General features: G+C 73.4%; 54 protein-coding genes (1 of these 54 only partly in view). 15 read left to right on the plus strand and 39 right to left on the minus strand.

The window, feature by feature from the left end; all coding sequences use genetic code 11:
• A partial coding sequence (locus tag BM076_RS34035; RefSeq protein ID WP_456151213.1) for a DNA polymerase Y subunit UmuC family protein occupies positions 1-352 on the minus strand: 352 nt, incomplete at its 3' end.
• Positions 353-358: 6 nt separating this feature from the next.
• Positions 359-970, minus strand: coding sequence for a hypothetical protein (locus BM076_RS34040; RefSeq protein WP_143120718.1), 612 nt, complete (start codon positions 968-970; stop codon positions 359-361).
• A gap of 279 nt (positions 971-1,249) precedes the next feature.
• Between BM076_RS34040 and BM076_RS34045 the strand changes: the two genes are divergently transcribed.
• Together BM076_RS34045 and BM076_RS34050 are read left to right on the plus strand one after the other, a co-directional pair.
• Entirely contained in the window at positions 1,250-1,744 is a 495-nt protein-coding gene (locus BM076_RS34045) for a 2'-5' RNA ligase family protein (RefSeq protein WP_245796645.1), read from the plus strand.
• Between the two features lie 128 nt (positions 1,745-1,872).
• Positions 1,873-2,337: a PPOX class F420-dependent oxidoreductase gene (locus tag BM076_RS34050; RefSeq protein WP_093717650.1), complete on the plus strand. Its 465-nt coding sequence runs from the start codon at positions 1,873-1,875 to the stop codon at positions 2,335-2,337.
• 49 nt (positions 2,338-2,386) lie between these two features.
• On the opposite strand, the gene BM076_RS36940 is transcribed toward BM076_RS34050, so the two are convergent.
• The 5 genes from BM076_RS36940 to BM076_RS34080 form a co-directional block, all read right to left on the minus strand.
• Complete coding sequence (locus tag BM076_RS36940; protein WP_177246751.1) at positions 2,387-3,367, minus strand: helix-turn-helix transcriptional regulator; 981 nt, start codon at positions 3,365-3,367, stop codon at positions 2,387-2,389.
• A gap of 118 nt (positions 3,368-3,485) precedes the next feature.
• Positions 3,486-4,517 (minus strand): S1 family peptidase, encoded by a 1,032-nt coding sequence (locus tag BM076_RS34065; protein ID WP_407640751.1) that lies wholly within the window; start codon positions 4,515-4,517, stop codon positions 3,486-3,488.
• 352 nt (positions 4,518-4,869) lie between these two features.
• Positions 4,870-5,646: a DUF1684 domain-containing protein gene (locus BM076_RS34070; protein WP_093717652.1), complete on the minus strand. Its 777-nt coding sequence runs from the start codon at positions 5,644-5,646 to the stop codon at positions 4,870-4,872.
• A gap of 178 nt (positions 5,647-5,824) precedes the next feature.
• The gene (locus BM076_RS34075) at positions 5,825-6,910 is read right to left on the minus strand and encodes an LLM class oxidoreductase (RefSeq protein ID WP_093717653.1); all 1,086 of its coding nucleotides are present in this window, start codon (positions 6,908-6,910) and stop codon (positions 5,825-5,827) included.
• A gap of 423 nt (positions 6,911-7,333) precedes the next feature.
• Positions 7,334-8,593: a DUF5685 family protein gene (locus BM076_RS34080; RefSeq protein ID WP_093717654.1), complete on the minus strand. Its 1,260-nt coding sequence runs from the start codon at positions 8,591-8,593 to the stop codon at positions 7,334-7,336.
• A 367-nt stretch (positions 8,594-8,960) separates the two neighbouring features.
• Here BM076_RS34080 and BM076_RS34085 point away from each other — a divergent pair, with 367 nt between their 5' ends.
• Positions 8,961-9,404: a cell division protein SepF gene (locus BM076_RS34085; RefSeq protein ID WP_093717655.1), complete on the plus strand. Its 444-nt coding sequence runs from the start codon at positions 8,961-8,963 to the stop codon at positions 9,402-9,404.
• A 30-nt stretch (positions 9,405-9,434) separates the two neighbouring features.
• Here the strand turns inward: BM076_RS34085 and BM076_RS34090 are convergent, their stop codons facing one another.
• Together BM076_RS34090 and BM076_RS34095 are read right to left on the minus strand one after the other, a co-directional pair.
• Positions 9,435-10,634 carry an acyl-CoA dehydrogenase family protein gene (locus BM076_RS34090; RefSeq protein ID WP_093717656.1) on the minus strand — a complete coding sequence of 400 codons (1,200 nt, stop codon included), beginning with the start codon at positions 10,632-10,634 and terminating at the stop codon, positions 9,435-9,437.
• 95 nt (positions 10,635-10,729) lie between these two features.
• The gene (locus BM076_RS34095) at positions 10,730-12,316 is read right to left on the minus strand and encodes an MFS transporter (protein ID WP_093717657.1); all 1,587 of its coding nucleotides are present in this window, start codon (positions 12,314-12,316) and stop codon (positions 10,730-10,732) included.
• 379 nt (positions 12,317-12,695) lie between these two features.
• On the opposite strand from BM076_RS34095, the gene BM076_RS34100 reads away from it, so the two are divergent.
• On the plus strand, positions 12,696-13,814 hold the full coding sequence (locus BM076_RS34100; protein ID WP_245796647.1) for a phosphatase PAP2 family protein: 1,119 nt from the start codon (positions 12,696-12,698) through the stop codon (positions 13,812-13,814).
• 39 nt (positions 13,815-13,853) lie between these two features.
• Here BM076_RS34100 and BM076_RS34105 read toward each other — a convergent pair whose 3' ends face one another.
• From BM076_RS34105 to BM076_RS37850, 4 genes are all read right to left on the minus strand, one after another.
• Positions 13,854-14,078, minus strand: a complete 225-nt coding sequence (locus tag BM076_RS34105) for an I78 family peptidase inhibitor (protein ID WP_093717658.1) — start codon at positions 14,076-14,078, stop codon at positions 13,854-13,856.
• Positions 14,079-14,289: 211 nt separating this feature from the next.
• Entirely contained in the window at positions 14,290-15,564 is a 1,275-nt protein-coding gene (locus BM076_RS34110; protein ID WP_093717659.1) for a glycosyltransferase, read from the minus strand.
• Between the two features lie 167 nt (positions 15,565-15,731).
• Positions 15,732-16,520 (minus strand): LysM peptidoglycan-binding domain-containing protein, encoded by a 789-nt coding sequence (locus BM076_RS38250; protein WP_093717660.1) that lies wholly within the window; start codon positions 16,518-16,520, stop codon positions 15,732-15,734.
• A 170-nt stretch (positions 16,521-16,690) separates the two neighbouring features.
• A complete protein-coding gene (locus tag BM076_RS37850; RefSeq protein WP_245796655.1) occupies positions 16,691-17,371 on the minus strand; it encodes a transglycosylase family protein in 681 nt (226 codons plus the stop codon).
• A gap of 486 nt (positions 17,372-17,857) precedes the next feature.
• On the opposite strand from BM076_RS37850, the gene BM076_RS34125 reads away from it, so the two are divergent.
• Both BM076_RS34125 and BM076_RS34130 read left to right on the plus strand, forming a co-directional pair.
• Positions 17,858-18,667 carry a hypothetical protein gene (locus BM076_RS34125; RefSeq protein ID WP_093717661.1) on the plus strand — a complete coding sequence of 270 codons (810 nt, stop codon included), beginning with the start codon at positions 17,858-17,860 and terminating at the stop codon, positions 18,665-18,667.
• 250 nt (positions 18,668-18,917) lie between these two features.
• The gene (locus BM076_RS34130; RefSeq protein ID WP_093717662.1) at positions 18,918-19,175 is read left to right on the plus strand and encodes a hypothetical protein; all 258 of its coding nucleotides are present in this window, start codon (positions 18,918-18,920) and stop codon (positions 19,173-19,175) included.
• Positions 19,176-19,199: 24 nt separating this feature from the next.
• Here the strand turns inward: BM076_RS34130 and der are convergent, their stop codons facing one another.
• From der to BM076_RS34150, 4 genes are all read right to left on the minus strand, one after another.
• Positions 19,200-20,666, minus strand: coding sequence for a ribosome biogenesis GTPase Der (der, locus tag BM076_RS34135; protein WP_093717663.1), 1,467 nt, complete (start codon positions 20,664-20,666; stop codon positions 19,200-19,202).
• A gap of 163 nt (positions 20,667-20,829) precedes the next feature.
• The gene (locus BM076_RS34140) at positions 20,830-21,525 is read right to left on the minus strand and encodes a lysophospholipid acyltransferase family protein (RefSeq protein WP_245796648.1); all 696 of its coding nucleotides are present in this window, start codon (positions 21,523-21,525) and stop codon (positions 20,830-20,832) included.
• Positions 21,483-22,226: a (d)CMP kinase gene (gene cmk / locus BM076_RS34145; RefSeq protein ID WP_093717664.1), complete on the minus strand. Its 744-nt coding sequence runs from the start codon at positions 22,224-22,226 to the stop codon at positions 21,483-21,485. The genes BM076_RS34140 and cmk overlap by 43 nt, the downstream gene beginning before the upstream one ends.
• A 101-nt stretch (positions 22,227-22,327) precedes the next feature.
• Positions 22,328-23,413, minus strand: a complete 1,086-nt coding sequence (locus BM076_RS34150; protein ID WP_093717665.1) for a prephenate dehydrogenase — start codon at positions 23,411-23,413, stop codon at positions 22,328-22,330.
• Positions 23,414-23,631: 218 nt separating this feature from the next.
• Here BM076_RS34150 and BM076_RS34155 point away from each other — a divergent pair, with 218 nt between their 5' ends.
• Both BM076_RS34155 and BM076_RS34160 read left to right on the plus strand, forming a co-directional pair.
• Complete coding sequence (locus tag BM076_RS34155) at positions 23,632-23,994, plus strand: DUF952 domain-containing protein (protein ID WP_093717666.1); 363 nt, start codon at positions 23,632-23,634, stop codon at positions 23,992-23,994.
• A 135-nt stretch (positions 23,995-24,129) separates the two neighbouring features.
• Positions 24,130-24,861, plus strand: coding sequence for a nucleotidyltransferase domain-containing protein (locus BM076_RS34160; RefSeq protein WP_093717693.1), 732 nt, complete (start codon positions 24,130-24,132; stop codon positions 24,859-24,861).
• On the opposite strand, the gene BM076_RS34165 is transcribed toward BM076_RS34160, so the two are convergent.
• From BM076_RS34165 to BM076_RS34215, 11 genes are all read right to left on the minus strand, one after another.
• Entirely contained in the window at positions 24,808-25,860 is a 1,053-nt protein-coding gene (locus tag BM076_RS34165) for an ADP-ribosylglycohydrolase family protein (RefSeq protein WP_093717667.1), read from the minus strand. The genes BM076_RS34160 and BM076_RS34165 overlap by 54 nt on opposite strands.
• Positions 25,857-26,645: a nucleotidyltransferase domain-containing protein gene (locus BM076_RS34170; protein ID WP_093717668.1), complete on the minus strand. Its 789-nt coding sequence runs from the start codon at positions 26,643-26,645 to the stop codon at positions 25,857-25,859. The genes BM076_RS34165 and BM076_RS34170 overlap by 4 nt, the downstream gene beginning before the upstream one ends.
• An 88-nt stretch (positions 26,646-26,733) precedes the next feature.
• Positions 26,734-27,912 (minus strand): pseudouridine synthase, encoded by a 1,179-nt coding sequence (locus BM076_RS34175; RefSeq protein ID WP_093717669.1) that lies wholly within the window; start codon positions 27,910-27,912, stop codon positions 26,734-26,736.
• Positions 27,912-28,604 (minus strand): SMC-Scp complex subunit ScpB, encoded by a 693-nt coding sequence (gene scpB / locus BM076_RS34180; protein WP_245796650.1) that lies wholly within the window; start codon positions 28,602-28,604, stop codon positions 27,912-27,914. Before scpB ends, BM076_RS34175 begins: the two co-directional genes overlap by 1 nt.
• The gene (locus BM076_RS34185; protein ID WP_093717670.1) at positions 28,601-29,626 is read right to left on the minus strand and encodes a segregation and condensation protein A; all 1,026 of its coding nucleotides are present in this window, start codon (positions 29,624-29,626) and stop codon (positions 28,601-28,603) included. The genes scpB and BM076_RS34185 overlap by 4 nt, the downstream gene beginning before the upstream one ends.
• A 90-nt stretch (positions 29,627-29,716) precedes the next feature.
• Positions 29,717-30,493 (minus strand): hypothetical protein, encoded by a 777-nt coding sequence (locus BM076_RS34190; RefSeq protein ID WP_407640749.1) that lies wholly within the window; start codon positions 30,491-30,493, stop codon positions 29,717-29,719.
• Complete coding sequence (locus tag BM076_RS34195; protein WP_093717672.1) at positions 30,478-31,521, minus strand: ParA family protein; 1,044 nt, start codon at positions 31,519-31,521, stop codon at positions 30,478-30,480. Before BM076_RS34195 ends, BM076_RS34190 begins: the two co-directional genes overlap by 16 nt.
• A 296-nt stretch (positions 31,522-31,817) precedes the next feature.
• Positions 31,818-32,933, minus strand: a complete 1,116-nt coding sequence (ald, locus tag BM076_RS34200; protein ID WP_093717695.1) for an alanine dehydrogenase — start codon at positions 32,931-32,933, stop codon at positions 31,818-31,820.
• Between the two features lie 151 nt (positions 32,934-33,084).
• The gene (locus BM076_RS34205) at positions 33,085-35,037 is read right to left on the minus strand and encodes a tetratricopeptide repeat protein (protein ID WP_407640750.1); all 1,953 of its coding nucleotides are present in this window, start codon (positions 35,035-35,037) and stop codon (positions 33,085-33,087) included.
• A gap of 738 nt (positions 35,038-35,775) precedes the next feature.
• Positions 35,776-36,402, minus strand: coding sequence for an NUDIX domain-containing protein (locus BM076_RS34210; protein ID WP_093717673.1), 627 nt, complete (start codon positions 36,400-36,402; stop codon positions 35,776-35,778).
• 49 nt (positions 36,403-36,451) lie between these two features.
• A complete protein-coding gene (locus tag BM076_RS34215) occupies positions 36,452-38,107 on the minus strand; it encodes a CTP synthase (protein ID WP_093717674.1) in 1,656 nt (551 codons plus the stop codon).
• A 546-nt stretch (positions 38,108-38,653) separates the two neighbouring features.
• Here BM076_RS34215 and BM076_RS34220 point away from each other — a divergent pair.
• Entirely contained in the window at positions 38,654-40,465 is a 1,812-nt protein-coding gene (locus tag BM076_RS34220; protein WP_093717675.1) for a glycoside hydrolase family 15 protein, read from the plus strand.
• A gap of 22 nt (positions 40,466-40,487) precedes the next feature.
• On the opposite strand, the gene BM076_RS34225 is transcribed toward BM076_RS34220, so the two are convergent.
• The 7 genes from BM076_RS34225 to BM076_RS34255 form a co-directional block, all read right to left on the minus strand.
• Positions 40,488-41,618, minus strand: a complete 1,131-nt coding sequence (locus BM076_RS34225) for a glycosyltransferase family 4 protein (RefSeq protein ID WP_093717676.1) — start codon at positions 41,616-41,618, stop codon at positions 40,488-40,490.
• A 132-nt stretch (positions 41,619-41,750) separates the two neighbouring features.
• Positions 41,751-42,596 carry a hypothetical protein gene (locus BM076_RS34230; RefSeq protein ID WP_093717677.1) on the minus strand — a complete coding sequence of 282 codons (846 nt, stop codon included), beginning with the start codon at positions 42,594-42,596 and terminating at the stop codon, positions 41,751-41,753.
• Between the two features lie 371 nt (positions 42,597-42,967).
• Complete coding sequence (gene recN / locus BM076_RS34235) at positions 42,968-44,719, minus strand: DNA repair protein RecN (protein WP_093717678.1); 1,752 nt, start codon at positions 44,717-44,719, stop codon at positions 42,968-42,970.
• Positions 44,720-44,782: 63 nt separating this feature from the next.
• Complete coding sequence (locus tag BM076_RS34240; RefSeq protein ID WP_245796651.1) at positions 44,783-45,712, minus strand: NAD kinase; 930 nt, start codon at positions 45,710-45,712, stop codon at positions 44,783-44,785.
• Positions 45,713-45,717: 5 nt separating this feature from the next.
• On the minus strand, positions 45,718-46,524 hold the full coding sequence (locus BM076_RS34245) for a TlyA family RNA methyltransferase (protein ID WP_245796652.1): 807 nt from the start codon (positions 46,522-46,524) through the stop codon (positions 45,718-45,720).
• 7 nt (positions 46,525-46,531) lie between these two features.
• A complete protein-coding gene (locus tag BM076_RS34250; protein ID WP_177246755.1) occupies positions 46,532-46,819 on the minus strand; it encodes a hypothetical protein in 288 nt (95 codons plus the stop codon).
• Between the two features lie 37 nt (positions 46,820-46,856).
• Entirely contained in the window at positions 46,857-47,894 is a 1,038-nt protein-coding gene (locus BM076_RS34255; RefSeq protein WP_093717680.1) for a hypothetical protein, read from the minus strand.
• 175 nt (positions 47,895-48,069) lie between these two features.
• Here BM076_RS34255 and BM076_RS34260 point away from each other — a divergent pair, with 175 nt between their 5' ends.
• Entirely contained in the window at positions 48,070-48,417 is a 348-nt protein-coding gene (locus BM076_RS34260) for a sterol-binding protein (protein WP_093717681.1), read from the plus strand.
• Here the strand turns inward: BM076_RS34260 and BM076_RS34265 are convergent.
• The 3 genes from BM076_RS34265 to BM076_RS34275 form a co-directional block, all read right to left on the minus strand.
• Positions 48,365-49,306, minus strand: a complete 942-nt coding sequence (locus BM076_RS34265) for an ABC transporter ATP-binding protein (RefSeq protein WP_093717682.1) — start codon at positions 49,304-49,306, stop codon at positions 48,365-48,367. The two genes, BM076_RS34260 and BM076_RS34265, sit on opposite strands and share 53 nt — an antisense overlap.
• Positions 49,307-49,488: 182 nt before the next feature.
• Positions 49,489-50,562 (minus strand): FecCD family ABC transporter permease, encoded by a 1,074-nt coding sequence (locus BM076_RS34270; RefSeq protein WP_093717683.1) that lies wholly within the window; start codon positions 50,560-50,562, stop codon positions 49,489-49,491.
• A complete protein-coding gene (locus BM076_RS34275) occupies positions 50,559-51,524 on the minus strand; it encodes a FecCD family ABC transporter permease (protein ID WP_245796658.1) in 966 nt (321 codons plus the stop codon). Before BM076_RS34275 ends, BM076_RS34270 begins: the two co-directional genes overlap by 4 nt.
• 218 nt (positions 51,525-51,742) lie before the next feature.
• On the opposite strand from BM076_RS34275, the gene BM076_RS34280 reads away from it, so the two are divergent.
• From BM076_RS34280 to BM076_RS34295, 4 genes are all read left to right on the plus strand, one after another.
• Entirely contained in the window at positions 51,743-52,795 is a 1,053-nt protein-coding gene (locus BM076_RS34280) for an ABC transporter substrate-binding protein (protein ID WP_245796653.1), read from the plus strand.
• A 4-nt stretch (positions 52,796-52,799) separates the two neighbouring features.
• Entirely contained in the window at positions 52,800-53,693 is an 894-nt protein-coding gene (locus BM076_RS34285) for a siderophore-interacting protein (RefSeq protein WP_093717686.1), read from the plus strand.
• 163 nt (positions 53,694-53,856) lie between these two features.
• Positions 53,857-54,045: a hypothetical protein gene (locus BM076_RS34290; RefSeq protein WP_143120720.1), complete on the plus strand. Its 189-nt coding sequence runs from the start codon at positions 53,857-53,859 to the stop codon at positions 54,043-54,045.
• Complete coding sequence (locus tag BM076_RS34295; RefSeq protein ID WP_143120721.1) at positions 54,042-54,803, plus strand: peptidoglycan-binding domain-containing protein; 762 nt, start codon at positions 54,042-54,044, stop codon at positions 54,801-54,803. Before BM076_RS34290 ends, BM076_RS34295 begins: the two co-directional genes overlap by 4 nt.
• Positions 54,804-54,841: 38 nt before the next feature.
• Here BM076_RS34295 and BM076_RS34300 read toward each other — a convergent pair whose 3' ends face one another.
• Positions 54,842-55,861, minus strand: coding sequence for an HAD-IIA family hydrolase (locus BM076_RS34300; RefSeq protein WP_093717689.1), 1,020 nt, complete (start codon positions 55,859-55,861; stop codon positions 54,842-54,844).
• Between the two features lie 73 nt (positions 55,862-55,934).
• On the opposite strand from BM076_RS34300, the gene BM076_RS34305 reads away from it, so the two are divergent.
• On the plus strand, positions 55,935-56,625 hold the 5' portion of the coding sequence (locus tag BM076_RS34305; RefSeq protein WP_093717690.1) for a DUF1015 family protein. The gene runs 602 nt beyond the window's last position; 691 of the gene's 1,293 nt are visible here — the first part of the coding sequence; it begins with the start codon at positions 55,935-55,937; its stop codon lies beyond the right edge, outside the window.

Below are 56,625 nucleotides of genomic sequence, written 5' to 3' on the forward strand. Positions count from 1 at the left end.
GGGCGGTCAGCTCCGCCTCGCCGCCCCAGTAGCGGGCCGGGCCGCGGGCGGGGGCCGCCACCATGCCGGGCCTGATCACCTCCAGCCGGGGCATCACCTCCGTCTCCAGCCGCCGCACCACCGGTTCGAACTCCCGGGTCTCGGCCGCCGGATCACGTTCGACGACCCGCAGCCAGGGGCAGCGGGACCGCGCCTGCCGCACCCGCATCCCGCGCCGTACCCCGGCCGCCCTGGCCGCGGCGGAACACGCCACCACCCGCCCGTCCCCGGACAGCACCGCCACCGGCTCCCCCGCCGGCAGCCCGGAGGTGATCACCGGCCAGTCCGGTATCCACGACACCAGTACCCGCACGCCGACTCACCCCGCCACGCGCAGGACCCGGTCCCGCCGCACCAGCTCGCCGGGCAGCTCGTCCTCCGACTCCGGGGGCATCACTGCCCCGGTGGGGCCGGGCAGCCACAACTGCGTCCGGCGCGGGGCACCGCCCGCAACGCCACGCCCGGACGCCTCCACCGTCACCAGGCGATGGCGCAGCACACCGTGCCCGCGGTCGAGCCCGTACCACCGCGCCTCGGCCACCCGAAGCCGCAGGTCGGCGCCCTCCCAGGGGCCGGCCACCAGCAGTACCGCCCCCTGGGCCCGCACCTGCCCCGCCACCCGGCGGGTGACCCGGCCGGGCACCGTCCCGTACGCGCCGAGCAGGATCACCGGTACCGCCGACATCAGCAGCGACAGCACCTGCGGCCAGCGCCCGCCGGGTGTGTCCACCCACAGTCCCGCCCCCGCGTCCAGACCGGCGTCCCGCGCGGCCGGTACCCCCAGGGACGGCAGCCCCACGGCCGCCCATCCGGCCCCCGGGCGCCGCCGTACGGCCTCGGCGGCCAGGGCGAGCAGCAGCCCGTTGTCCCCGCCGACGGTGGTCACCGTGCCCGCCCGCAACCGTCCGCCGGGCAGCAGAGAATCCCACAAACCCCCAGGTCCGGCGGCTCCACCGCGCCCTGCCCGATCGTCCGCCGCCAGCACTGCACCCATGCCCCCGACATTCGCACAATCGTTCGAGCGCGGCAAGTTGTCGCGCCGTCGCCGCGAGCCGGAGTGTTCGATGGCGGCGGGCACACCGGGCGGGGGACGATGCGGGGCATGGGTGAGCCGCACGCGGAAGCGAAAACAACAACGGGAACAGACACGGGGGCGGAGAAAGAAACAGGGCCGGGCGGGCGGCGGCGCCCGGCCGGGACCACCGCTCTGGTGGCGGTGGTCCCGGAGGCGGAAACCGTGGTGGGCGAGGTCAGGAAACGGTACGACCCGGTCGCGGCGGAGGGGGTGCCGCCGCATCTCACCGTGCTGTATCCGTTCCTGCCCGCCGGACGGATCGACGCGCGGACACGGGCGGAGCTGGCGGGGATCTTCACGGGGCACGCCCCGTTCGAGGTGCGTTTCCCCCGCTTCGGCCGCTTCCCCGGCCTGCTGTGGCTGGCGCCGGAGCCGGACGGACCGGTACGGGCGCTGACCTCGGCCGTGGTGGCGCGCTGGCCCGAGGCCCCGCCGTACGGAGGCGCCTTCGGCGATCCCGCGCCCCATCTGACCGTCGCGCAGGGCCAGTCGGACGCGGTGTGCGCCGCGGTGGAGGAGGAGTGCGCCGGGGCGCTGCCGGGGCTGCGGACCCGGGTCGCGGAGGTCCGACTGGTGGTCTTCGACGGGACGCGGTGGGCGGAGGACACCGTCTTCCCGCTCGGCGGATGACCCGCACGGCCACCCCACGCGGAATCGGCGCCGCGACGACAGCGTTCCCCCCTCACCGAGCAGGGCCCGGAACACCACCGACCGAACCACCACCGACCGGAACCACCACCGACCGGAAGTGAGCAACGATGAGCCAGGAATCAGCCGCCCACCCGCTGTTCGACCTTCTCCGGCGGCAGCGCAACGGCGTGCTCGTCACGCTGAAGCGGGACGGACGCCCGCAGTTGTCCAATGTGTCGTTCCACTACGACGACCCGACCCGGACGATCCGGATCTCGGCGACCGACGACCGCGCCAAGACCCGCAATCTGCGCCGCGACCCCCGGGCCAGCTTCTACGTCTCCACGCCCGACCTCGGCGCGTATCTGGTCGCCGAGGGCGACGCCGGGCTGACCCCGGTGGCCGCTGATCCGCACGACGACACCGTGGAGGAGCTGATCGCGCTGTACCGCGCGATCCAGGGCGAGCACCCCGACTGGGACGAGTACCGCGCCGCGATGGTCGCCGACCGCCGGCTGGTGATCTCGCTGCGCGCCGACCGGGCGTACGGCTGGGGCCGCGAACAGGGCGCCACCAGCGGCCCGTTGGACTGACCCGCACCGCGCGGCGCGTACCGCCCGTGGCGCGCCCGTACGCCACCGCCTACCCCGGCGAGCGTGACGTCGTGCCGCGCGGGGGGTCCGCCGCGCGGGACAGCCGCCGGGCCACCACCCGCAGGTGGTCGGCCAGTTCGGGCGGTTCCCGCACCTCGAAGTCCACGCCGAGCATGCCGACGAACATCGCCAGCGCGTCCAACGACTCGAAGCCGGTGGTCAGTTCGCAGGTGTCCGCGTCGAGCGGGACGACGGTGCCGAAACCCGCCCAGGTCTGCTGGACGGTGCCGACGGGCGCGTGCAGCACGATCCGCGCCTGGAAGCGGTACGCGCGCGAGGTGACGCCCTTGGCGACGTACTCGGCGGCGTCCTCGGGCAGTTCACGGGGTGTGAAGCGCGGCCCCGTGGGCGTCTTGGGCTCGATCCGGTCGACCCGGAAGGTCCGCCAGTCGGCGCGGTCGACGTCGTAGGCGAGCAGGTACCAGCGCCGTCCGTGGTGCACCAGCCGGTACGGCTCGACCGCCCGGCGGCTGGCCGCGCCGCTGTGGTCGCGGTAGTCGAAGCGCAGCCGCTCGCGGTCCCGGCAGGCGGCACCGATCACGGTCAGCACCTCCTGACCGACCGTCGGGCCCGCGCCGCGCGGCCGTACGGTGATCGCCTGCATCGCCTGGACGCGGTGCCGCAGCCGGGACGGCAGCACCTGTTCCAGCTTGGCCAGCGCCCGTACCGAGGTCTCCTCGATGCCCTCGACGCTGCCGCCCGCCCCGGTGCGCAGGCAGAGCGCGACGGCCACAGCCTCCTCGTCGTCGAGCAGCAGCGGCGGCAGCGCGGCGCCCGCGCCGAGCCGGTAGCCGCCCGCGGTGCCGGGCGCCGCGTGCACGGGGTAGCCGAGCGCCCGCAGCCGCTCGACGTCGCGGCGGACGGTGCGCGGGGTGACGTTCAGCCGCTCGGCGAGGTCGGGCCCGGTCCAGTCGCGGCGCGACTGGAGCAGCGAGAGGAGGCGCAGCAGCCGCGCCGACGTTTCCAGCATGCCGTCCAGTCTGTACGAACCGGCGCCCCCACCGCGCAGGGTGCGGTGGGGGCGCCGGCCACGGAGGAACTTCGAAGGATCCCGAGGGGGATCAGAAGACGGGATCAGAGGACGGGGATCAGTAGACGCTGACGCCGTACGCGCTGAGCGCCTCGGTCACCGGCTGGAAGTAGGTCGTCCCGCCGGAGGAGCAGTTGCCGCTGCCGCCGGAGGTCAGGCCGATGGCCTTGGTGCCGTCGTAGAGGGAGCCGCCGCTGTCGCCGGGCTCGGCGCAGACGTTGGTCTTGATCAGACCGGAGACGATGCCGTCGGCGCCGTAGTTCACGGTGGCGTTGAGCGCCTGGACGGTGCCGCTGTGGATGCCGGTGGTGGAGCCGCGCCGCTTGACGGACTCGCCCACGTAGGCGTTGGCGGCGCTGGTGATGTCCTGGCTGCCGACGGTGCCGTCGTGGGCGACGGAGGAGTCGTAGCGGACGATGCCGTAGTCGTTGCCCGGGAAGCTGGTCCCGGTCGTCGGGCCGATGTAGGTGCCGGAGCCGGTGTAGTAGGCGGGCTTGCCCTCGGTGCAGTGACCGGCGGTCAGGAAGTAGTAGGTGCTGCCGCTGCGGACGTTGAAGCCGACCGAGCAGCGCCACTGGGTGGTCTGTACGGTGTCGCCGCCGGACAGCAGCGGGCTGAACGTGCCCGCGACCCGGGTGATGTGCACGGCGTCGCCGTACCCGGCCGTGGACTTCTTGAGCTGCGCGAGCTGGGCGGCGGTGACCCGGCTGTCGACGTTGATCTCCAGGGTGTTGCTGCGCGGGTCGACGGACCAGGCGCTGCCCGCGACGTCGGCGGCCTTGGTGGCGTCGCCCGCCTTGGCGAGCTGGGCGGCGCTGTGCGTGACCAGGCGGGGGGTGGCGCCGGCCGCGCGGACGGAGTCGGCCGCGGCCTGGGTGGTGACGTTGACGACGGTGGTCCTGCTCGCCGTGTCGTAGTAGGTGCCCGCGGTGCTGTCGGCGCCCAGGTGGGCGACGAGGGTGGCGGCCTTCTCGGGGGTGGCCTTGGCCGCGGGGGCCGCGCTCGCCGCGGGGAGCGCGATGGCGGTGGCGGCTATCAGGCCGGAGGTGACGGCCAGCAGCTGTATGCGCCGATTGGTCTTCACTCGGATCCTCCTGTGGGGGTGGAGGGGGCGGGGGGATTTGTCGATGTACCGTCAGGCGCGCACCGATAGTCGAACGCCTCATGTGCCTGACAAGTACCCATGGGAGTATTCAGACCCCACAGGCAACACACAAGGGCGCGTTTCGGCCGGGCGATCCCGCCGCGCGTCCACCCATGGCCCACCCAAGATCTTCCCAAGCTCTGTTCAAGGAAGGCGTGTTGGCCGCTCAGGAGCCGTGCGCACCCCCGATTTCCCCGCGTCCCACCGCGACACGGCGGTGCCCCGGCGGCCGGAAAACCGCCGGGGCAACCGGATGTGACGCCGTCTCAGTCCGTGGGACTCATCCGGTGAGAACGAGTCACGCGGTGAGAACGGCCCGCTCCCCCGCTTCGAGCGCGAACGGCAGTGTGTTGCCGGGCGGCGGGAACGGGCAGATGAAGGCGTCCGCGAAGGCGCACGGCGGCAGCGTCGTACGGTTCAGGTCCAGGGTCAGCGAACCGTCGGCGGCCGGCGCCGGCGCGTACAGGAAACGGAAGCGGAAGGACGCGGCCCCGCTGGTCGCGTCCGCGACGACGGCCCACAGCCGACCGCTGTCCTCGACTGTGACGGAGAGGGTGTGCTCGGTGCCGTCGACGGTGAAGGCGAGTTCGCCGCCGAGGCCGAGGCCGCGCTCCTTGCCGTCCGCGTTCGGCACCCGGACGGTACGGACGCCTCCCTCGGCGTCGAAGGGGCGGAAGACGGCGGGCACCACCCAGCGCTCGTCGGGCTCGAAGGCCGCGATGCCCGCGAAGGCGCGGCGGGCGGGCGACTCGGGGTCCCAGACCCGGACGGCGAGCAGGCCCTCGCGGACGATCGCCAGCAGTTTGCGGCCGTCGGGCAGGATCAGCGGCTCGCCCTCGGCCTCCAGGGTGGTGGCCACGCCGTCCACCTCGTGCACCACGGCCCCGTCGCGCTGCCGCCAGCGGCCGGGCAGCCCGGGGATCGTCCCGCCCTCGCCGCCCTCCCCGGCACCGTCGAGATCGTCGAGCCAGTACGTCCCGATCAGGGCCAGCGGGCCGTACGGCGCCGAGACGGTCTCCACCCGTCGCTCGTGCCACCGCTTCCAGGCAAGAACCGTTTCTGCTTCTGCGCTCATGACGACCAAGCCTTCCATACGGGCCGCGCGGGCTGACGCGCTCACGCGGCGGTGACGTGCGGGTTCTCGGGTACGTGGGGGTTCTCGGGTACGAGCAGCAGGTTCCCGGACACGGACACGGGCACGGGCACGGGCAGGGCTCCCGGGTACGGCGGGGCGGCGTTCACCACGGTCCGGATCACGGCCTCGGCGGCGGGCGGTGCAGCCCGAGGTGCTCGCGCAGGGTCGCGCCCGGGTGGAAGGAACGGAACAGACCGCGGTGCTGGAGCAGCGCGGCGGTGCCGTTGACGAAGCGCTCCAGGTCGCGGCGCGGCTCCACCGGCCGGATGCGGAAGCCGTCGACCGCGCCCTCCTGCTGCCACTCGGCGATCAGTTCCGCCAGGTCGACGGGGCCGCCGCCGAACAGCACGCGGCCCGCGCCGTCCGGTGCGAGCGTGATCTCGACGCCGGGTTCGGGGCCGAGTTCACCTCCGCCGAGATCGACGCAGAGGTCCGCGAGCACCAGCAGCCGGTCCGGATCGCGGCCGGCCCCGGTCGCCAGCGCCCGCAGTTCGTCGCGGATCAGCCCGGCGCGGCCGGGGTTGGCGGCGCGGACGAAGGCGATGTCGGCGTGCCGGGCGGCGAGTCCGCGCGCGCCGGGTTCCGTCGCGTCCACCGCGGTGACCGGCACATTCCGCGGCGCCCCGGGGCCGGCGGCGGCGCCCCACTCGCGCGCGACCGCCACCGCGACGGCCTCCGCCGCCCGCCACCGCGCCTCGTCCGGGCCGGCCGGGCCGGGTGCCGGCCGCAGCGTCCAGCCCGCCCGGCCGCCGCCTGCCCGGTCGAGCGCGCCGACCGCCGCGGCGATCCGGCGGGCGTCCGCCGCTCCCCCGGCCCCCGCGGTCCCCGCGGTCACGGTGGGGACGAGCCCGATCCGGCCGGTCGCGGGCACGACGGCGGCGAGGATGTCGAGCGGCCCCGGCCGCGTACCGGCGCCGCCCGGGCCCGGTCCTTCCGGCGGTCCGCAGTCCGGTCCGCAGTCGTCCACCGTGACGAAGTCCAGCGCGCCGCCCTCCGCGAGCCGCGCGAGTTCGACGTACGCGGCCGCCTCGTACGGGTCGGGGCCGTCGATCGACGCGGCGAGGTGGAGCGTACGGGTACGGCGCCGGACGGCGGGTGCGGGCGGCAGGGGTATACCGGCAGCGGGCGGGCCCGAGGACGCGGCAGGGGAGGCAGGCGAAGCCGAAGAGGCGGAGGAGGACGAGGGAGAGAAGGCAGCGGACATGCGAAGGCTCCGTGGACGCGCGGAAGGGGCACGGGAGTCGTCTTCACACAGGCCGCCGCGTCCCTCAACGCGGCGGCGCCCACCAGGGCTTGGCACGAGGCTATGCCGACGCCGTCGCCCGCTGTCAAGCATGTCCAGGTGCTGGACAGCGCGTCTCAGCGCGGTTGACGGATCGGCGGCCCGGCTGCTGCACTGTGCGCATGCGTAGCTGTCGGCTCGTCACTCGCGGCCACATCGACTTCGGTCGGGTGTGGTCCGCCTCCTGTCGTCGCGGCTGACCTTCTCCGACGGATCGTCCCGTCCTCACACACGCATGCCCGCCGCTCGCCGCCCTCCCTCGGGCGTACCCCGCGACCACCGGATCACGTCTCCGGACCCCTACCCCGGAACACACCTCCCGCTCACGGACCCGCCGTCACCGGCTCAGCAGTCGCACCCGCAGTCGCAACAGTCGCAGCCATCACAGCAATCGCAGCAGTCACAACAGTCCGAGCAGCCGTCGCAGTCGCAGTTGCTGCACCAGGAGTCGCGGCGCTGTCCGCTCCACGGGTCGTCGTGCTCGCGGCAGCACAGTTCGCAGGTGCAGCACATGCCGGCGTACACCAGGCAGCCCATGATCAGCCCGCGCCTGCGCGGCGGTTCGGGCGGCGGCGGGAATCCCCCGGGGCCGCCGGGACCGCCCGGCGCGTACGGGCTCTGCCCCGGACCGTAGGGCCCGTACGGATTGCCGCCCGGCGGAGGCGGCGCGTACGGGTTGCCGCCCGGCGGGGGCGAGGCGGCGGACGGCGCCGTGCCGACGTGCGAGCAGCCGCCGGTGCCGAAGGCCCGGTCCACCGACCGCCCCAACTCGTGGACGAGCAGCACATGCGTGAGCCGGCCCGAGGAGGAGCCGGCGAAGTCGGTGTCGCGCAGCGCCAGGCGTATGCCGTGCAGCGCGTCGTCGCACAGCCGCCGGGCCTCGGTCAGGTCGGTGCCGGTCGCGGTGAGCGGATTCCAGGCGCCGGTACGGGTGTCCTCCGCCAGGTCCTCGACGGCGTCCAGCAGATGCGCGAGCCGCCCGAACAGCCGCCCGGCCTCTTCCAGCGGCGCCCGGTTGGCGGGCCGTCCGGCGAGTACGGCGGTGTGCGCGAAGGCCGCGGCGGTCGCGGTCTCGGTGGGCTCGGTGACCGTCAGCAGACAGGTGCCGGGGCCGGCCGCCGCCTCGATCGCGCCCTGCCGGCCGACCGCGTCGAGCAGCACCGCGGTGTCGAAGCCCAGGCTGTCGCCGGTCCGCGCGCCCGCCCGGTCCCAGCGGCGGGCCACGCCCCGGGCCGCGGCGGCGACCGGCCGCCGCGCGAACGCCCCGTCGGCGTCCTCGACATGGTCGCGCATCTTCGCCGAGGCCAGCACGAGCGAGACCGCCGCGGCCAGCCGCGCGCCCTCGCCCATCGCGACCGGCGCGGTGCGCATGCCGCGCAGCGGACACGGTCCGGCCTTGCGCCGGCCGGCGGCGCCGTCGGCCCCCGCCGCCGTCTGCGCCTCGACGAGCACCGAGACGATCAGCCCGTCGTAGTTGGTGGCGATCCTGGCGAACTGCCCGTGTCCGTCCCGCAGAGCGAGACACAGCCCGCACAAGTGCGCGAGCCACGAGGCGGCCAGACCCTCGGACATACGGTGCCGGCACGGCCTGATGATCCCGAACATGACTCCCCCGTTGACGTTCCCCCGGCGATCGGCGGTCATGCTACCGCCAATCCCCCGCTGACCAGGGGTCGATTGACCTGGAAAGGGTCCCGCGGAGCCGCTCGCGGGACCGCCGATCGCCGCCCGCGTACCCTCCGCGCGACACGCGTAGGGCCGTACGGCCCTGCCCGTCACCCGGACGAGGAGGGCGTTCCCATCGGATCGTCACCTTGCAGACACCTGTGGCCACCTGACGATCCGCCACTATCGTGTGTGCCAGTACCGTCACAAGTCGCCTGGGTGGCGGCAATCCGCTTGGCACATCATCCACATCATGGACGACCATAGGACTGCGGACGGTACTGACCGTGTGAGAGAGGAGGCGTCCATGGGATCGGTTCGACGGGCGAGTGCCTGGCTGGGCCTCGTCGACGACAACGGCGGCGAGGGTTACTACGACGAGGAGTACGCCGACTACGGCGAGGGCTCCGAGCGTGCTGACACGTGGGTGACCGACCCGCGGGTGCGGGTGGCCACCGAGACCGCCGAGGAGCAGGGCCGCAGGATCGCCACCGTGACCCCGGACGGTTTCCGGGACGCGCGCGGCATCGGCGAGCTGTTCCGCGACGGTGTCCCGGTCATCGTGAACCTCACCGGCATGGAGCCGAGCGACGCCAAGCGCGTCGTCGACTTCGCCGCCGGCCTCACCTTCGGCCTGCGCGGCTCCATCGAGCGCGTCGCGACCCGCGTCTTCCTGCTCACCCCCGCCGACTACTCGGTGATGAACGCCGACGCCAAGCGCGGCGGCGACGGCTTCTTCAACCAGAACTGAACAGGGCCCTCACCGGACCGCGCCGCCGCCTCAGCCGCGGAAGGCGTCGAGTCCGGTGAGTGCCTTGCCCAGCACCAGCTGGTGCATCTCCACCGTGCCCTCGTAGGTGAGCACGGACTCCAGGTTGGTCGCGTGCCTCATCACGGGGTATTCGAGCGAGATCCCGTTGGCGCCGAGGATCGTGCGGGCGGTGCGGCAGATCTCGATCGCCTCGCGCACATTGTTGAGCTTGCCGAAGCTGACCTGTTCCGGGCGCAGCCGGCCGGCGTCCATCCGGCGGCCCAGGTGGTGGGCGAGCAGGACGCCCTTGTGCAGTTCCACCGCCATGTCGGCCAGTTTGGCCTGGGTGAGCTGGAAGCCGCCGATCGGCCGGCCGAACTGCTCGCGGGTCCTGGCGTAGTCGAGCGCGGCCTCGAAGCTGCTGCGGGCGGCGCCCATCGCGCCCCACACGATGCCGTAGCGCGCGTGGCTGAGGCAGCTCAGCGGGCCGCGCAGTCCGCCGACCTCGGGCAGTACGGCGTCGGCGGGCAACCGTACGTCGTCCAGGACGAGTTCGCTGGTGACCGAGGCGCGCAGGCTCCACTTGTGGTGGATCTCGGGGGCGGAGAAGCCGGGGGTGTCGGTGGGGACGACGAAGCCGCGGATGCCGGACGGTGAGTCGGCGGTCTGGGCCCAGACGACGGCGACCCCGGCGACCGAGCCGTTGGTGATCCACATCTTGCGGCCGCTCAGCACCCAGTCGGAGCCGTCCCGTACCGCTCGGGTGCGCATCGCCGCCGGGTCGGAGCCGTGGTCGGGTTCGGTCAGGCCGAAGCAGCCGATGACCTCGCCCGCGGCCATCGACGGCAGCCAGCGCTGCTTCTGCTCCTCCGAGCCGTAACGGTGGATGGCGTACATCGCGAGGGAGCCCTGCACCGAGACCAGCGAGCGGATGCCGGAGTCGGCGGCCTCCAGTTCCAGGCAGGCCAGGCCGTACTGGACGGCGGTGGCGCCCGCGCAGCCGTAGCCGGTCAGCGGCATGCCGAGGGCGCCGATGCCGCCCAGTTCGCGGGCCAGTTCCCGGATGCCGGGCAGCTCGCCGCGCTCGTACCACTCGGCGACGTGCGGCAGGACACGGTCGGCGGCCCACTTCCGTACGGTGTCGCGGATCGCCAGGTCCTCGGGGGTGAGCAGGTCGTCCAGGCCGAGCGGGTCGTACGGGTCGAAGGGCGGGGTTGCGGCTCCGGGCATGGCGGGTGGACCTCCGGCACGGCAGAAGAGGGTGAGGGTGCGCACGGGGAAACCAGCGCTGGTAGTGACCCACGGCTCGGCGCCGACGTTACGGATCAGTGCGCCGCGCGTCCAGACCGGCCCGCCGTCGCGGGCTCGGCACGCGTCGCGAGCGCCGGTTCGAGTTCGGCCGGCCATTTCTCGCCGCCGCACTCCATGACGCGGGGCAGCCGCAGCGCGGCCAGCGCCCCGCCGAGCAGCAGTCCGGCGCTCACCAGCAGCGTCATATGCAGCCCGGTGACGAAGGAGTGCCGGGCGGCGTGCCGCAGCGCCGCGCCGGAACCGCCGCCGATCCGGTCGGCGACGTCGTACGCCTCGCCCAGCGAGCGGCCCGCCTTGGCGCCGTCGGCGGCGCTCACCCCGGGGGTGTGGGCGACGCCCGGCGCGTAGGCGGCGTTCATCACACTGCCGAGCAGCGCGATGCCCATCCCGGCGCCCAGTTGGTACGAGGTCTCGCCGATCGCCGCCGCACCGCCCGCCTGGTGCGCGGCGGATTCGCTGAGCATCGACTCGTACGCGCCGAAGAGCGTGGTCTCCAGGCCGAAGCCGAGCAGGACGGAGGCGGTGGTGAGCAGCGCGGGCCGGTCGCCCTGGCCCATCGCGGTCAGCGCGAGCACGGCCACGGCGGTCAGGACGAAGCCGCCGGAGACCATCCGGCGCGGTCCGAAGGCGTGCAGCATGCGGGAGCCGAACAGCCCGGCGGCCATCGCGGCGAAGGTGAGCGGCAGCAGCCGCAGGCCGGTCTGGAGCGGGCTGAGGCCGAGGACCAGTTGCAGATACTGCACCGCGATCAGTTCCAGGCCGACCAGCGCGAGCATGGCCAGCACGATGCAGCCGACCGCGGTGGAGAAGGCGGGCCGGTCGAACATCCGGATGTCGATCAGCGGATGCGCGCGGCGGCGCTGCCGCCGTATGAACCAGCACAGCAGCCCCGCACCGGCCAGCAGCGGGACGAAGGCGGACGCGTCCAGCGGGCTCGCGCCGCCGCCGATCCGCTTCATGCCGAGGACCACGCCCAGCACACCGAGGGCGGCGGCGACCGCACCCAGGACGTCCCAGGGGCCGTCCGTGCTCCCCCGGGACTCCGGCAGCAGCGCCCGGCCGGCCACGAACATCACCGCCATCAGCGGGATGTTGACCAGGAAGACCGAGCCCCACCAGAAGTGCTCGACGAGGAAGCCGCCGAGCACCGGGCCGACGGCGGCGCCGACCGCGGCGACCGCGCTCCACAGGCCGATCGCCATCGCCCGCTCGCGGCGGTCGGGGAAGACTTGTCGCAGTATCGACAAAGTGGCAGGCATGATCATGGCGCCGCCGGCCCCGAGCAGCGCGCGGGCGGCGATCAGTACGTGCGCGTTCGGGGCGAAGGCGGCCAGCGCGGAGGCGACGCCGAACAGCGCGTAGCCGATGAGCAGCACCTTGCGGCGGCCGATCCGGTCACCGAGCGTCCCGAAGAGGATCAGCAGGGAGGCGGCGATCAGCGGATAGGCGTCCACGATCCACAGCAGGTCCTGGGCGCCGGGCCGCAGGTCGGCGGTGAGGGCGGGGACCGCCACGTGCAGGACGGTCGCGTCGAGGGCGACGATCAGCAGGCTGACGCAGAGCACGCACAGGATGGTCCACCTGCTGACCGGCCGTGCCATACGCGCATACCTCCACGAACGAGTGAGACGTCAGCGTACGCGAGACCCCGCTCCCGGCCTGTGGTGCGCGACACCTGATCACCACCGGGTGTCCGCCGGGCCGTCACCAGGGCGTCGCCGCGGGCGCCGGACGGAGGCGTCGGGGCGGGTAGGGGCAGGGAAACTCCGGAGAAAGGTGAGGGAAATAAGCAATAAATAAGAGAGCCGTGTCGCACCGATCCTGTGAGTATCAACACCCGAACATAAACTCCAGCCGCTCCCGTATTCCGCCGCAATCCCGGCCGCCAAAGGGTCCATGAGACGCACTCCACATCACATCGTCATTACAAAGCAGCCCGTTCGGCCGAACTGTGCCGTCACACGCTGTAACGTCGATTGAGTGCGAACCGATGAGAAGCGTCTCCGTCCCGCGGAGCGCCCGACCACCCGCGACCTGCCGCGGATGAGCCGAACGCGTGTGTGGCTGTTCGGTTCGACGCTGGCGGTCTACGTGGCGATCGTCGTGGGCGTTCTCACCACTTCGAAACTGGTGACGCTGGACTGGCAGGTCATGCTCTGGCGGCCCTACAAACAATGGCCGCAAATCCACGCGTTCCTGGATTATTTCGTCGTTCTCGGTCAGCGCGGGCCCACCGCCGTGATGGTGCTGGCCTGGCTGGGCTGGCGCGCGTGGCGGTACCGCACACTCCACCCGCTGCTGGTCCTCGGCACCTCCCTGCTGCTGCTGAACATCACCGTGGGAGCCGTCAAGTACGGTCTCGGGCGGCTCGGGCCGCACTACGCGACGACCGTGGGCTCCGCCGAGATGTTCGCCGGCGGCGACATATTTCCCTCGGGTCACACCGCGAACGCGGTGGTGACCTGGGGGGTTCTGGCGTATCTGGCCACCACTCCGCGGGCCCGCAGGCTGGGCTCCGTGGTGAGCGCGCTGCTCGCGCTCGGGGTGGGCGCCACGACCGTCTACCTCGGTACGCACTGGGTGAGCGATGTGCTGCTCGGCTGGGCCGCGGGGCTGCTGATCCTGCTGGCGCTGCCGTGGTTCGAGCCCGCCATGGCGCGGGCGGAGGAATTCCTGGTGCTCGCCTGGGCCCGGCTGCGCTCCGGCGCGGGTACTTCCGGCGTGACCGTGCGCCCGGCCGTGGGCCCTGTGCTGGTCTCGCAGCGGACGGCGACGGGAACGGCGGGCGGTCCCGCCGACGGGCTGCCCGGCACCGTCACGGGTGCCGGCGTGGGCTCGGACGAGGACGGGCAGCTGCCCCGCGAGACGGTCGGCGCGGGGGCGCGCGGCGCCACCACGGCGACGGCGGCCGCGGCCACCGGCCCGGCCTCCGTGGCGACCGCCACCGGCCCGCACGCGCCCGGCCGGCCGCCCACCGGCCGCAATGAGCGCACCCCGCTCACCCCGGTCGGCAGCCGCCGCCCGCCGGTCGAGCGTCCGGGCAGGCCCACGACCCCGCTGGCGCACCAGCAGGTGCGCGGCCGGGGCATCGCGGGCTGAGCGGGCCGCTCAGCCGCTCAAAGGCGCCCGGAGCCGGATTCAGCCCTGCCAGCAGCGCTGGACGCGACCGGCGTCCACGGTGAAATTCAGCCGCCCGGCGACGTACTCCATGGTGACGATCGCGCCGGGCGGCAGGCTGCGTACGGTCCGCCAGCCCCGCTCCTCGGCCCGGCGCTCGGCCTCCCGTGCGTCAAGGCCGAGATATGCGTCGAGGTCGTCGCTCGGATTCGGCCGGCTCAGTGGATTGTGCGGGTTGTGTGACATACCGCCACGGTAGGCGTTCCGGTGACCCGGGCGACCTTGATCATCACATTTCTGTCACGGATCGTGGGCCCCGGTTTGCCCGCCGCCACGATTACCCGCCGGTCACCGAATTCCCGGTGCACACAACTCCCGCACAGCATCTGCGCAATGCCTCCGGTTACTCACGGGTCCGTGAGCATGAAGAGCACGGAATTGGGTAAGCGATTCGCTCTTATACGGTCGGCCGGCGCCGGCGGGCGGCCTTCCGTACGGCCGCGCCCGTCATGTCGCCCGCCGACAGGAAGGCGCCCAGCGCCCGGCCGGCCGAGGCGCGGACCGCGGCACGGGGGCGGGCGCCGGCGGCGGCACGGTCGTCCAGCAGGCGCTGGTACAGCGCCACGTGCCGGCGGGCGACGAGCGCGGGGTCGTAGCGCCCGGCGGCGGCCAGCGCGGCGCGCCCCATCTCCTTGCGCCGCTCGTCGTCCTCGATGACCGAAAGCAGCGCGCCCGTGATCGCGTCGATGTCGCGCGGCGGCACCAGCAGACCGGTCACGCCCTGGTCGACGATCTCGCGCGGCCCGAGCGGGCAGTCGGTGGCGACCACCGGCAGACCGGCCCGCATGCCCTCGACCAGCGTCATGCCGAAGGACTCCATGGTGGAGGTGACGGCCAGCACGGACCCCTTGGCCAGCTCCGGCTCGATCGGCGACACGGCGCCCATCAGCCGGACGTGCTCGCCCAGGCCGAGTTCGGCGATCAGCGCGGCGAGTGCGGCGCGCTCGCGCCCGGAGCCGTACAGCCGCAGCGTCCAGTCGGGGCGCTTGTCGCGGACGGCCGCGAAGGCGCGGATCAGGTCGTCGTAGCGTTTGACCTCGGTGAGCCGCCCGGCGGCGACCACGACGTGCGCGGCGCAGTCCGAGGGCGCGGTGGCGGCGGGCGGCACGCTGTTGGGAATGGCGGCGACCCGCACGCCCGGCATCCGGCGGCGGTAGACGGCCGCGTCGGCCTCGGTGGTGGTCGTGACGGCGTCCAGGGCCGGGTAGTGGCGGCGCAGGGCCAGCACGAGGCGCGTGGAGTGCGTGTCGAGCGTCAGGTGCTCCTGGGCGACCCGGACGATGCCGCGCGGCGCCTGGCGGGCGAGGTGCACGTTCAGGCCCGGCCTGGTGCCGACCAGCACATCGGTGTCGAGTCCGGCCAGGCACTCCCCGATGCGCTCGTCGGTGATCGGGCTGTAGAGGGCGTGCCGCCGGTCGGAGGACGGGAAGATCGCGGACGGCAGCCCATGGCGCGGGTCGTCCAGGACACTGTCGGCGGCGCCCTTGCGGATGTCGACAAGGTGACGCAGCCGCACGCGCGGGTCGTAGTCGAACTCCGGCCGCTCGCGGTCGCGGAACACCGAGACGATCTCGACGTCGTGCTCGTCGGCCAGTTCGGCCGCGAGATTGCGGACGGTGCGGATCGTGCCGCCGATCGCGTACGTGGTGTGTATCAAGAACGTGATGCGCATGCGGGTGCCGTGTCCCTGTCCCCCGGTCGGTGCGGGCCGGGCGGCCCGCACCGACGACCGTAGCAACTCGGCCGCGCCGCCCGTCGGCACACCTGACGGCGCCCGTCGGCACCCGTCGGCACGCGGGGCTCGCGCGCCGACGAGCGGCGAGAGGGCGCCCGCGGGCGTCAGTTGACGGTGAGGACGGTGCCCGGGATCAGCCGGTCGGGATCGGGGCCGATGACGGCCTTGTTGAGCCGGTAGAGCTGCTGCCAGCCGCCGGGGGTGGCGTACGAGCGGGCGATGCCGGAGAGCGTCTCGCCGCTCCTGACGGTGTGCACGATGTGGTTGCGGCCGGTCAGGCCCTGCCGCTTGGCGCAGACCGGCCAGGCGTCCCAGCCCTGCACCTTCAGCACCTCCTCGGCGACCGCGATCTGCTCGGCCGGCTCGGCGAGGTCGGCGCGCCTGGCGTAGGCGAGGCCGCCGAACTGCTCCCAGGTGGGCTGCCAGAACTGCAGGCCCCCGTAGTAGCCGTTGCCGGTGTTGATGTGCCAATTGCCGCTGCTCTCGCACATCGCGATCCGGTCCCAGACGGTCGGCGACCCGGCGGCGGCCCGCGCGGCCTGGAAGGCGACGGCCTCCTGGACCGGCTCCCGGACCGGCTGCAAGGGCCGCTGCGGCTGCACGCCTTCCGCGGGCCACGCCTGCCGTACGGGTGCGGTTCGCGGTACGCGTGCGGACTGCGGTACGCGTACGGCTCGCGGTACGGCCGGTGGCGCCGCTGCCAGGGGCGCCGCGGCCAGCGGTCCGGCGGCGGTCCCGCCGTCCGTGGCCGACGCGGTGGGCGCGACGGCGGCCGGGAGCAGGACGGCCGCGCCGAGCGCGGCCAGGGTGGCGGCGGCGCGGGCGACGGCCACCGCGACCCGCACCGAGGCGCGGGTGGAGACGATATGACGATACGACGACTGATCGCTCATCGGCCCACGCTAAGCACACCCGAGCGCCGGATCGGGCGCACGCCGCTCCGAACGGCCCGTGCCCCACCCGGGTGGACCACACCCGGGCGGGGCACAGGACTCAGGGCTCAGGGCCACAGGGCTCAGGACTCAGGCCGGCGCGGCCGTACGTCCGCCGCGGTGACGGCTCGTCACCAGTTCGGCCACCAGGCCGGGACGACCGGGCCGGGCACGGCCGGGGCGGACGACCGCTCCTCGGGGCCGCGCAGGACGGAGACCAGGGCGGCGCGGGTGGCGTTGCGGTCGGCGCGGTCCGCGGAGGTCCGGCCCGTGCCGTCGGCGGGCGTGGCCCGCTCGTAGCGCGGCATCGTGCGCCGTACGACCTTCTTCTCGGCGGTCTCGGTGCGCTGCTTCGGCGCGGTCGTCGCCGTGGTCGACTTCGCGGCCGGCTTGCCGGTGGACTTCCCGGTGGACTTCCCGGCCGGCTTCGAGGGCTTCGGCGCGTCCGCGGAGGGGGCGCTGCCGGTGGCGCCGGCGCGGCCCGAGCAGACCGGCCAGGCGCCCCAGCCGCTGGCGCGCTGCACCTTTGTCGCTATGGCGATCTGCTGCTCGCGGCTGGCCCTGTCGGCGGTGGACGCGTACGCCCCGCCGCCGTAGGCCCGCCACGTGGAGGCGGAGAACTGCAGGCCGCCGTAGTAGCCGTTGCCGGTGTTGATGTGCCAGTTCCCGCCGCTCTCGCACTGCGCGATGCGGTCCCACACTCCGCTGTCGGCGGCGGCTGCCTTGCCGCCGGCGGCCACGACGGCCAGCGGTGCCAGTGCGGCGACGCCGGTCACGAGCGCGGTATGCCGGAACTTGCAGTTCACGACCATGGATTCCCTCTCCACGGACCCGGGTGTCCCCCTGCTACTGCCTTCTTGCGTCGAGAACGGGCGCCGCTCCCCCACGGATCGGCGCCCGTCCGAACCCGGGCGGTGCGATTTGCACACGGCGGGCGAATCTAGACAGTCGGCGCCCCGCGGACCAAACAATTCCGGTGCGCCGCAGGCCAGTTGAGGGTTACCGGCGGTAAGAAGACGGTGTTTACGGGTGATTGACGCGCACGTATCGTGCTAAATGCCGATCTTCGCGGCATGGGTCGTGAGGAGCCTCACACGTCCAACACACGCCGTCCACACGGTTGTTCGACGCAGGGTGAGCGAATCGCCGGGAATCTCACCCACCGCGACCGGGAGCGGAATACATCCCGTCGCAAAGCGTGACTCCCACCACAGATCGTCCGTTGTCACTATGCGCCGGGGCAGGTCCGGCGTTCCGGCCGGATTCGTGGCCGCACACCGCACTTCAAGGAGACTCCCGTGCCGCCCATGCTCGATGTGAGTGACGAGGTACGAGCCGAGATCGGCGAGGAGGAGACCCAGCGTCTCCTCAACGGCGCCAACGCTCCGGGCACGTACGACTGCACGTCCTGCCGCACCCCCGGGGACACCGGGCAGGAGCGGACCAGCACCGTGCTCTTCGTGGGCGACGAGACGGCCGTACTCGCCTTCGCGCACGCCGCCTGCATCCCCTCGCAGGTCGTACCGGTCACCGAGGAGCAGTTGCAGGGCGCGGTCCGCAGCATCGGTGGCCCCGACGCGGGCGCGGCGGCAGGCGCCGCGGGACCGGGCGCGGCGCCCGTCGCGGAGCCGCCCCGGCAGGCCGTGCTCGGCATCACCTGCGGTCTGATCATCGTCGAGGAGACGCTGCGCCCGGCGCTGGTGATCGAGCCGACAGGACCGGTCGCGCGGGTCGGCGCCACCGGCGCGGGCGACGACTTCCTGCCGCTGCTGATCGAGCAGGGCTTCATGCCGCAGCTCGACCTGGAGGTGCCGCCGTCGCCGCTGGCTGGCTGGTCGGTGCTGCTGGCGACCGGACGGCTGCACGCGGTGCTCCAGCCCGGCGTGGGCGGCACCCCGGGCACCGCCTGGTGGCAGGCGCACCAGCCGCTCCAGGTCAGCGACGGCTGGCGGAGCGCGGTCAACCGCAGCAATGAGGTGTACGTCTACGCCGCGCCGGCCGGTTCCATCGGCCGCCAGCCGCGCGAGGACCTGATGCGGGACGCGCTCGCGCGGGCCTGCGCGCGCGGCCTGCTGGTGGGCGCGACGATGCCGCTGTCCGGGACCTGACCCGACATCCCGTACGGCAGGGGCGCGCACGGCATCTTCGTGCGCGCCCCTGCGGTGCGCCGCCTCCCCGCCGTCCCGCGGGAAACCGCGGACCGGCCAGGGCTTCGCAGGTCAAGGACAGGGCTTCGCAGGTCAAAGATCTGCAATTCGGCCGACCGGCCCGCATCCCGGACAACACCGGCTCGTTGGCACATACGTGCACACCTCTGACACCCCCTCCCGGTCCCCCTTCCAGCGCTACATCCCTCCCATGCGCAGCGCGCAGGACACGGCCGGGGAGGACGGTGTCACCGATACGCCGATCTACGACGCGCTCTACTCGGAGTACCGCAGGCTCTTCCGTACGCTGCCGGGCGACCGTACGGGCGAGGAGGCACTGAAGTTCAGCGGCTTCTCCTTCTGGTCGGCCGACCGGCCGGCGCACGCACCCGGCAGGCACCGCGGCAACGGCAACGGCCCGGCGGCGCTGCCACCGGGCCGTACCGACAACCGGATGCCGGGGCTCTAGCCCCGGGACTGTCCCGGCGGCCCGCTACTTCTTGCGGCCGCGCTTCTCGCGGACCCGCACCGACACCTGGATCGGCGTACCGGCGAAGCCGAACTCCTCGCGCAGCCGGCGCTCGATGAAGCGCCGGTAGCCCGCCTCCAGGAAGCCGGACGCGAACAGCACGAAGCGCGGCGGCTTGGTGCCCGCCTGCGTCCCGAACAGGATGCGCGGCTGCTTGCCGCCTCGGATCGGGTGCGGGTGGGCGGCGACCAGTTCGCCGAGGAAGGCGTTCAGTCGGCCGGTCGGGATCCGGGTCTCCCAGCCCGCCAGGGCCGTCTCGATCGCCGGGACCAGCTTCTCCATGTGCCGGCCGGTGCGCGCCGAGACGTTCACCCGCGGCGCCCATTGCACCTGGACGAGGTCCTTCTCGATCTCGCGCTCCAGGTAGTAGCGCCGCTCCTCGTCCAGCAGGTCCCACTTGTTGTACGCGATGACGACCGCGCGGCCCGCCTCGACGGCCATCGTGATGATCCGGGTGTCCTGCTCGGCCAGCGTCTCGCTGGCGTCCACCAGGATGACCGCGACCTCGGCCTTCTCCAGCGCCGCCGCCGTCCGCAGCGAGGCGTAGTAGTCCGCGCCCTCGGTGAGGTGGACGCGGCGGCGGATTCCCGCGGTGTCGATGAACTTCCAGGTGATGCCGCCGAGCGTGATCAGCTCGTCGACCGGGTCGCGGGTGGTGCCCGCGATCTCGTTGACGACCACCCGGTCCTCGTTGGCCACCTTGTTCAGCAGCGACGACTTGCCGACGTTGGGGCGGCCGATCAGCGCGATCCTGCGCGGGCCGCCGATGACGTCGCCGAAGGTCATCTCGGGTGCCTCGGGCAGCACGGCGATGATCTCGTCCAGCAGGTCGCCGGTGCCGCGGCCGTGCAGCGAGGAGACCGGGAAGGGCTCGCCGAGGCCGAGATTCCACAGCGCGGCGGCGTCCGCCTCGCCGGACGGGCCGTCCACCTTGTTGGCCGCGAGCACGACCGGCTTGCCCGCGCGGCGCAGCAGCCGTACGACCGCCTCGTCGGTGTCCGTGGCGCCGACGGTGGAGTCCACGACGAAGACCACGGCGTCCGCGGCCTCGATGGCGAACTCGGCCTGCGCGGCCACGGAGGCGTCGATGCCGAGGACGTCCTGCTCCCAGCCGCCGGTGTCGACGATCTTGAAGCGGCGGCCGTTCCAGTTCGCCTCGTACGTGACGCGGTCGCGCGTGACGCCCGGCCGGTCCTCGACGACGGCCTCGCGGCGGCCGATGATCCGGTTGACCAGGGTCGACTTGCCGACGTTGGGACGGCCCACCACGGCCAGCACCGGCAGCGGGCCGTGCCCGGCCTCGGCCAGGTCGTCGGCCACCTCTTCGAGGTCGAAGCCCTCCTCGGCGGCGAGCTCCATGAACTCGGCGTACTCGGCGTCACCGAGCGCGCCGGTCCCGCCGTGCTCGGTGTGCTCGTCTGCGTGGTCCATGGGGTCTCTCCGTCGATCAACAGTGGTGGCTGCGGTCACCAGTGTGGTGCAGCCTGCGTGGTTCGGCCTGCGCGAATCCCCGCGCTTGCGTGTGTGTCCCGTGCGTGTCCGTGCGTGTCCGTACGTACGTGTCGGTGCGTTGCGTTTCCGTGCGTACGTGTCCTCAGCGGCCGGTGGTCTGCTTGGCGTACTTCAGGTGGGCGGTGAGCCGCTCCTGGATGCGGAGCGTCGCGGCGTCCATCGCGCTGCGGGTCCGCCGCCCGCTGCCGTCGCCCGCGTCGAAGGGCTCGCCGAAGACGACGTCGATCCGCGAGCGCAGCGGCGGCAGTCCGCGGATCGCCCGGCCCTTGACGGTGCTGCCGAGGACGGCGACCGGCACGACGGGCGCGCCGGAGCGCACCGCGAAGTACGCCAGGCCGGACCGGAGCTGGGCGAAGTCGCCGTCGCCCCGGGTGCCCTCGGGAAATATGCCGAGCACACCGCCGCGCTCCAGGACGCCGAGCGCCGCGGTGATCGCCGTACGGTCGGCGCTCTCGCGGTCGACCGCCACCTGCCCGATGGAGCGCAGGAACGGGTCGAGCGGTCCGACGAAGGCTTCCTTCTTCACCAGGAAGTGCAGCGGGCGCGGCGAGATGCCGATCAGCATCGGGCCGTCGATGTTGTGCGAGTGGTTGCCCGCGAGGATGACCGGGCCCTGCGCCGGGATCCGCCAGGCGCCGAGCACCCGGGGCCGCCACAGGCCGTTCATGAGGACGATGCCGATCCGGCGTCCGACGGCCGCTCCGCGCGGGCCGGGCACCGTGCCGTGCTGTGCGGTCACCTGGTCGCCCGCTTCTCCTCGACCAGGGTGACGATGCACTCGATGACCTGGTCGAGGGTGAGGTCGGTGGTGTCGACCTCGACCGCGTCCGCGGCCTTGGCCAGGGGCGAGGTCTTGCGGCCGGAGTCGGCGGCGTCCCGCTTGATCAGCGCGGCCCGCGTGTCCGCGACGCTCTGCGCGCCGTTCAGCTCGCCGCTGCGGCGGGCGGCGCGGGCCTCGGCGGACGCGGTGAGGAAGATCTTGACGGTGGCGTTCGGGAAGACCGTGGTGCCGATGTCCCGGCCCTCGACGACGATGCCCGCGGGCGAGGTGTCGGCGGCGGCCCGCTGCAGCTCGACCATCCTGGCCCGCACCTCGGGGACCGCGCTGACGGCGCTGACCGCGGCGGTGACCTCCTGGGTGCGGATCGGGCCCGAGGCGTCGGTGCCGTCCACGGTGATGCCGGGGGCCGCCGGGTCGTGGCCCGCGACGATGACGGGCTTGCCCGCGGCGTCGGCGACGGCCACCGGGTCGTTGACGTCGATGCCGTTGGAGAGCATCCACCAGGTGATGGCGCGGTACTGCGCGCCGGTGTCGAGGTAGTTCAGCCCCAGCTTCGCCGCGACCGCCCGGGACGTGCTGGACTTGCCGGTACCGGAAGGGCCGTCGATGGCGACGATCACCGGATTTTCCACAGCGGGGGGCCTTCCTCGTGCACGGAGCCTGGGGGCGGGCGGCCCGGCCGCGCGGCCGGATGCCATTCCCCCAAGGTTACCGGCCGTCCGGGTGGTGGAGCGCCACGGGATTGCCCGGGCTCCCCGGGCTTGCCCGCGCTCCGGGGGACGCTCGGCCTCCCGTGCCGCTACTGCCGCAGCGACCAGCCGCGCTCGCGCAGCGCCACGGTCAGGGCGGCGACGGCGCGCGGCTCGATCGTGAGGTGCACCAGGCCGGCCTGCTGGGCGGTGGAGTGTTCGATCCTGACGTCCTCGATGTTGACGCCGGCCGCGCCCGCGTCGGCGAAGAGCCTGGCCAGCTCGCCCGGCTGGTCACCGATCAGGACGGCGACGGTCTCGTACGCCTTGGGCGCGGTGCCGTGCTTGCCCGGGACCTTGGCGCGGCCCGCGTTGCCGCGGCGCAGGATGTCCTCGATGCCGGCCGCGCCGCCGCGCCGCTTGTCCTCGTCGGCGGACTGCAGCGCGCGCAGCGCCTGGACCGTCTCGGCCAGGTCGACGGCGACGTCGGCGAGCACGTCGGCGACCGGTCCCGGGTTGGCGGCCAGGATGTCCATCCACATGCCGGGCTCGGAGCCGGCGATCCGCGTGACGTCGAGGATGCCCTGGCCGCACAGCCGTACGGCGGCGTCCTCGGCGTGCTCCAGCCGGGCCGCGACCATGCTGGAGACGAGCTGCGGGGTGTGCGAGACGAGGGCGACGGCCCGGTCGTGGGCGTCGGCGTCCATCACGACGGGGACGGCCCGGCACAGGGCGACCAGTTCCAGGGCGAGGTTGAGCACCTCGGTGTCGGTGCCTGGGGTCGGGGTGAGCACCCAGGGGCGGCCCTCGAAGAGGTCGGCGGAGCCGGCCAGCGGTCCGGAGCGCTCGCGGCCCGCCATGGGGTGGGTGCCGATGTACGCGGTGAGGTCGCGGCCGAGCGCCTCCAGTTCGCGGCGCGGGCCGCCCTTGACGCTGGCCACGTCCAGGTAGCCGCGGCCGAGGCCGCGGTCCATGGCGTCGGCGAGGCCGGCCGCCACATGGGCGGGCGGTACGGCGACGATCACCAGGTCGACCGGGCCGTCGGGCTCGCCCGCGGTGCCCGCGCCGAGCGAGGCGGCGGTACGGGCGGCGTCCGGGTCGTGGTCGGTGAGGCGGACGTCCACGCCGCGCGCGGTGAGCGCGAGGGCGGCGGAGGTGCCCATCAGGCCGGTGCCGATGACCAGTGCGGTCCTCACGCGGCGGCTCCCGCGGGCACGGCGGCGCCCTGCCACCGGGGCCGGCCGGCCGCCCGGACCGTTCGTACCGCCACGTCGCTGCTCCCTCGGCTGATCACGTACCTGCCGACCAGGGTAGTCACCGGCGGCGGGCGGCGAGGCCGCCGCCCGTACTGCGAGACGGCGCCGAGGCGGACACCGCTTGCCGCGGCCCCACCCGGACCGGGTAGAACTGCCCCATGCTCTTCCACCTGGTGCCGCTGGACGACTGGCTGCGCACGCCCGAGCGCCCGTACGCCCCCGCTTCGCTCGACGAGGAGGGCTTTGTGCACTGTTCGGCCGACGAGACGGTCGTGCTGGCCGTGGCGGACGCCTTCTACCGCGAGGTGGCGGGGCCGCTGATGGTGCTGCTGATCGACGAGGCGCTGCTGCGGGCCGAGGTCCGCTGGGAGGCGGCCGAACCGGCCCCGCCGCCGGGGGTAGCCGAAGGGACGTCCTTCCCGCACGTCTACGGTCCGGTCGAGCGGTCCGCGGTGACCGGCATGCTGGAAGTCGTACGGGATCCGAACGGCCGTCCGCTCGGGCTGACGGCCTGGTCGTAGCGCCGCTACGCCCCTGCGGGCCGCACCCGGCCCGGCGGTACCAGGGGCCACGCCGTCACCGTGCGCAACGCGATCACCGCACGAAGCAGTGGAAACTCCGGCGCTTGGTCGGACTTCATGGCGATAATCGCCCTCATGCGCGATTCGCTGGGGCACGACCTCGTCCGGGACCACACGGTCTATGCCTGCGTCATGGGCTCGCGCGCCTTCGGTCTGGCCACCGAGGGCAGTGACACCGACCGGCGTGGGGTGTTCGTGGCCCCCACCGAACTTTTCTGGCGGTTCGAGAAGCCGCCGACGCACGTCACCGGGCCGCGCGACGAGCAGTTCTCCTGGGAGCTGGAGCGATTCTGCTCCCTCGCGCTGCGCGCCAACCCCAATCTCCTGGAGTGCCTGCACTCCCCGCTGGTGGAGTACGCCGACGCCACCGGCCGCGAACTGCTCGACCTGCGCGGCGCCTTCCTCTCCCGCCGCGCCGAGGCCACCTTCCGCGGCTACGCCGATCAGCAGCTCGGCCGGATCGAGGCCGACATCCGCCATCACGGCGCTCCGCGCTGGAAGCACGCCATGCACCTGCTGCGGCTGCTGCTGTCCTGCCGCGACCTGCTGCGCACCGGCCGGCTCACCATCGGCGTCGGCGACCACCGCGAGCGGCTGCTCGCGGTCAAACGGGGCGAGCTGACCTGGGACGAGGTCCGCGCCTGGATGCGCACCCTGCACGAAGAGGCCGAAACCGCCGCCACCCGCACCCCGCTGCCCGCTGACCCGGACGAGCCCCGCGTCGAGGACTTCCTCATCCGCGTCCGCCGCGCCTCAGCCGCCGCTTCCACCCCCCGCGCCGTCCCACACGCCGCCGATCTCCCGTAGCTCGTCCCCGTACTCGATCCGCTCCGCCCACTCCCGCGGCCAGGCCCCCGCCCCGAGATACGCCCCGGCGAAGGCGCCGGTCAGGCAGGCGATCGAGTCCGAGTCCCCCGAGCTGTACGCGGCCCGGCGCAGCGCGGTCACGGGCTCGTCGGGGAAGAGCAGGAAGCACAGCAGTCCGGTCGCGAACGCCTCCTCGGCGATCCACCCCGCTCCGGTCGCCAGGCACGGATCGGCCTCCCGGTCCGGCGCCCGCAGGGCCTCCTCGATCCGGTCGAGCACCTCCGCGCACTCGTCCCAGCCGCGCTCGGTGAAGTGCCGGGGCGTGGGGTCCTGCGCGTACGTCCACAGGTCGCCCAGCCAGTACTCGTGGTAGTACGACCGGTTCGCCGCCACGTACTGCCGCAGCAGGCCGAGCAGTTCGCCGGGCCGCGTCCCCTCGGCGAGCAGCCGTATCGCGTACGCCGTCAGGTCCGACGCGGCCAGGCCGGTCGGATGCCCGTGCGTGAGCGCCGCCTGGAGCTGCGCGACCCCGCCCCGCATCCGCTCGGTCAGCCCCGGCGCCAGCGCCGCCGGCGCCACCCGCATATTGGCTCCGCACCCCTTGGACCCGGTCTGGCTGGCCTCCTGCCATGTCCGCTCCGGCCTGCTCAGCAGCCGGCAGGCGGTCATGCACGTACGCCCCGGCGCCCGGTTGTTCTCCGGCGACCGCCACCATTCGACGTATTCGTCGCGCAGCGGCCGGACCAACCGCAGCGGGGTCAGCGGGCCGCGGTCCATGGCCGTGCGCAGGCCGCGGGCGAAGGCCAGCGTCATCTGTGTGTCGTCGGTGACGAAGGCGGGCTCCGGCAGTTCCATCCCCCGCCAGGGGCCGAACTTGTCGGCGATCATCGCCACCGTGCAGAACTCGGTCGGGAAGCCGAGCGCGTCACCGAGTGCCAGACCGAGCAGGGCGCCGGTCGCCGGACGTCTGCCGGGGGTGCCGGGCGGGCCGGCGGTCATACGGCGGCCTCGCGGGTGCGGATGAGCAGGGCGTGGAGGGCGTCGTAGGAAGTGGGGCGCAGCGGAAGGGGGGAGGCGGACTGGGCCGCGTCGAGGGTGGCGTGGAGGGTGTCGACGTCCACGCGGAGGCGGTCGGGGTCGAGGTCCTCGGCGAGGCCGTGCTCGGCGTGGGTCTTCTGCGCGATCAGGTCGGGGACGTAGGCGGGCGCGTCGTCCGTCAGGTCGAGGAGGGTCGGCAGGTGGGCCTGGACCTCGCCGGTGCGCATCAGGTGGATGCCGGTGAGCAGCACCCGGAAGGTGTAGAGCAGCGGCTTCAGCTCGCCGTTCTTCTCGTACAGCCGCCACTGGGTGCGGGCGAAGCCGCGGTAGTGGTGGGCATGGTCGCGGGTGAGGACGCCGGGGGCCAGCGCGGCCAGCTCCGCGTGCACATCGGTGGTGTGCACCACCAGCGGCGACAGCAGCTGCTCCAGCACGTAGCCGTTGCGCCGCAGCATGAGGCGGATGAACTTCAGCAGGTCGTGGGTGACCAGGTCCAGTTCGAGACCGTCCCGGTCCCACATCCGGGTCTGCGTCTGCTCGCCCTCCCGCAGCCCGATCACCTCGCGCAGCGGCAGCAGGTGCACCCCGCGCAGGTCGACGTCGGAGTCGCGGGACGGGAACCCGTACAGATGCGCGCCGGAGACGGTCGCGAAGAGCAGCGGGTGCCCGCGGCCGAGCAGTTCGGCGACGACGGGGCTGAGGTCGGGTACCCCGGCGGCGCGCAGGGGGTCGGCGTGGATGGTCATGACGCCATCCAAGCCGCCGCACCGCCCTGTTGACCAGATCTTTTGGCCGCCCCTACGGCCCGGCCCGCGGCAGGACCCGCGAACGGCCCTACAGCTCGACCTCGTGCATCAGCATCCCGACCTCGGTGTTGGTCAGCCGCCGCAGCCATCCCGACTTCTGGTCGCCCAGCGGGATCGGCCCGAAACTGGTGCGGACCAGCTTGTCGACCGGGAAGCCCGCCTCGGCCAGCATCCGCCGCACGATGTGCTTGCGCCCCTCGTGCAGGGTCACCTCGACCAGGTAGTTCTTGCCGGTGTTCTGCACGACCCGGAAGTGGTCGGCGCGCGCCCAGCCGTCCTCCAGCTCGATACCGCTCTTGAGCTGCTTGCCCAGGTCCCGCGGCAGCGGCCCCTGGATCGCGGCCAGATACGTCTTCTGCACGCCGTACCGCGGGTGCGTGAGGCGGTGCGCCAGCTCGCCGTGGTTGGTGAGCAGGATCAGGCCCTCGGTCTCGGTGTCGAGCCGTCCGACGTGGAAGAGCCGGGTCTCGCGGTTGGTGACGTAGTCGCCCAGGCACTGGCGGCCGTCCGGGTCCTCCATCGTGGAGACCACACCGGCCGGCTTGTTCAGCGCGAAGAACAGATACGACTGGGTGGCCACGGTCAGCCCGTCGACCTTCACCTCGTCGTGGTCGACGTCGACCCGCAGGCCCTGCTCGGTGACGATCCGGCCGTTGACCTCGACGCGGTGCTGCTCGATCAGTTCCTCGCACGCCCGGCGCGAGCCCATTCCGGCCCTGGCCAGCACCTTCTGCAGCCGCTCGCCCTCCTGCTCGGCGCCGGGGAAGGTCTTGGGCGTACGGATCTTCGGCTTGCTGTGCCGCTCCCGGTTGCGCTCCTCGATCTGCGCCTCCAGCTCGCGCGGCCGCGCGGGGGCCGGTCCACGGCCCCGGTTGCCGGTCGGCTTGGTGCTGCCGGGCTTGGTGCGGGGCATACCGCCGGGCTTGTTCGCACCGGACTGGCCGGTGCTGCCCACGTCGTAGCGGCGCTCCTCGGGACGCGGCTTGCCCTTGGGACGCGGGGCCGGGCCGTCGCCCCTGCGGGGGGCCTCACCGCGGCGCGCGTCACCGGAGCCCGAGCGGCCGTCGCCGGAGCGGCCGTCGCCGCGCCCTGCGGCACCCCCGCGCCCACCGGTGCCACCGTGCCGGTCGGCGTCCCGGGACCTGTCGCCCCCGCCGCCGCCCCGCGGATTCCGGTTGCCGCCGCTGTTCCTGTCACTGCTTCGCATCAAATGTCCGTCGTCGAGGTGTCGTCCGGCGCGTCCGGGTCGAACGACGGAAGGCCCTCCTGGGACTCCGCCTCGACCGCGTCCGCCTCCGGCAGGAACGGTGCTAGCTCGGGCAGCTCGTCGATGCTGCGCAGGCCCATACGTTCCAGGAAGTAGTTCGTCGTCCTGTACAGGATCGCACCTGTCTCGGGTTCCGTCCCACCTTCCTCGACCAGCCCGCGCTGGAGGAGGGTGCGCATGACGCCGTCGCAGTTGACGCCGCGCACCGCCGAGACCCGGGAACGGCTGACCGGCTGCCGGTACGCGACGACCGCCAGCGTCTCCAGCGCGGCCTGGGTGAGCCGGGCGTGCTGGCCGTCCAGCACGAATTTCTCCACGGCGGGCGCGAAGGCCGGCCGGGTGTAGAAGCGCCAGCCGCCGGCGACGAGCCGCAGGTCGAAGCCGCGGCCCTCGCGGGTGTAGTCGTCGGACAGCTCGCGCAGCGCCTTGCCGACGGCCCGGCGCGGCCGTTCCAGGACCTTGGCCAGGTGCTCCTCGGTGGCCGGTTCGTCGACGACCATGAGCACCGCTTCCAGGGCGGGCTTCAGCTCCAGCTCGGCCGTCGCGGCGGCGAGCAGGCCCACCGGGGCGGCCGTACCGTCCGCCGCGCCGACCGCCGCGAGGGCCTCGGTGATATCCGCCACGTCCGTCATTCCGGGTCCTTCCCCTGCTCGTCACGCGCCTGCTCGTCCTGCTGATCCTGCTGATCCCACTCGCTCCGCTTGCCTTGCTTGTCCTGCTCGTCCCGCTTGCCCGGCACCTGGTCGAACTCGTCGGTCAGCAGCGGGGCCGCCGCTTCCTGCCCGCCGCCGGTCCAGCGGACCTGGAGCAGGCCGAGCGCCTCCTCCTGGTCGAGCGCGACCGCCTTCTCGCGGTACAGCTCCAGCAGCGCCAGGAAGCGGGCGACCACGGTCAGCGTGTCCGGCGCGTCCTCGGTCAGCCGCCCGAAGCTGGCCACGCCCAGCTCGCGCAGCAGCGCGATCACCCGCTCGCCCTGTTCGCGGACGCTGACCAGCGGGGCGTGGATGTGGTCGACGTACACCTGCGGCTTGGGCTTGGGCAGCATCGCCTTCACCGCGAGCTGCGCGAAGCGCTCGGGGCCGATGCTGAGCACGACCTCGGGCAGCAGTTCCGCGTGCTGCGGTTCCAGACCCACCGTACGGGGGTAGCGCAGCGCCTCGCTCTCCAGCCGCTCGGCGAAGATCGCCGCGATCTGTTTGTACGCCCGGTACTGCAGCAGCCGCGCGAAGAGCAGGTCCCTGGCCTCCAGCAGCGCGAGGTCCGCCTCGTCCTCGACCTCGGCGGACGGCAGCAGCCTGGCCGCCTTCAGGTCCAGCAGGGTGGCCGCGACGACCAGGAATTCGGTGGTCTGGTCCAGATCCCAGTCCGGGCCCATGGCGTTGATGTACGCCATGAACTCGTTGGTGACCCTCGACAGCGCCACCTCCGTGACGTCCAGCTTGTGCTTGGAGATCAGCCCGAGCAGCAGGTCGAACGGCCCCTCGAAATTCGACAGCCGCACGGTGAAGCGGTCGCCCGCCGCCGCGGCCCCGGGCTCTTCGGTCTCGGGCTCGGGCTTGGTTTCCTGCTCCTGCTCGGGCTCCTGCTCGGGTTCCGGATCGGCGGCGGCGCCGAGCCCGAGGCTGCGGCGGGGTGTGGCGGGTGAGGTCGGCATCGGGGTCCAGGGGTACGAAGTGGTCTGAGCAGGCTACTCGCCGCAGCAGTCCGCGCCTCGTTCCCGGGCCACGAGCCGTCGCAGTGCCGGTCAGCGTCCCCGCAGCCGGCGGACGAGGATGCTCGCGTCGCCGCGCGACTCCAGGTCGGCGAGGACGACGGCGACGGCTTCGCGGACGATCCGGCCGCGGTCGATGGCGAGCCCGTGCTCGCCGCGCAGCACCAGCCGGGCGTGCTCCAGGTCCATCAGCTCCTCGGCGGAGACGTAGACCGTGATCTTCTCGTCGTGCCGCTCGCGCCCGCTGGGGCGGCGGTTCTGCCGGGGCGCCTTGCGGCGCGGCTGCTGGGACTGCGGCTGCGCCGTGATCGGCGGCTGTACGCGGTCGCCCTGCGACTGCGGCGCGGGCACGGTCATGGTGACCGACGGCGTACCGCCGCGCTCGGCGGAGTTCAGCGGGCGGCGGGACGTCGGAATGTCCCGGCCGCCGTGCTCGGCGCTCTCGTCACCCGGACCGCCGCTCGGACCGGTACCGGAACCGGCGCCCTGACCCGTACCGGAAACGGTGCCGGTGCGCGCCTCGGACCCGCCCTCGCCGTCCGTACGGTCCGCCGCGTCCTGGCCGGCGTCGGCGTCCTCCGGCCGCTCGGCCGGCTCGTGCCTGCCGTCGCGCTCCGCCGGTACCGGCCGCAGCCGGCCGTCCGCCGGAGTCCCGTTCTGGCCGTCACGGCCGTCACGGCCCTCACGAGCGTCGCCGGCCGGACCGCCGGGGCCGCCGGGGTGCTGCCGGGGCTGCGGGGCCTGGAGCGCCGCTCCCCCGGTGGTCCGGAACAGTTCGTCGGCGCCCGGCAGACTCACTCGGCGTGGCACCGGGCGAGCACCTCCCTGGCGAGCTGGCGATACGCGGCGGCGCCCACGGAGTTGGACGCGTAGGTGGTGATGGGCTCGCCCGCGACCGTGGTCTCGGGGAAGCGCACCGTGCGTCCGATGACGGTGTGGAAGACGTGCTCGTCGAACGCCTCGACGACGCGCGCCAGCACCTCGCGGCTGTGCACGGTGCGCGAGTCGTACATCGTGGCGAGGATGCCGTCCAGCTCCAGCTCGGGGTTGAGCCGCTCGCGGACCTTCTCGATGGTCTCGGTGAGCAGCGCGACACCGCGCAGCGCGAAGAACTCGCACTCCAGCGGCACGATCACCGAGTGCGCGGCGGTGAGCGCGTTGACCGTCAGCAGACCGAGCGAGGGCTGGCAGTCGATGACGATGTAGTCGTAGTCGGCCATCAGCGGCTTGAGGGCGCGCTGCAGCGAGGACTCGCGGGCCACCTCGCTGACCAGCTGGACCTCGGCGGCCGACAGGTCGATGTTGCTGGGGAGCAGGTCCATGCCGGGCACCGCGGTCTTCAGCAGGCACTCGTCGGCCGCGAGGCCGCGCTCCATCAGCAGGTTGTAGACGGTGATGTCGAGTTCCATCGGGTTGACCCCGAGGCCGACTGAGAGCGCGCCCTGCGGGTCGAAGTCGACGAGCAGCACCCGGCGGCCGTATTCGGCCAGCGCGGCACCCAGGTTGATGGTCGAGGTGGTCTTGCCGACCCCGCCCTTCTGGTTGCACATCGCGATGATCTTCGCGGGGCCGTGGTTGTTCAGCGGATTGGGGATCGGGAAGTACGGCAGGGGCCGGCCGGTGGGGCCGACACGTTCGCGGCGCTGCCGGGCCGCGTCCGGGGCGAGGGTGGCCGCGTACTCCGGATCCGGTTCGTACTCGGCGTCCGGGTCGTAGAACTGCCCGTCCTGCAGGTCGTTGTCGTTGAAAGGCGCCATGGCGTAAGCAGGTTGCGTCTCTGTGGTCGTCTCGGGCCGGCGGGACTCGAAGGTGCGGACCGCGACGGAACCGACGGTCATTCCTGGTTGACCACCCCCGGGAGCAAATGTCGACTCATTCACAAGTCGTCTTACCTCCTTGGTGACCAGGAAACTTCTAGACAGGTCAGCGTGACTACAGCCGACGATTCGCGACTCTATGGCGTGTCGGTGGTCCACAGCAACACAATCCGCCGGACACGGCACGATGTGTCGGCAACCGAACACCCCGCTGTCAAGGGCGTAAGCACATGAACGGCCGGGTCTCGACGCACAAGACCCGGCCGGTGGTGCGGTGTTGGCGCAATGTTGACGCCGCTGGTCACAGTGGGCGCGGGTCAGCCCAGGAGGGTGTGCAGGTCGGTGGAGTCAAGACCGTGCGCCTCGGCGACGGGTTCGTAAACGACCTGTCCCTCATGCGTGTTGAGACCGAGGGCGAGAGCCGCGTCACGTCGCAGCGCCTCGCGCCAGCCGCGGTTGGCCACCTCGACGATGTACGGCAGCGTCGCGTTGGTCAGCGCGTACGTCGAGGTGTTGGGCACCGCGCCGGGCATGTTGGCGACGCAGTAGAACACCGACTGGTGCACCGGGAAGGTCGGTTCGGCGTGCGTGGTGGGGCGCGAGTCCTCGAAGCAGCCGCCCTGGTCGATCGCGATGTCGACAAGGACGGAACCCGGCTTCATGCGCGAGACCAGTTCGTTGGTGACCAGTTTCGGCGCTTTCGCGCCCGGGATCAGCACGGCGCCGATCACCAGGTCGGCGTCGAGCACGGCCTTCTCCAGCGCGTAGGCGTTGGAGGCGATGGTCTGCACCCGGTTGCCGAAGACCTTGTCGGCCTCGCGCAGCTTGTTGACGTCCTTGTCGAGCAGCGTGACGTGGAAGCCGAGACCGAGCGCGATGGTGGTGGCGTGCCAGCCGGAGACACCGGCGCCGATGACGACGGCCTTGCCGGACTGGACGCCGGGGACGCCGCCGGGCAGGACGCCGCGGCCGCCGGCCGAGCGCATCAGGTGGTAGGCGCCGACCTGCGGGGCGAGCCGGCCCGCCACCTCGGACATGGGGGCGAGCAGCGGGAGCTGGCGGTTGGCCAGCTCGACCGTCTCGTACGCGATGGCGGTGGTGCCGGACTCCAGCAGCGCGTCGGTGCACTCGCGGGAGGCGGCCAGGTGCAGATAGGTGAAGAGGGTCTGGTCCTTGCGCAGCCGGTGGTACTCCTCGGCGATCGGCTCCTTGACCTTCAGCAGCAGATCGGCGGTGGCCCACACCTCGTCGGCGGTGGCGAGGATGCCCGCACCTGCCGAGACGTACTCCTCGTCGGGGATCGAGGAGCCGCCGCCGGCGCCCTGCTCGACGAAGACCTGGTGTCCGTTCCTGACGAGTTCGTGCACGCCGGCCGGGGTGATGGCCACGCGGAACTCGTTGTTCTTGACCTCGCGGGGGATGCCCACCTTCACGTCGATCACGCGTCCTTGCCCTCAGGGAAAAATGACCGCTTTGGGGCGGCGAGGGCCAGTCTAGTGAAGGAAGACTCTCTGTCCAGCCTTACAAAGTGACCACTTTGGCCAAGACCATTGGCAGTTTCGTAGGTATACAGCGCGGGGGTGGTCAGTTCTCGGCAGGTGAGGCGCCCGCGGCGGGCGGGGTGACCGGCGCGTTGGCCGACGTGTTGGCCGGAGCGGCGACCGGAGCGGTGAGCAGCCGGTCCGCGGCGGCGCGCTGCGCCGCGGCGCCGCTGGGATCACCCAGCCGGTCCAGCGTGTCGGCGAGTCGCAGCAGGATCGCGCCCTCCAGGCGGCGTTCGCCCGCCTTGCGGGCCCAGTACAGCGCGTCCCGGCAGCTGCGCAGCGCGTCCTCCGGATAACCGGCGTACTCCTGCACCCGGGCCGCCTCGGTCAGGGCGCGGGCCTGTCCTGCGAGGTCGCCGAGCCGCCGGTACGCCCCGGCCGCGGCGCGCCATTCGCGCAGCGCGTGCCCGTACCGGCCGTCGTAGGTGAGCAGGGCGCCGATCCGGCCGTGCAGCCGGGCCTCGTGCTCGGTCTCGCCGCGTTCCTGGCGCAGCGCGAGTGCCCTGCCGTACCAGTCGGTGGCCCGCTGCGGGTCGCGCCGCTCCTGGTACGTGCCGCCGAGCGCTTCCAGGACGCGGCCCTCCGCCTCCTGGTCGTCGCACGCGCGGGCGGCGTCCAGCGCCGCGCGGTAGCGCTCCAGCGCGCGGTCGGAGCGGCCCGCGAACGCGTCGAGGTCGCCGAGATTGATCAGGGCGGCGGCCTTCTCGCGGTCCAGGCCGCGGCGCTCCGCGACGTCCAGGACCAGGCCGTGGAGTTCGTACTGCTCGGCGGCGGTGCCCGCGCCGACCGCCTGCAACGCCTGGACCTCGGCGGCGATCAGGCGTCTGGCCAGGGTGTCCAGGTCGCCGTCGGCGACGGCGGTACGGGCGGCGGCCAGCAGCGCGGGCTGCCGGGACCGCAGCCAGGCCACGGCCGTGCCGCGCGAGTCGAAGCTCAGGCTGCGCGGGCCGTCGTCGGGCAGCCGCCGCTCGGCGAGCGCCGCGCCGCAGGTCAGCAGCAGCCGTACGGTGCGCTCCAGCATCCGGGCGCGGGCCAGCCGGATCTCCTCCGGGCGGTCCCGGGACTCCAGCAGGCCGCGCAGCAGCGGGCCGAAGCAGCCGGGCAGGCGGTACTGCGGGGGGAGTTCGGGGCCGGTCTCCGGTCCCGGTGTCAGCAGGGCGCCGGCCACGAAGTCGTCCAGGGTGCTCTGCGCCGCGGCGACCGAGCAGCCGGCGAGGGCCGAGGCGACCTGGGCGTCGACCGTGCCGGCCGGGGCCAGGACCAGCAGCCGCAGTATCCGCGCGGCGGTCGGCGGCAGGTCGTCGTGGACCAGGCGGAAGGAGCGCAGGAGTTCGCCCTGCGCGGTGGCGCGGGGCGGCTCCGCACCGGTCGTGGCGGGCGGTTCCGCCGGGACCGCGCGCAGCCGGGCCGCGGCGTCCGCGACGGAGAGCGTCGGGCGCGCGACGAGCCAGGCGGCGACCAGCCGCAGCGCGGTGGGGTGCCCGCCGATCTCCTGCACCAGCGTCTCGGCGGCGCGCGGGTCGCAGGTGACGCGGGTGGAGCCGATGGTGTGTGCGAGCAGTTCGACGGCGGCGGGTGTGTCGAGGCCGCCGAGTGTGCAGGGGCGTACGTCCGGGACGCCCGGCAGCGGGCCGTCGGACGTGACCACGACGAGGCTGCCGGGGGCGTCCGGGATCAGCCCGTCGAGCTGGTCGGCGTGCTGGACGTCGTCGAGTACGAGGAGGGCTCTGCGGTGGCCCGGCTCACGGGTACGGCCCAGGGCCCGGTCCACCGCGCGCGCCGCGTGTCCGGCCCGCACCGGGTCGCCGTCCGGCGTGGTCATCCGGAGGAAGACCTGGCCGTCCGGGTAGTCCCCCGCCACGTCCTCGGCGAGCCGCACCGCCAGCGCGGTCCGCCCCACGCCCGGCCGTCCGGCCACGAGCAGCACCCGGGCCCGCTTTTCGCCTCGGGCGCCGAGCCCCGCCCGCCCGATCTCCCCCCGCAGCTCCCCCAACTCCCTTGTCCGCCCCACGAACACCCCGGCGCCCCCGACCCGCCCGCCCCGCACAAGGGGTGGCCCGAACACCGGCTCCTCCCCACCGCCGGACGGAACGTCAGCCACGGGTTCGGCACCCGCATCCCCCGCCGGGGCGCCCGCTAGTTCCCCGGGCAAGGACCCGGCGTCCGATTCCCGCCCGGACGGCGCCACGTCTTCCAAGCTCGCGCTGCCGGACGCATCACCTTCCCCCTCGCCGGGCGAAGCCTCACCAACCGGACCGGGCTCGGGTGACGCCGACTCCTCCCGCCCGCCAGGCGCGTCCTCGTCCTCCGGGCCCGGCCCGGACGGCCCGACGGCCGCCGCCGGTGCGGCGCCCTCGTCTTTGGTAGGCGAAAGCGAGGCGGCTCGGTCAGGCTCGGGTGGCGCCTCGTCTTCCCGCCCGCCGGGCGAAGCGCCGGGGCCCGCGCTGCCCGATGCGGCACCGCCTCCCTCGCCGGGCGAAGCCTCGGCAACCGGGCCCGGGCCGGGTGGGCCCGGGGGGCGGCGGGAGCTGCCGGTGGTGGGGGGATCCGTAGCGGAAGGCGATCCGTTGGGGTTCAGCGCCTGATCCGTCACGGTCTACGCTCCCGGCTCAGTGGGTCGTCCGCGCTGGGGCGCGGCTAGGCCGCCGAGCCTAGTTCACGTGGTCCGGCCGGACCGGGGGTCCGACGCGGCCGACCACGTAAATGATCACTCCATCGGATCAGCCGGTGATCAGGGCGTGAACGGCCGGGCCGGCCAGGCCGCCTCGGCGGGACGGAGCGCGTCCAGGCCGCCGTCCGCGGCGAGGGCGGCCTGGAGGGCGAGGACGCCCACGACGAGGCAGTTGTTGTGCAGGTCGCCCGCGAGGACGCCGGCGACCACCTCGGCGAGCGGCACCCGCGCCAGCTCCATGTCGGCCTCCTCCTCGGCGACCGCGAACCGCTCGCCCTCCGCCTCGGACACGCCGCGCGCGAGGAAGATCCGTACGGCCTCGTCGCTGCCGCCGGGGCTGGTGTAGACGTCGGTGAGGACCCGCCACTCCTCGGCCTTGACGTGCGCCTCCTCGTACAGCTCGCGCTGCGCCGCGTGCAGCGGATTCTCGCCGGGGATGTCGAGCAGCCCGGCCGGGATCTCCCAGAGCTTGTGCCGCACCGGGTGCCGGTACTGCCGCAGGACGAGCACCCGGCCTGCCTCGTCGAGCGCGAGGACAGCCACGGAACCGGGGTGGACCTGATAGTCGCGCACCGCGGTGGTGCCGTCCGGCATGACCACCTCGTCCGACCTGACGGACGTCTTCTTGCCGGTGAACGGCGTGGCGGTCGCCGAGACCCGCCACTCCTCCTGGGTGTCCTTCAGCATGCCGCGCCTTCCGAATCCGTGACCGTTGCATCCGTGACCATTGCCGTACTCAGCCCTGCTGCTGCCGCTCCACCGCCGCCTTGACCAGCCCGGCGAACAGCGGGTGCGGCCGGGTCGGGCGGGACTTCAGCTCGGGGTGCGCCTGCGTCGCGACCAGGTACGGGTGCACCTCGCGCGGGTACTCGACGTACTCCACCAGCTTGTTGTCGGGCGAGGTGCCCGAGAAGACGATGCCGGTCGCCTTCTCCAGCTCCGCGCGGTACGCGTTGTTGACCTCGTAGCGGTGCCGGTGCCGCTCCTCGACGTACGGCTGGTCGCCGTACACCTCGCGGACGATGGAGCCCTCGGCGAGCCTGGCCGGGTAGGTGCCCAGCCGCATCGTGCCGCCGAGATCCCCCTTGCCGTCCACGATGTCGAGCTGCTCGGCCATGGTGGAGATCACCGGGTGTCCGGTGCCCGGGTCGAATTCGGTGGAGTTCGCGTCGGCGATCCCGGCCAGATTGCGCGCCGCCTCGATGACGACGCACTGCAGCCCGAGGCAGAGGCCGAGCAGCGGGATGCCGTTCTCGCGGGCGAAGGTGATCGCGGTGACCTTGCCCTCCACACCGCGGTCGCCGAAGCCGCCGGGCACACAGATCGCGTCCACGTCACCGAGCTGGGCCGCCGCGCCCGCCGGGGTGCGGCAGTCGTCCGAGGTCACCCACTTCACGTGCACCTTGGCGTTGTTGGCGAAACCGCCGGCGCGCAGCGCCTCGGTCACCGACAGATAGGCGTCGGGCAGATCGATGTACTTGCCGACCAGCGCGACCTTCACCTCGTGCTCGGGCTCGTGCACCCGCTTGAGCAGGTCGTCCCACTGCGCCCAGTCCACATCCCGGAAAGGCAGGTCCAGACGGCGGACGACGTACGCGTCCAGGCCCTCGGTGTGCAGCACCTTGGGGATGTCGTAGATGGACGGCGCGTCGATCGCGGCGACCACCGCGTCCTCGTCGACGTCGCACATCAGCGAGATCTTCCGCTTGATGGCCTCCGGCACGTGCCGGTCGGCACGCAGCACGATCGCGTCGGGCTGGATGCCGATGTTGCGCAGGGCGGCGACCGAGTGCTGGGTCGGCTTGGTCTTCAGCTCGCCCGACGGGCCGATGTACGGCAGCAGCGAGATGTGCACCACGAACACGTTCGCCCGGCCGACCTCGTGCCGGACCTGGCGGACCGACTCCAGGAACGGCAGCGACTCGATGTCGCCGACGGTGCCGCCGACCTCGGTGATGACGACGTCCACGTCGTCGGTGGCCATCCGCCGGATCCGCGACTTGATCTCGTTGGTGATGTGCGGGATGACCTGCACGGTGTCGCCCAGGTACTCGCCGCGCCGCTCCTTGGCGATCACGGTGGAGTAGATCTGGCCGGTGGTGACATTGGCGGAGCCGGCGAGATTGACGTCGAGGAACCGCTCGTAGTGACCGATGTCCAGGTCGGTCTCGGCGCCGTCGTCGGTGACGAAGACCTCGCCGTGCTGGAAGGGGTTCATGGTGCCCGGGTCCACGTTCAGATACGGGTCGAGCTTCTGCATGGTGACCCGCAGGCCGCGTGCCTTGAGCAGCGCCCCGAGGCTGGAGGCCGTCAGGCCCTTGCCGAGCGAGGAGGCCACACCACCGGTGACGAAGATGTGCTTGGTCGTGGTGGTTTTGGGCGCACTCTTCATAAATGGTGCCAAGACGGGGCTCCCGTGGTCGCGAGGTGAGGGTCGGGACGGCGTTCGTGCTTGGGAGCGCCGTCGCGGCGGTTCAGTGGTTCATCCCACCGGCCCACGGGCTACCAGGGTATCAGCGCCGCCGCCCGCCGATCGCTCCGCCACGTCGGGCGCCGGGCGGCCGGGACGTTTCGCGGCACGTGACGGGGTACGGATTCCGGACATGACGAGGTACGCGATCCGGACATGACGAGGTACGCGTTCCGGACGTGCGGGGGTACGGTTTCCGGCCTGCTCCCCAGGCGCCGCACGGCGTGTTTTCCGGTGCCGCGGCGGCCCGCGGGGAGGGTGCGACGGGTGTACACCCGACCGGCGCAGCGAAGATCGCGGAGACATGCGCACGCCCTGCGCCGACGACGTATCCTGCACGGACGCATTTCATGCGAGCCGGCCGGCACGGCACCATCCCCGCCCGCTCCCGGATCATGAGCTCGTCGAAAATCCCAGACCGCAAGACCGTCCCGCCGGGGCGGCGCCGTCGTTCGACTGGAGTGGTACGTGGCCGGGCTCATCGAGGACTACGCACTCATCGGTGATATGCAGACCGCCGCACTGGTCTGCCGGGACAGCACGGTGGACTGGCTGTGCCTGCCCCGTTTCGACTCCCCCGCCGTCTTCGCCGGACTGCTCGGCACCGAGCAGCACGGCTTCTGGCGGCTCGGCCCCGCGCACGCCGAGGGCACGCAGCCGCCGACCGCGACGCGCCGGAAGTACCGGGGCGATTCGCTGGTGCTGGAGTCGGAGTGGGCCACCGAACGGGGCACGGTCCGGGTGATCGACTTCATGCCGCCGCGCGACGGCGCGCCGCAGTTGATCCGGATCGTGGAGGGCGTGCACGGCCGGGTGCGGATGCGTTCGACTCTGCGGATGCGGTTCGCCTACGGTCAGGTCACGCCGTGGGTGCACAAGGTCGGCGACCGTACGGTGGCGGTGGCCGGTCCCGATTCGGTGTGGCTGGACACCGAGGTCGACACGTACGGCGAGAACCTGACGACGTATTCGGAGTTCACCGTCGCGCAGGGCGACCGGGTGGCGTTCACCATCAGCTGGGAGCCGTCGCACAAGCCGCAGCCCTCGCTGCCGGAGCCGGAGGCGGCGCTGACCGCCACCGAGGACTTCTGGCGCGAGTGGGTCGAGCAGTGCACGTACACCGGGCCCTACCGGGACGCGGTGGTGCGCTCGCTGATCACGCTGAAGGCGCTGACCTACGGTCCGACCGGTGGCATCGTCGCCGCGCCCACCACCTCGCTGCCCGAGGACATCGGCGGGGTGCGCAACTGGGACTACCGCTTCACCTGGCTGCGGGACGCCGCGATCACGCTGTCCTCGCTGCTGCGCACCGGCTACCGCGAGGAGGCCCGCGCCTGGCGCGAGTGGCTGCTGCGCGCGGTGGCGGGCGACCCGGAGAATCTGCAGATCATGTACGGCATCGCGGGCGAGCGCGAGCTGGGCGAGAACGAGCTGCACTGGCTGCCCGGTTACGAGGGCTCCACGCCGGTCCGGATCGGCAACGGCGCCGCGCACCAGTTGCAGCTCGACGTGTACGGCGAGGTCACCGAGGCGCTGCACCTGGGCCACATGACGGGCCTGGCCCGCAACGACTACGCGAGCGTGCTGCAGCTGAAGCTGATCCGCTACCTGGAGAAGCACTGGAACGAGCCGGACGAGGGCATCTGGGAAGTGCGCGGCCCGCGCCGCCATTTCGTGCACTCCAAGGTGATGGCCTGGGTCGCGGTCGACCGCACCGTCAAGCTCATCGAGTCCGGCGAGGTGGACGGCCCGCTGGAGAGGCTCAAGGAGCTGCGCGAGGAGATCCACTACGACGTGTGCGAGAAGGGCTTCGACCGGGAGCGCAACACCTTCACGCAGTCCTACGGCTCCAAGGAGCTGGACGCGTCGCTGCTGCTCATTCCGCAGATGGGATTTCTGCCGCCGGACGACAAACGGGTCATCGGCACCATCGAGGCGATCCAGCGGGAGCTGTCCACCGAGGACGGTTTCGTGCTGCGCTATCCGGTCTCCAGCGGCGCGGACGGCGAGGAGAATCTCGACGGTCTGCCCGGCGACGAGGGGGCCTTCCTGGCCTGCTCGTTCTGGCTGGCCGACGACCTGGCGATGATCGGCCGGGTCGAGGAGGCCCGCAAGCTCTTCGAGAAGCTGCTCGCGCTCCGCAACGACCTGGGGCTGCTCGCCGAGGAGTGGGACCCGCGCCGCAAGCGGCAGGTCGGCAACTTCCCGCAGGCGTTCAGCCATGTGCCGCTGATCGACACGGCTCTGCGGCTGACGGCCACGGGCGCCTTCCGGGCGTAGGGCGCGCTCGGCAGCCCCGGCCTCAGGACCGGGTCAACTCGTCGTAGACGCTGAGCACCTGGGCCACCGTGTCGTCCTCGGTGGGCCAGGTCGCGGCCTGGGCGCGGCCCGCCACGGACAGGGCGGTGCGGCGGGCGGGGTCGGCGAGCAGGGCGGTCACGGCGTCGGCGAACGCCGGGGCGTCGCCGTACGGGACGAGGACGGCGGCGTCGCCGACGAGTTCCGGGGTGCCGCCGACGGCGGTGGCGACCAGCGGCACCCCCGCGTGCAGCGCCTCCTGGGCGATCAGCGGCCGGGCCTCCCACCGGCTGGGCAGGACGACGAGGTCGGCGGCGGCCAGCAGGTCGGGGATGTCGTCGCGGCGGCCGAGCAGCAGAACGGGCAGCTGTTCCGCCTCGATCCGCCGTTCCAGAGCGGCCCGTTCGGCGCCCTCGCCCGCGATCGCGACCAGCGGCGGCGGCTCGTGGCCGGCGGCGCCGGCCCAGCGGGCGGCGGCGTCGAGCAGCATGCCGTAGCCCTTGCGGGCCTCCAGCCGGCCGACGGCCAGCAGCAGCGGCCGGTCGACGGCGCCGAATTCGGCGCGGGTCTTGTGGGTGTGGCGTTCGCCGTCGCCCGGCGGGCGCGGCGGCGGTGCGACCGGGCGCGGTACGGCGACGGGCGCGAGCCGTACGTCCTTGGCGCCCAGGTGCCGGGCCCGGTCGACGAGTTCGGAGGAGACCCCGAGGACGACGGTGGCGCCGCGCACCGCCCGGCGTTCAAGCCAGCGCAGCATCATGCCGCGCTCGGCGGGGGCGCCGCCGTGCCAGGTGACCACCAGCGGGGTGCTCCGGCCGCCGAGCGCGACGGCGGCCAGCAGCGCGGCCCGCAGGCCGTGCGCGTGCACGACCCCGGCGCCGGCGCAGACGGCCCGCAGCGCGCCGACGGCGGGCGCGTCGGTGGCGGCCGCCGCCCGGCGGCCGAGGTCGAGCGGGACGAAGCGGGCGCCGGAGCCGGCGAAGTGGTCCGCCTCGGCGGCGGCCGGCCCGCACACGGTGACGGCGACGCCCCGCGCGACGAGGCCGCCGGCCAGCGAGCCGACGTGCGCCCCGGACGTCGTGCCCAGGACGTGCACGGCGTGGAGCTGCCCCTGGAAGGGGGTGGACAAGCTGCTCACGCGGGGCACTGCTCCTGACTCGGCACGGGACGGCGGCTGTTGGCGGGCACGGACGACCCCACCAGGATGCCAGGCCGCACCCTCGGGTCACCGGTCACGGTGGCCCTCCCGCCCGCTCACCCGCGCACGGGATCACCCATACGGGTGTGCCACACGGCCCCAGGAGTCAACGTGCCGCACCCCGGGGGCCTTCCACAACCGTTCGTGCGCGGAAATCCGGTCGCCCGCCGCGGTCATCGCGATCAGGACCGCCGCGTGCAGCAGCAGCCCGGTCCTGCCGTTGGCGACGACGATGGCCGCGCCCAGTGCCGCGCCGAGCGCGTGGGCGCCGCCGTCGCCGAGCATCGTGCGCTCGCTGAGGTCGTCGCCGAGTACGGCCGCCGCCGCGCCGACGGGGGCGGCGGCCAGCACCCCGGCCGGGCCGCGGCGCAGCAGGCCGGGCGCGCCGACCGCGATGACCGCCTTGGCGGCGCGGCCGGGCGAGATGTCGACCAGGTTCACCGCGTGCGCGGTGCCGGCGATGACGACGCCGCCCAGGAGTTGGTCCAGCGGCCGCACCTTGAGCAGGGTGCCGGCGGCGAGTCCGGCGGCGCCGATGCCGAGCAGTTTGACGACGCCCGAGGTGAACCGGCCCTCGCGCAGCGCCTTGAAGTGCGCGCCGAAGCCGCGTTCGTCGGGCGAGCCGACCTGGTCGTCGTAGGCCCCGCAGGCGCCCGCGGCCAGCGCCGCGCCGACGGCGGCGATCCGGGAGCGTACGGTCAGGCCGCGCGCGGTGCCCATCGCGGTCGCGGCGCCGGCCGCGGCGGCGAGACCGCCGTACAACTCCACGCCGCGGCCCGCGTAGTTGCTGCGCTGCCACATCCGCGCCTCGACGGGGGGCCGTCGGCGCAGCTCCTCGTAGGCGGCCCGGGTCGCACCGGCCGCCGCCATGCCGACGGACAACCGCCCGGCACGCCCCTTCCAGCCACGCCTGCTCATCCGCTGCCTCCCCGTCGCGCCGTTGTGTCGTCCGGTGCCCCGCTGCCGCCGGGTGTCCCCGTCGACTCTTCCCCGCCACGGCTGCCCCGAAGCGCGAACCGCCTCCGGCGCGGTCGACGGCACACCCGCCCCGGCCCATCCGGGCCCGACCCCTACCGGCCGGTGCGTACCGGTTGGCGGCGGCACATTATCCGACTACCACCTGTGAGGGCGACGCCCCGGCTTCGGGGCCGGTCCCTCTGGTGAACCCGCACGCCGGCCCGGCCGATGGCGGTACGGCACGTGCGGCCTGTCTCGGCCGGCTCAGGTACGGCTGCCGCGTCGGTGCGGGGGGCGGTCGTGGTGCGGCTCGACGCGGCTGGGTGTCGGCCTCAGCGGGCCGCTCGTGCTGCGGCGAGCAGTTCTTCGGCGTGGGCGCGGCCCAGTTCGGAGTCTTCCAGGCCCGCGAGCATGCGGGACAGTTCCTTGACGCGGGCTTCGCCCTCCAGGACGGTGACGCCGCTGCGGGTGACGGAGCCGTCGTTGGTCTTCTCGACCAGCAGTTGGCGGTCGGCGAAGGCGGCGACCTGGGGGAGGTGGGTGACGACGACGACCTGCGCGGTGCGGGCGAGGCGGGCGAGGCGGCGGCCGACCTCGACGGCCGCCTTGCCGCCGACACCGGCGTCCACCTCGTCGAAGAGATACGTCGGCACCGGGTCGGACCCGGCGAAGACCACCTCGACGGCGAGCATCACCCGCGACAGCTCACCGCCGGAGGCACCCTTGGCGATCGGCCGGGCCGGCGAACCGGGGTGCGGGGCGAGCTGCAACTCCACCTCGTCCGCGCCGGACGGTCCGAAGACGACCGGCCGGCCGCCGACCTCGATACCCGCCTCGGGCTCGGCCGCCTCGGTCTGCCGGATGGCGACGCCGACCCGGGCGTGCGGCATGGCCAGCTCGGCGAGTTCCGCGGTGACCGCGGCGGCGAACCGGTCCGCGGCCTCGGTCCGCGCGTCGGTCAGATCCTGGGCGAGCGCGCCCAGTTCGGCGCGGAGCGCGTCGCGCTCGGCGGTGAGCCCCTCGATCCGCTCGTCGTCGCCCTCCAGCTCGCCGAGCCGGGCGACGCTCTGCTCGGCCCAGGCGAGCACGTCGTCGATGTCCGTGCCGTACTTGCGGGTGAGGGCCGCGAGAACGGACCTGCGCTCCTCGACGGCCGCGAGCCGCAGCGGGTCGGCGTCCAGATTGTCGGCGTAGCCGGCCAGCTCGCCCGCGACGTCGCCGAGCAGGATGCCGATCTCGCCGAGCCGGCCGGCCAGGCCCGCCAGCTCCGGATCGTGCGCGCTCACCGCGTCCACGGCGCGCTGCGCGCCCGCGACGAGGGTGGTCGCGTCCACGCCCTCGGGATCCTCGGGATTCCCGGCGAGCGCCGCGTGCGCGAGGGCGGCGGCGGAGGCCAGCGCCTCGGCGTGCCCGAGGCGGGCGGCCTCGGCGGCCAGTTCGGTGTCCTCGCCCGCGAGCGGCTCGGCGGCCGACACCTCCTCGATGCCGAAGCGCAGCAGATCGGCCTCCTGGGCCCGCTCGCGCGCCCGGGTGGTCAGCTCGTCCAGTTCCGCGGCGACCTCGCGCAGCCTGCGGTAGGCAGAGCCGTACTTCTCCAGCGGGACGGCGACGGCCTCGCCCGCGTAGCGGTCCAGCGCCTCGCGCTGCCGGGCCGGGCGCAGCAGCCCCTGCTGGTCGGTCTGGCCGTGCACGGCGACCAGGTCGTCGGCGAGTTCGCCGAGCAGGCCGACGGGGACGCCCCGGCCGCCGACGAACGCCCGTGAGCGGCCCTCGGCCGAGACCGTACGGCTGATCAGCAGCGCGCCGTCGTCCAGTTCCGCGCCCGCCTCCTCGGCGCGGACCGTGGCGCGGTGGCCGGGGGCGATGGTGACGCGCCCCTCGACGGAGGCGGCCTTCGCGCCGATACGCACGAGCGCCGGGTCGGCGCGGCCGCCCAGCAGCAGGCCGAGGCTGGTCACGACCATGGTCTTGCCCGCACCGGTCTCGCCGGTCACCGCCGTGAAGCCGGGTGAGAGCTCCACCACGGCGTCCTCGATGACTCCGAGCGACCGGATTCGCATTTCCTCCAACACGGGTACGACCATACGAGGTTTACGGCCATGCGCGCGACGGGCGGCCCGTTCGGGGAACCCTGTGCTACCGCGGACCTACTGCGGGGCGCCGCGCCAGCCGGCCACGGGGAGGGCGAATTTGGCGACGAGGCGGTCGGTGAAGGAGGCGTGGTGGAGCCGGGCGAGACGGACGGGAACGGCGCCGCGGCGGACCTCCACGCGCGCACCGGCCGGCAGCTCGACGGTGCGCCGGCCGTCGCACCACAGGACGCCGTGCGGCGTCTTGGGCTGGACCTCGACGGCGAGCACGGAGCGCGGTGAGGTCACCAGGGGCTTGGCGAACAGGGCGTGCGCGCTGATCGGCACCATGAGCAGCGCCTCGACCTCGGGCCAGACCACCGGCCCGCCGGCCGAGAAGGCGTAGGCCGTCGACCCGGTCGGCGTCGCGCAGACGACGCCGTCACCGCCGAAGCGCGACACCGGCCGCCCGTCGACCTCGGTCACGACCTCCAGCAGCCGCTCGCGGGACGCCTTCTCCACCGACGCCTCGTTGAGCGCCCAGTCGGTGTGCACGATGTGCCCGTCCTCACGCACCAGCACGTCGAGCGTCATCCGCTCCTCGACCTCGTACTCGCGCGTGACGACCCGGTCCACGACCTTGTCCAGGTCGTCCCGCTCGGCCTCGGCGAGGAAGCCGACCCGGCCGAGGTTGACGCCGAGCAGCGGCACCCCGGTGGCGCGGGCGAATTCGGCGCCGCGCAGCAGCGTGCCGTCACCGCCCAGGACGACGATCAGTTCGCAGCCCTCGACCGACTCGGGCCCGGGTTCCGTCACATGCTCGACCTCGGCGGGCAGCGGCAGGTCCGCGGCCTCCTCGGCGAGCAGCCGTACGCCGATCCCGCACCGCAGCAGCCCCTTGACCACGCGTTCCGCGCTGCGGATCGCGGCCGGGCGGCCGGTGTGGGCGAGCAGGAAGACGGTACGGGTGCCGGCCGGCGGCACGCCCTGCGCTTCGGATTCGGTCAAGGTGGTCAACGGGGCCCCTCCGCCACAGCACGGTCGACAGCGGCCGGGTCCAGAGCGGGCGCACCGGCGCGCAGCCACAGAAAGTACTCCACATTCCCGGACGGTCCGGGCAGCGGACTGGCCGTGACGCCCAGCACCCCGAGCCCCAGCTCGGCGGCCTGCGCCGCGACCTTCCGTACGCTCTCCGCGCGCAGCTGGGTGCTGCGCACGACACCGCCACTGCCCAGTCGTTCCCTACCCACCTCGAACTGCGGCTTCACCATCAGCACGAGATCGGCGTCGGGCGCGGCGCAGCGCGCGAGCGCGGGCAGCACCAGGCCGAGCGGGATGAAGGACAGGTCGCCCACGACCAGGTCGACGGGTTCGCCGTCGAGGTGGTCGAGCGTCAACTCGCGTACGTTCGTACGGTCCTTGACGGTGACCCGGTCGTCGCTCTGCAGCGACCACGCGAGCTGGCCGTAGCCGACGTCCACGGCGACGACCTCGCGCGCGCCGGCCCGCAGCAGGACATCGGTGAAGCCACCGGTGGACGCGCCCGCGTCCAGTGCCCTGCGGCCCTCGACGGCCAGCCCGAGCGGCTGGAAGGCGGCGAAGGCGCCGGCCAGCTTGTGGCCGCCGCGCGAGACGTAGTCGGGTTCGTCGGCGTCCCGCGCCACCACCACGGCGGCGCTGGTCTCCACCTGGGTGGCCGCCTTGGTGGCGGTGGTGCCGCCGACGGTCACCCGCCCGGCGGCGATCAACTGGCTCGCGTGCTCCCGCGAGCGCGCGAGACTCCGGCGCACCAGCTCGGCGTCGAGTCGGCGTCGTGCCACGTACGGTTCAGCTCCTGTTCTCGTCCAGCGCGGTGAGTGCGTCCCGCAGGCCGCGGTGCACATCCTCGTACACCTCGACATGGCCCGCGGTGGGCAGTTCGTCGGCGTCCGCAAGCCGGGCAACCGCCGCGTCCACGTCGGCATTCCCGGTCACGGGCAGCGCGACGCCGAGCGGCTCGGGGCCGGCCTCGGCTTCCGGCTCGGCTTCCGGTACGGATGCCGCGTCCGGCCCCGGCTCCGGCTCCGCGTCCGCCGCCCCTGCCGCCGCCTCGAGACGCGATTCCGGGTCCCGCACACCGTCGCCGAAGGCGGCCTCGAAGTCCCGCAGGAGATCACTCACCGGAGGTGCCCGTGCCCGTCGGCTCAGGGCCCTGCGCCGTCTTCTTCGCGGGCGCCTTCTTGGCGGGCGTCTTCTTCGCGGGTGCCTTCTTGGCAGTGGTCTTCTCGGCCGCCGCCTTCTTCGCGGTGGCCGCCTTCTTGGCCGGCGCGGCCTTCTTGGCGGCGGTCTTCTTGGCTGTCGTGGCCTTCTTCGCAGCGGTCTTCTTGGCGGCCGGCGCCTTCTTCGCCGGGGTGCGGTCCTGCGCCTCCGGGGCCGAGGTCGGGGCCGGCGCCGACGGGGCCGACTTGGCCGGGGTCGTCGTGCGCGTCGCCGACTTCTTCGCGGGCGCCGTCTTCTTGGCGGCGGCCTTCTTCGCCGACGCGGTCTTCGTCGCGGCCGGGCCGCTGCCCGCGGCGGCCGTCTTCCGGGTCGGCGCGGCCTTCTTGGCCTGGCCGCCGGCGGGCGCCGCCTTCTTCGCGGGCGCCGCGGACTTCCGCGCGGACGCCGAAGGCGCCTTCTTCGCCGCGGCCTTGCGGACGGCGGTGGGGGCGGTGCCCTTGGGCGCGGCGGCAGCGGCCGGGGCGGGCTTCTTGGCGGCGGCCGCCGGTTCGACCGTGACGTGCTGGACCGGGGTGGCCGTGCGGCGCGGCGCCGGGGCCGCGGGGCGGGCCGGCGCCGTACCGCCCTTCACATCGTCGGACGCGTCGTCGGACGGCGACTCCAGGTTGCGGATGCGCCGTTCGAGCGTCTCCAGGACGACACCGACCTTCGTCACTTCGTCGGCAAGCCGACCGACCCGGCTCATCGTCTTGTCGACTTCGTCCCGGACGATGCCGAGCAGCAGGTCACGGTTGGCCCGCCCGGAGGCCATCAGTTCGTCGGCGAGGGTCTGCACTTCGGCCGGGATCGCGGAGCCGATCCTGCGCTGCACCGCATCGACGTCTATCCCCGACTGGTCGAGCAGCTCCCTCGCCGCGTCGATCGTGCGCCGCCGGGTGGCCTCGGTCAGGCCGCCCGCGATCTGCAAACAGGTACGCAGCGCGTCCCGCATCGCTCACACTCCTCGCCTCGCCGTTGACGTATCCGGTCACGACGCTACCGCTAATCGTCACCGCGGCCCGAGCACGGTGCCCCGCCGCGCTGCGGTACGGTCGTCCGGACGTGCCGCGGGAGCGCCGCGGCGCAGCACCGTACGACCGCAGGAACGACCGGGGGACACCGCAGCGATGGCGACGATCGAGGAGTGCCGCGCGGCGCTCGACCGGCTGGCGGCCAATCTCGTCGGCGCCGAGGGCGACGTCCGGGCCGCCGCCGCGCTCGACCGCTCGCTGAGCTGCCGGATCAAGGATCTGGACGTCACCTTCGTGGGGCGGCTGACCGGCGGCCGGATCGAGGACGTGACGACCGTACGGGGCACGCCCGCGGACAAGGCGCAGATCCGGCTGACGATGACGGGCGACGACCTGGTCGCGCTGGTCGGCGGCGAGCTGAACTTCGCGAAGGCGTGGGGCAGCGGACGGGTCAAGCTCCAGGCCGGCCTGCGGGACGTCCTGCGTCTGCGGTCCCTGCTGTAGCCGCGGCGCCCTCCGGGGTCTTCGCGGCCGGCACGGCGTCCTGGGTCACGGCGTCCTCGGGCACCGCCCCCTCGGCCACCGTGTCGTCCTGTGCCGCCTGGCCCGCGCGCCGCCGCGCCATCGGCACCACCAGCGGCGTACCGCTCTCCGGGTCCTCGATGATCCGGCAGCGCACTCCGAACACCCGCTCCACCAGCTCCGCCGTGATGATCTCGGCGGGCGGTCCCTGCGCCTCGATCCGGCCCTCCCGCATGGCGATCAGGTGGGTGGCGTAGCGGGCGGCCTGGTTGAGGTCGTGCAGGACGGCGACGAGGGTGCGGCCGCGCTGCTCGTGCAGGTCGGCGCAGAGGTCGAGGACGTCGAGCTGGTGCTGGATGTCGAGGAAGGTGGTCGGCTCGTCGAGCAGCAGCAGCGGGGTCTGCTGGGCGAGGGCCATGGCGATCCACACGCGCTGCCGCTGGCCGCCGGAGAGTTCGTCGACATAGCGATCGGCGAGCGCGCCGATGCCGGTCGCCGCCATCGATTCGTCGACGATCCGCTCGTCCTCGGCCGACCACTGCCGCAGCAGCCCCTGGTGCGGGTAACGGCCGCGGGCGACCAGGCCGGACACGGTGATCCCGTCCGGCGCCACCGAACTCTGCGGCAGCAGTCCGAGCGTCCTGGCCACGGCCTTCGCGGGCAGGGTGCCGATCGCCTGGCCGTCCAGCAGCACCCGGCCCTGGGTGGGCTTGAGCAGCCGGGACAGCGCACGCAGCAATGTCGACTTGCCGCAGGCGTTCGGTCCGACGATGACGGTGAAGGACTCGTCGGGTACGGCGACCGACAACTCCTCGGCGATGACCCGCTGGTCGTACGCGAGCGTGACGGATTCGGCGGCGAGGCGGGTCATGCGGGGCGCTCCGGATTCTGCTTCTGCGGGCTGCGGGTGGTGGTCACGGGGGCCGGCGTCGGCGGGTTCCGTACGGCCGTTGGGAATCGTCGTGGCGCGCCCGGACCCCGTGCGCGCCGTGTCCGTAGGCGCGTTGTCCGTATGCGCCGTGTCCGTACGCGTCGCCTTCCTGAGCCTGGTCCTCATACGCGTCCCGCCCTCCGTTCCGCGATCAGCAGCCACAGCAGGTAGCCGCCGCCGAGGACGCCGGTGGCCACGCCGACCGGCACCTGGCCGGAGCCGAAGGTGCGCTGCGCGGCGAGGTCGGCGGCCACGAGCAGGGCCGCGCCCAGGAAGGCGGAGGAGAGCATCGAGACGCCGGGGGCGCGGGTGAGGCGGCGGGCGAGCTGGGGCGCGGTGAGCGCGACGAAGGCGATCGGCCCTGAGGCGGCGGTCGCGGAGGCGGTGAGCAGGACGGCGCCGAGCACGACGATCAGCCGGGTACGTTCGACCCGTACGCCCAGCGCCGCGGCCGCGTCGTCGCCCATCTCGCTGATCCGCAGCGCCCGGCTCTGCGACAGCAGCAGCGGCATGAGCACGGCGCAGGCGCCGAGCAGCGGCCACACCTGGTTCCAGTCCCGCCCGTCCAGGGAGCCGGCGATCCAGACCACGGCCCGGGCGGCGTCCACGAAGTCGGCCTTGACCAGCAGATAGCTGTTGACGGCGGCGAGTACGGCGGAGGCGCCGATGCCGACGAGGACGAGGCGGTAGCCGTGCACCCCGCGCTTCCAGGCGAGCAGGTAGACGGCGACGCCGGTGAGCAGCCCGCCCGCGACGGCGCCCGCGGCGACCTCGTACGCGCTGCCCTTGAGCACCACGATGACGATCAGCGCGCCGGCCGCCGAGCCCTGGCCGAAGCCGATGACGTCGGGGCTGCCGAGCGGATTGCGGGAGACGGTCTGGAAGGCGGCGCCCGCCATGCCGAGCGCGGCGCCGACGAGCAGTGCCACCAGGACCCGCGGCAGCCGCAGGTCGTGAATGATGAACTCCTGTCCCGCGTCGCCGTGTCCTGCCAGGGTGCGGACGACGTCGAGCGGGGCGATGGCGTAGTCGCCGGTGCCGATCAGGACGACGGAGACGGCGAGCGCCACGAGCAGCAGCAGGCAGGAGACGAGGAAGGCGCGGCGGTCGACGCGCAGCGACAGTCCGCCGCGGGTGCGCAGCACGGTCCCCCGCGTCACGGTACGGGTCCGGGCAGGGGTGTCGACTCGGCTCACAGCTCGGCCATCTTTCTGCGGCGTACGAGGAAGATGAAGACGGGCCCGCCGAGGACCGCGGTGACGATGCCGACCTGGAGTTCGGCGGGCCGGGTGACCAGCCGTCCGATCACGTCGGAACCGAGCAGCAGCACCGGCGAGAGCACGGCCGCGTACGGCAGGATCCAGCGCATGTCGGGGCCGGTGATGCCGCGGATGACGTGCGGCACCATCAGCCCGATGAAGACGATCGGCCCGCAGGCCGCGGTGGCCGCGCCGCACAGCAGGGTGATGGAGATCATGACCAGCACGCGCGTTCTGGTGAGCTTGGCGCCCAGGCCGCGCGCGGTGTCGTCGCCGAGCGCGAGGGCGTTGAGCGGGCGCGCGGTGACGAGTACGAGCAGGGTGCCCGCGGCGATGAACGGCAGGACGTGCCGGACGGTGGACATGTCGGCGGCGGCCAGCGAGCCGACCTGCCAGAAGCGCATCCGGTCCAGCGCCGCGTGGTCGGTGAGTTCGACGGCGGTGGTCCAGCCCTGGAGCAGGGCGGTGACCGCGGTGCCCGCGAGCGCCAGGCGGACGGGGGTGGCGGCCCGGCTGCCGCCGATCACGTAGACCAGTGCGGAGACGGCGGCGGCGCCGCCGAGGGCGAACCACACGTAGCCGTTCATGCTGGTCACGCCGAAGAAGCTGATGCCGGAGACGACGGCGGCCGCGGCGCCCGCGTTGACGCCGAGCAGTCCTGGGTCGGCGAGCGGATTGCGGGTCAGGGCCTGCATGGCGGCGCCCGCGAGGCCGAGCGCGGCGCCGACGAGGACGCCGAGCAGGGTGCGTGGCAGCCGGAGTTTGCGGATCACCACGTCGTTGTCGGTGCCGCCGTAGTGGAACAGCCCGTGCCAGACCTGGCCGACGGGTATGTCCTTGGCGCCGATGGCGATGCTCAGCAGCACGACCACGGCCAGCAGGCCGACGGCTATGAGCAGTCCCGCGGCCCTTCTGGCGTTCGCGTGCGCGACACCGCCGGGGCGCGGGGCGGCCGCGGCACCGGCGGCGCCGGGTCCGTCCGGCTCGCCCGCGGCCTTCGCGGCGGGTGCGGGTGGGGAGTGACGATCGACCAACACGACGGTTAGGTTAGCCTAACTTCGCTACGTCACCCCCGAGCAGAGCGGCCGTCTTGATGAACTCCTCCCGTATCTCCCCCATGTCCGGAATGTCCCGCCGCGGTGTTCTCGCCGTCGGCGGCTCCGTCGGCATCGGCGCGCTGCTGGCCGCCTGCGGCGGTTCCTCGGACAAGTCCTCCGGCGACGGCACGGATTCCGGCAGCGGCTCCGGCGCCACGAAGAGCGCGTCCGCCAAGCCCCCGGCCGGCCCCTGGACCTTCACCGACGACCGCAAGACCGCGGTGAAGCTCGACAAGACCCCCACCAAGCTGGTCGCCTACGTCGGTTCCGCCGCGGCCCTGCACGACTACGGCGTCGAGTGCGTCGGCGTCTTCGGCCCGACCACCGTCAAGGGCGGCACCGCCGACGCCCAGGCCGGCGACCTCGATGTCAGCAAGCTCACCGTGATCGGCAACACCTGGGGCGAGTTCAACATCGAGAAGTACGCGGCGCTGTCCCCGCAGCTGCTGATCAGCCACATGTACCAGGCGCCGACGCTCTGGTACGTGCCGGACGGGAGCGCCAAGAAGATCCTGAGCATCGCGCCCAGCGTCGGCATCAGCCTCAAGGGCGTCCCGCTCACCACCCCGCTCCAGCGGTACGCCGAACTCGCCGCCTCGCTCGGCGCCGACATGGCCTCGGCCACCAACGCCGCCGCCAAGGCCCGCTTCGAGAAGGCGTCCGCCGATCTGCGCGCCGCCGCCAAGGCGTCCGGCGGCATCAAGGTGATGGCCGCCTCCGGCAGCGCCGACTCCTTCTACGTCTCGACCCCGGCCTCGGCCTCCGACCTGAGCTACTACAAGAGCCTCGGCGTGGACTTCATCGTCCCCAACAAGGTGGAGGGCGGCTTCTTCGAGACGCTGAGCTGGGAGAACGCCGACAAGTACCAGCCGGACGTCATCATGCTCGACAACCGCACCGCGACCCTCCAGCCCAAGGACCTGGCGAGCAAGCCGACGTGGTCGCAGCTGGCCGCCGTCAAGGCCGGGCAGGTCCTCGGCTGGCCGAGCGAGCCGATCTTCTCCTACGCCAAGTGCGCCGACCAGATCGAGGCGCTCACCAAGACCATCACGGCCGCGAAGAAGGTGAGCTGACGCCGTGTCCGACACGCCCTACCTCTTCTTCCACCCGCGCGTCGAACGCGTCGAGCGGCTCTCCCCCACCCTGGTGCGGGTCGTGCTCGGCGGCGACGAACTCGCCGGGATCGTCAGCGGCGGCCGGGACCAGCGCTTCAAGCTGTTCCTGCCGCAGCCGGGCCAGGACGAGCCGGTGCTGCCCGAGCCGCTGGGCCTGGACTGGTACGCCGACTGGCGCGCGCTCGACCCGGGCGTGCGCGGCATCATGCGCACGTACACGATCCGCGCGGCGCGCAGCGATCCGCCGCAGATCGACATCGACTTCGCGCTGCACGGCGACCTCGGGCCCGCCTCCCGCTGGGCGCAGCGGGCCGCCGCCGGGGACTCGGTGAGCATCCTCGCGCCGACCCGCGAGGACAACGGCGGTGTCGATTTCCAGCCGCCCGCCGGCACCGACTGGGTGCTGCTGACCGCCGACGAGACGGCGCTGCCCGCCGTCGCGGCCGTCCTGGAGTGGCTGCCGGCCGGCATGCCGGTGAAGGTGTGGATCGAGGTCGCCCACCCCGAGGACCGCATCCCGCTGCACACCGCGGCGGACGCCGACATCACCTGGCTGGTGCGGGAACACCCGGGCGCCGACCGCACCGCCGCGCTGCTCGCCGCCGTCCGCGAGGCCGACGACCTGCCGGCCGGCACCCCGTACGCCTGGATCGCCGGCGAGGCCGCCTCCGTCCGCGCCCTGCGCCGCCACCTGGTCCACGACCGCGGCTTCGACCGCAAGGCGATCCGCTTCACCGGCTACTGGCGGCACGGCGTCACCGAGGACGACCTGCTGGCGGCGGCCGTCGCGGAGGCGGAAGCGGCCGCCGCCGGTGACGCCACGACGACGGAATCCGGCGACCCGGCGGACGCCTGAGCCCGGCGCGGGGGGCCGGGGCCCGCCGGGCCCCGGGGAGCCGGGGTTGGCGGCCAACTCCTGTGTCTACCGGGGGACATGGGGCCGCGGTGGGCCGTATCCGCCGTTTCTACGCAGAACGGCGCATGGCCCGGGTCCGCCCGCCGCCCCCATGCTGGGGCACATGACCGGCACGGAGCAGCCGCCGCCGACCCCGCGGTCGTTGGCGGACGAGACCCGGCACGACAGCACCGCGACGGACCAACTCGCCGCGCGGGTACGGCACGACACGGCGGGCGGACCCGACGAGGAGCCGCCCTTCCCGGACGGCCCCAACGGCGACGAACCGCCCGCCGCCCGGGGGGAGACGTGAGTTACGTACGGCTCGACGGATTACCGCGCACACCGCGGTGGACGCCGGCGCAGGCGGTGACGTACGCGCTCGGCGAGGTCGGCAGCCCCGACAAGGACTACTTCCGGATGTGCGACCACTTCGCGGGCGCCTGGGTCTGGGGCTACGGGGGATCCGGCTACACCTCGGCGATCGCGCACTGGCACGCCGTCCCCGCCTCCTTCCGGCACCCCGGCAACGGCGATCCGCCGGCCGGCGCGCTGCTCTTCTGGGAGATCGGCGAGTACGGCCACGCCGCGCTCGCCGTCGCGCCGGGGCAGGCCGCGAGCACCGACATCCGCCGCAAGGGCAAGGTCGATCTCGTGCCGATCGGCGAGGTCCACCGCCGCTGGGGCGCGGTCTACCTCGGCTGGACCGCCCCCTATCTGGCCGCCGCCTGGGGCCGCAATCCCCATGAGCCGCGCGCCGTCCCCCGGCCCGCCATCCATTTGGCGTCCGTCGTGGACGCGGCCCGCAAGGACCCGGCGGCGCCGCAGGGTTCGGCCGCGCACCGCGCCGAAGTCCGCATCGTGGAGCGGGCGCTGGCCGCCGAGGGGCTGCTCGCGGCGCGGTGGGTCGACGGTTCCTTCGGCTCCAGGACGGTGGACGCGTACTCGGGCTGGCAGCACCGCTGCGGCCTCACCGGCTCCCCCGCACAGCACGGCAGCGCCGCCGACGGCATCCCGGGCCGTACGACGCTGGCCCGGCTCGGCGCGAAGCACGGTTTCGACGTGGCGTGACGCCTTCCGCCGCGGCGGCTGGAGGCGGGAGGTCCGTCTCAGAGCCCCAGCCGCGCCAGCACCTTGCCCGCGTCCAGGCCGCACTGCCCCTCGCCCGCCGCCGTCCAGGCGGCCCCGCACAGCGCGCGCAGCCCGTCGAGCGGATCGCCGTCGCCGTCGAGCACGAGCGCGTCCGCGGTCGCGGACGCCGTCCAGCCGCCGCAGCGGAAGGCGTCGCCGTCGGCGGTGACGTCCGGCTGCGGCACGAGCAGCCCGCGCAGGTCGGCCGCCACATAGGTCGGCCGGTGCTCGGGCCTGGCGGCCAGCAGACCGGCCGCGTCGGTCACCCCGGTCAGCACCAGCAGCGAGTCGACACCGCCCGCGTGCGCCCCCTCGATGTCCGTGTCGAGCCGGTCGCCCACCACCAGCGGGCGCTTCGCGCCCGTCCTGATCACCGTCTCGCGGTGCATCGGCGGCAGCGGCTTGCCCGCGACCTGCGGCTGCCCGCCGGTCGCGATCCGTACCACCTCGACCGCGGCGCCGTTGCCCGGCGCGATGCCGCGGGCGCTCGGGATCGTCAGATCGGTGTTGGACGCGAACCACGGCACGCCGCGATTGACCGCGTACGCCATCTCGCCGAGCTGCGACCAGCGCAGGTCGGGCCCGTAGCCCTGGACGGCGGCGGCGGGCTCGTCCTCCGCGGACTCCACCGGCCGCAGCCCGCGCTCGCGCAGCGCCTCGAACAGCCCCTCGCCGCCCACCGCGAGCACCTTCGCCCCGGCCGGCACCTGGTCGGCGATCAGCCGCGCCACCGCCTGCGCCGAGGTGATCACGTCCTCCGCCTCGGCCGGCACCCCGAGGTCCGTGAGGTGGTCGGCGACGGCCCCCGGCGTACGGGAGGCGTTGTTGGTCACATACGCCAGCCGCATGCCGTGGCCGCTCGCGGTGCCCAGCGACTCGACGGCGTGCGCGATGGCGTCACCACCTGCGTAGACGACCCCGTCGAGGTCGAGGAGCGCGGTGTCGTACGCCGTGTCCAGCGGTCCTTCGCTGCCGTTCGGACTGGTCCGGTGGGTCATGACGGGCTCGCTCCTCGGATGTCGTCGGTCACCCGATCATCCCCCATGGCCGCCCGGCACATAGCATGCGCTGATGACCAACTCCGGACTCAACGGCGAGCACGGCCTGCGTCTGAAACCCTTTCGCGGGCTCCGCTACGTCCGACAACACGTCGGAAGCCTGGCCGCAGTGACCTCACCGCCGTACGACGTCGTCGTACGGCCCGACGGACAGCGCCACCTGGAGACGGCGGACCCGTACAACGTGGTCCGACTGATCCTGCCGGACGCCGAGACCCCGGCAGCCCGGCACCGCAAGGCCGCCAGAACCCTTGACGAGTGGCTGGCGGAGGGCGTCCTCGCGCCCGATCCGCAGCCCGCCCTGTACGTCTACGAACAGCGCGACGGCGACCACCTCCAGCGCGGGGTGATCGGCGCGCTGCGGCTCACGCCGCCCGAGGAGGGCATCGTCCTGCCGCACGAGGACGTCATGCCGGGCCCGGTCGCCGACCGCGCAGCTCTGATGCGCGCCACCGGCGCCAATCTGGAACCCCTGCTGCTCTCCTACCGGCAGGGCGACGCGACGGCCGCCGTGATCGACCGCACCGCCACCGACCCCAAGCCGCTGCTGGCCACGGTCACCGAGGACGGCGTACGGCACCGGTTGTGGGCGCTCACCGACGACGCCGACATCGCGGCCGTCGCGGCCGACCTCGCCACCCACCAGGCGCTGATCGCCGACGGCCACCACCGCTGGGCGACGTACCGATTGCTCCAGTCCGCCC

It is taken from the genome of Actinacidiphila alni, from assembly GCF_900112845.1.
GTDB classification, from domain to species: Bacteria; Actinomycetota; Actinomycetes; order Streptomycetales; family Streptomycetaceae; genus Actinacidiphila; species Actinacidiphila alni.

What these genes read in the sequence shown, in the direction of transcription:
- BM076_RS34050 (WP_093717650.1), top strand. Translation starts at nt 1,873, where the DNA reads ATGAGCCAGGAATCAGCCGCCCACCCGCTGTTCGACCTTCTCCGGCGG.
- BM076_RS36940 (WP_177246751.1), bottom strand. Translation starts at nt 3,367, where the DNA reads ATGCTGGAAACGTCGGCGCGGCTGCTGCGCCTCCTCTCGCTGCTCCAG.
- BM076_RS34070 (WP_093717652.1), bottom strand. Translation starts at nt 5,646, where the DNA reads ATGAGCGCAGAAGCAGAAACGGTTCTTGCCTGGAAGCGGTGGCACGAG.
- BM076_RS34075 (WP_093717653.1), bottom strand. Translation starts at nt 6,910, where the DNA reads ATGTCCGCTGCCTTCTCTCCCTCGTCCTCCTCCGCCTCTTCGGCTTCG.
- BM076_RS34080 (WP_093717654.1), bottom strand. Translation starts at nt 8,593, where the DNA reads ATGTTCGGGATCATCAGGCCGTGCCGGCACCGTATGTCCGAGGGTCTG.
- BM076_RS34085 (WP_093717655.1), top strand. Translation starts at nt 8,961, where the DNA reads ATGGGATCGGTTCGACGGGCGAGTGCCTGGCTGGGCCTCGTCGACGAC.
- BM076_RS34090 (WP_093717656.1), bottom strand. Translation starts at nt 10,634, where the DNA reads ATGCCCGGAGCCGCAACCCCGCCCTTCGACCCGTACGACCCGCTCGGC.
- BM076_RS34095 (WP_093717657.1), bottom strand. Translation starts at nt 12,316, where the DNA reads ATGGCACGGCCGGTCAGCAGGTGGACCATCCTGTGCGTGCTCTGCGTC.
- BM076_RS34105 (WP_093717658.1), bottom strand. Translation starts at nt 14,078, where the DNA reads ATGTCACACAACCCGCACAATCCACTGAGCCGGCCGAATCCGAGCGAC.
- BM076_RS34110 (WP_093717659.1), bottom strand. Translation starts at nt 15,564, where the DNA reads ATGCGCATCACGTTCTTGATACACACCACGTACGCGATCGGCGGCACG.
- BM076_RS38250 (WP_093717660.1), bottom strand. Translation starts at nt 16,520, where the DNA reads ATGAGCGATCAGTCGTCGTATCGTCATATCGTCTCCACCCGCGCCTCG.
- BM076_RS37850 (WP_245796655.1), bottom strand. Translation starts at nt 17,371, where the DNA reads ATGGTCGTGAACTGCAAGTTCCGGCATACCGCGCTCGTGACCGGCGTC.
- BM076_RS34130 (WP_093717662.1), top strand. Translation starts at nt 18,918, where the DNA reads ATGCGCAGCGCGCAGGACACGGCCGGGGAGGACGGTGTCACCGATACG.
- der (WP_093717663.1), bottom strand. Translation starts at nt 20,666, where the DNA reads ATGGACCACGCAGACGAGCACACCGAGCACGGCGGGACCGGCGCGCTC.
- cmk (WP_093717664.1), bottom strand. Translation starts at nt 22,226, where the DNA reads ATGGCATCCGGCCGCGCGGCCGGGCCGCCCGCCCCCAGGCTCCGTGCA.
- BM076_RS34155 (WP_093717666.1), top strand. Translation starts at nt 23,632, where the DNA reads ATGCTCTTCCACCTGGTGCCGCTGGACGACTGGCTGCGCACGCCCGAG.
- BM076_RS34160 (WP_093717693.1), top strand. Translation starts at nt 24,130, where the DNA reads ATGCGCGATTCGCTGGGGCACGACCTCGTCCGGGACCACACGGTCTAT.
- BM076_RS34165 (WP_093717667.1), bottom strand. Translation starts at nt 25,860, where the DNA reads ATGACCGCCGGCCCGCCCGGCACCCCCGGCAGACGTCCGGCGACCGGC.
- BM076_RS34170 (WP_093717668.1), bottom strand. Translation starts at nt 26,645, where the DNA reads ATGACCATCCACGCCGACCCCCTGCGCGCCGCCGGGGTACCCGACCTC.
- BM076_RS34175 (WP_093717669.1), bottom strand. Translation starts at nt 27,912, where the DNA reads ATGCGAAGCAGTGACAGGAACAGCGGCGGCAACCGGAATCCGCGGGGC.
- scpB (WP_245796650.1), bottom strand. Translation starts at nt 28,604, where the DNA reads ATGACGGACGTGGCGGATATCACCGAGGCCCTCGCGGCGGTCGGCGCG.
- BM076_RS34185 (WP_093717670.1), bottom strand. Translation starts at nt 29,626, where the DNA reads ATGCCGACCTCACCCGCCACACCCCGCCGCAGCCTCGGGCTCGGCGCC.
- BM076_RS34195 (WP_093717672.1), bottom strand. Translation starts at nt 31,521, where the DNA reads ATGACCGTCGGTTCCGTCGCGGTCCGCACCTTCGAGTCCCGCCGGCCC.
- BM076_RS34210 (WP_093717673.1), bottom strand. Translation starts at nt 36,402, where the DNA reads ATGCTGAAGGACACCCAGGAGGAGTGGCGGGTCTCGGCGACCGCCACG.
- BM076_RS34215 (WP_093717674.1), bottom strand. Translation starts at nt 38,107, where the DNA reads ATGAAGAGTGCGCCCAAAACCACCACGACCAAGCACATCTTCGTCACC.
- BM076_RS34230 (WP_093717677.1), bottom strand. Translation starts at nt 42,596, where the DNA reads ATGAGCAGGCGTGGCTGGAAGGGGCGTGCCGGGCGGTTGTCCGTCGGC.
- recN (WP_093717678.1), bottom strand. Translation starts at nt 44,719, where the DNA reads ATGGTCGTACCCGTGTTGGAGGAAATGCGAATCCGGTCGCTCGGAGTC.
- BM076_RS34255 (WP_093717680.1), bottom strand. Translation starts at nt 47,894, where the DNA reads ATGCGGGACGCGCTGCGTACCTGTTTGCAGATCGCGGGCGGCCTGACC.
- BM076_RS34260 (WP_093717681.1), top strand. Translation starts at nt 48,070, where the DNA reads ATGGCGACGATCGAGGAGTGCCGCGCGGCGCTCGACCGGCTGGCGGCC.
- BM076_RS34265 (WP_093717682.1), bottom strand. Translation starts at nt 49,306, where the DNA reads ATGACCCGCCTCGCCGCCGAATCCGTCACGCTCGCGTACGACCAGCGG.
- BM076_RS34280 (WP_245796653.1), top strand. Translation starts at nt 51,743, where the DNA reads ATGTCCGGAATGTCCCGCCGCGGTGTTCTCGCCGTCGGCGGCTCCGTC.
- BM076_RS34290 (WP_143120720.1), top strand. Translation starts at nt 53,857, where the DNA reads ATGACCGGCACGGAGCAGCCGCCGCCGACCCCGCGGTCGTTGGCGGAC.
- BM076_RS34300 (WP_093717689.1), bottom strand. Translation starts at nt 55,861, where the DNA reads ATGACCCACCGGACCAGTCCGAACGGCAGCGAAGGACCGCTGGACACG.